The following is a 57,671-nucleotide window of genomic DNA, read 5'->3' on the forward strand; positions in this document are numbered from 1 at the left end:
AGGTTTCTTTAATGCAGATATGGGCGGTAACTCTGTTATTTGGCAGCATTTATTCTGGATTTTTGGACACCCTGAGGTTTACATCTTGATATTACCTGCATTCGGTATTTTTAGTGAAATTATATCAACATTTTCTAAGAAGCGATTATTCGGTTACACAGCAATGGTATTTGCAACAGTGCTGATTGGTTTCTTAGGTTTTATGGTATGGGCACACCATATGTTTACAGTTGGAATGGGGCCCGCAGCTAACGCGATCTTTGCTGTAGCAACAATGGCAATTGCTGTTCCAACAGGTATTAAGATTTTTAACTGGCTGTTTACTCTTTGGGGTGGAAATATTAAGTTGACGACAGCTATGCTTTGGACATTAGCTTTTATTCCAACATTTACACTTGGTGGTATGACTGGTGTTATGCTTGCAGCAGCAACGGCTGACTATCAATATCATGATTCATATTTCGTTGTAGCTCACTTCCATTATGTTATTGTAGGTGGAGTTGTCTTCGGCTTATTCGCTGGGCTTCATTATTGGTGGCCAAAAATGTTTGGTACAATGCTAAACGAAAAATTAGGCAAATTAACTTTTTGGTTATTTTTCATCGGTTTCCATTTAACCTTCTTTATTCAGCATTTCTTAGGTTTGATGGGGATGCCGAGAAGATACTGGGTATATTTAGAAGATCAAAATTTAGATTTAGGTAACTTTATAAGTACCATAGGTGCTCTTATGATGGGCTTAGGTACCATCGTACTGCTATATAATATTGTTTTAACTTGTATAAAAGGTGAAAAAGTAGGAGGAGACCCATGGGATGGACGCACATTAGAATGGGCCATTTCATCACCAGCTCCTTTCTATAATTTCAAACAGACACCTTTAATTCGAGGACTGGATGCATTATGGGTAGAGAAGTCTGAAGGCCGTAAAGGATTGACCCCAGCTGAACCATTGGGAGATATTCACATGCCTAATGGCTCCATATTACCGATCATCATGTCATTTGGTTTCTTCGTGGCTGGTTTTGGTTTTATTTATCAAAAGTATGACCTGTCATGGTTAACTTTAATATTTATCGGCATGGGTATTTCACTCGCGACAATGCTCATTCGCTCCGTTAAAGACGACTTAGGATTCCATATCCATAAAGAAGATTTAGATAAGGAGGCTGGGGAATAATGAGTGATCAAGATATACTGAATCCGAAACATATGCCTCATAATCCTGAAAAGGCCACCCTAGAAGGGAAAAATAAGTTTATCGGTTTTTGGTTCTTCTTAGGTGGAGAAACGGTACTTTTTGCGAGTTTGTTCGGTACCTATTTAGCATTAAGAAATTCCGTTAACGATGGGAAATCCTCTGAAGAATTATTTGGTTTAGGGCTCGTATTTATCATGACGATGCTGCTGCTTACGAGTTCATTAACTAGTGTGTATGCTATGTATCACATGAAAAATAATGATTTTAAGAAAATGCAGTTGTGGTTAGGCATTACAGTGGCACTAGGTCTTGGTTTCCTTGCTTGTGAGATCTATGAGTTTTATCATTATATTCATGGGTATCACTTTACTATGCGCTCATCCGCATTTGGTTCAGCTTTCTATACGTTAGTTGGCTTTCATGGTGGGCACGTTGTGTTTGGTTTATTATGGATTGTTTCATTAATGATTCGTAATGCGAAACGAGGATTAAATTTATACAATGCCCCAAAATATTATATAGCTAGTCTTTACTGGCACTTTATTGATGTTGTATGGGTATTTATCTTTACAGTAGTTTACTTAATGGGGGTGCTTTAACAAATGGCAGAAGAAGTATCTAAAACTACTGAACAATATGATTACGAAAAACAAAAGAATAAAGAAGAAATGAAACAGCAAGTTATTTCCTTTGCGTTAATGATTATTTTCACGATCATTGCATTTGGAATGGTGATATCTGACTTGAATAGTCTTTTTGTGATTCCCGTCATACTAGTTTTAGCTGCTGTACAGATTGGCTTCCAATTGTATTATTTTATGCATATGAGCCATAAAGGACACGAAATGCCAGCACTAATGTTTTATGGGGGAGTCTTCACCGCCTTTTTAACTATTCTAGCCTTGTGTGCTTTAGTATGGTGGTAGTTAATATACCTGGAATATGTATCTACATATTCCAGGTTTTTTTAAAAGCATAAAAAATTCATTCGTAATAGCTATAAACTACGCAATAACTTATAAATATTTTCCCCCTCTCGTTTAAAGATGAGTGCTTAATCGTCGCTGCGGAAAAACACTCGCTTTCACCCAAGGGCACAAGTGCGACATCTACTCAAGCTTCCTTTGGTCGCTTTCGCAGTGTCTGCTTTGCCGTGGGGAACGCTTCAGCCTCCTCGGAAGCAAAAAGCGCTTCCTGCGGGGTCTTCAGACTGTTCCATTCCCACAGGAGTCTCGTATTTTTCCACAGCTTAAGTTGGTGCTCGTTTTGAGTGAGAAAATATCATCAAACCTATGGAAAAATGAAACAAATCATAATTCGTACCAACTCACTAGCGTAGACAACATACGGAGACTCCTGTGGGACAGCGAGAGCTGAAGATCCACTTGGTAAAGGGTTTTTCTTTACCAAGTTAGCTAAAAACCGCCCGCGGAAAGCGAAGTATGTTGTCGGAGCGTATGATTACAGGCTTCAAAAGTGAGGGAGATTTAAGCACTATATAATATTTTACTGTGTCGCAGTTTGGTTTTACTACGACATATGCATGCCGTTAAAAAAGCATGAAGGATTGGTTGGGGGTTGTCGGGTTAGAATATGGTGATATTCCAGCTTTTTAGCAGGTTTTGCTTATCATTTTATGAATAGTCACGAAATTGTCGAATTTAATTGGTTGTTTTGCTTTTATCTATATCCTTGTTTAGATATAATATGATTAGTTGTCAGTATAATAATGGAGTGATTTGTATGTGGCAAGATATACAAATATTTGGATTCCGTGCGTTGTGGAGTCCTTATTATATGATTTTTATTTTATGTTTAGGCTTAGCTTACTATTTTTTATTTGTACATAGGACTGACAATAAAAAAGCAAGCAGCCAACAAATTTTGTATTTATACGGTGGACTTTTATTACTTTACATCATTAAAGGGTCTCCAATAGATTTAATGTCTCATATAATGTTTACTGCTCATATGATTCAAATGGCGATCTATTACTTAATCTTTCCTATTTTAATTATTAAAGGAATTCCATCGTGGGCATGGGAAAAAGTTTTTCAGCTTTCACTGTTGCGTTTACTAACAAAACCACTTATTGCATTAATTTTGTTCAATGGCTTATTCTCGTTTTACCATATACCTTTGATATTCGACTTTGCTAAAGCAAACGAATACGCACATGCAGTCATTACTAGCACAATATTAATTGCCGCTTTTTTCATGTGGTGGCCAATTTTTACTCCTATCAAAAAATTGGAGACATTAACACCGCTTTTGAAAATAGGTTATATTATCGCAAATGGTATTCTCATCACGCCTGCTTGCGCTTTGATCATTTTTTCCTTGGACAGTTTGTATCAGACTTATACGGCTAATGGGGGATGGATACAAGCTTTAGCATTATGTGTACCTAGTGATGTTCTCAGTGGACTTGCATTAAGCGGACCTGAAATGTTTTCACCATTAGGGTTAACAGAAGATCAGCAACTAGGTGGTATTGTCATGAAAATAACACAAGAAATCATCTATGGATGTTTATTAGCTAGGATTTTCTTCCCATGGTTTAGAAGTGGAGCAGATAAAGTAGATCCTTTACCTAGTGCTACTTATCAACAGTCAGAATAATGAAATAGGGGAGAGGGTAGAAAATGGATATATTGCCGACAATTAGCACATTTTTTATTGTATTAAGTGCGATTTTAGTTGCGGTCGGATGGTATCTTATCGTACAAAAAAAGTATAATGCACATAAAAAAACAATGATTGCAGCAGCAATTAGTGCATTAATATTTTTTATTATTTACCTATCAAGAACGATTTTTATTGGAAATACAAAATTTGGCGGACCTGAACATTTAGAAATGTTTTATACAATATTTTTGATATTTCACATTGTTCTAGCTACAACAGGAGCCGTTTTTGGAATAGTAACATTGTGGCTAGCATTTAAACGTAATATAAGAAAACATGAAAAAATTGGTCCCATTACAAGTGTTATTTGGTTCTTTACTGCCATTACTGGAGTTGTTGTCTATATTCTATTATATGTTTTATATAGTGGAGGAGAAACGACTAGTTTAATTAAAGCCATATTAGGCGGATAAAAAAAACTACCTGAAAAGGTAGTTTTTTGATGTATTGATACAAGGCTAGTTTATGGAATTTCGATGCTTCCAGCAACTTACATACTGACTTCTGTATAACTCTATTTTATGTTTTCTAAAACGATTGTTGGTTACTTCTAAAGTAACCTTATTGCACAAAAGCATATAGATAATGCAACAAAAAAGTTTACTTACTAATATTAAGGGAGTGTCTACATTTTCCTTATTTTTGGTTACTGCTATCAAATAGCTCCGACAACATACTTCTTCTCTTTCACCCAAGGGCATAAGTGCGACATCTACTACTTATGCTCATTTAGATCGCTTTCGTATGTCTACTATCCCGTATAGCTCGGCTTCAACTTCTTCGGCAGAACCCCACTCTCCACGAGGGATCTTTAGCTTGTACGAGTTCCCCAGGTGTCATATTTTTTCCGCAGCTTAAATGAGTGTGTGAAGAAGAAATTCTTGAAAAATCTGTTTCGTGTGCTTCGTCTTTTCCATAATCAGAACAACACAATCAGCGTAGACCAGATGTGTTGACTCCAATGGGAACAAGCACGTGTGCGAAGCCCTCATGACGCACCTGTGTCTTCTAGTATCGCTTTGAAGTAGGCTTCCTCGGTGCAAGGGGACAAAGAAGTTATTTCAAGTAATCCCCTGGCTGAGGCCATGCCCATGGAAGGCGGAGTATCTTGCTGGAGCGTATCCTAGCACTCAACCATATTCAGAACACGGTAGAGAGCCTCGCAAATGTAGGATTCATACTATGTCACAGTTTGGTTCATCGGTGCCGTAAAACAACAAGCGATGAGAGCGAAGGCCTAAATTTTGAAGTTCCATTTGATGATGCCTGCTTCTTTCGCTGAATTAAAAGCGATGACCAAAATGGGACCGACAATAAATCCTAAAACACCAATTAGTTTTAAACCAACATACATGGCAATTAGTGTAGCAAGTGGAGATAATCCTATATGTTTTCCCATTACTTTTGGTTCCACTGTACGTCGAATCGCTAGCAAGATGATGGCCAAAATGGATAATTGGATTCCTGTAGAAATGTCTCCGGCTATTAATAAATATAAAGCCCAAGGACCTAATATTGCAATAGATCCTATAATCGGAATAAAATCAATAATCCAAATGATGAGAGACATGATTAAGGCATATTTAGGTACTATCATCAACAGGCCTAGTAATGTCACAATAAAGATAATAATACTAACTAAAAATTGAGCCTTAAAAAAGCCTAAAATGACATAGGAAAGACGAGCATTCATAAACTTAACTTTTTCAGCTGTTTTATCTGTTAAATGTCCATAGGCCATAGCTTTCAACCTAGGAATCTCTAACATAAACATAAATAAAGCAATTAAGTATACAATGAAACTAACTAAATATTCAGGTACTTTACTTATGGCATTAGCAATGGTCTCTATTTTAAACATCTCTCTCATGCTATTACTAAGTGATAGCATGGTTTCTTCTATTTCTATCTTTATCTGATCCATTAATTCCTCTGGTAAATCTGAAGTAAAATGCTCTAATTCTGATTCCCAATGAATAATCTGATTATTTAGATGAATAATGTATGATGGAAGATTCTCCGTAAAATCTATCACTTGCGAAACAGTTCTAGTCACTGCATATGTACCAATTGTACTTATCACAATCACAAAGCAAAGAAATACAATGGTTACAGATAACTTCCGGTTCATTTTTAACGTAACCATTGACCAACGAACAATAGGGTTTAAAAATAGAGCAGTAAAAAATGCAAGAATAAGAGGAATGGAAACGGGTAAAATGAAATAACTGGCAACCAAGATAAGAATGAGTACAATGATCTGTTTCCAGTATTGTAATGTTAATTTTTTCATTAATTTAGTGCTTTAGCTCCTTTCACATCTTTCCAAATAATTGAAAACTAACGGTATGTGGAAAAACGGCTGTACGAAAAGTAACAGCCGTATATGTATCACTTTCATTTTAAGTTATTTAACGAAAGGTTTGATGATTTCTTTGACATTGTTTAATAATTTTTCAGTTCGTTCCACTGTTGTAGTAGGAAATTCTTCATTTTCCCCATACTCAATTCCATGTGGATAATAATGTTTCCCTAACAATGGAGTCAATAATTTAATGACTGCATCTCCTTTGTCCACATCACCTTCTACTGCATACCCTTGTACACGGATATAATACGTGATGTTTTTCTCAGGTGACCCAATTTTATAATCGTATGTAACACGCTCATAATCCCATTGGGAAGCTCTGACAAAGTTAGCTTTTTCCATTGCGTGGTCTAAAGGTTTTAAATCAATTAAAACATCTTCTAATCCTGTATCCTTGATCTTCATACATTCACCCCATCTAAAATTATCACTAAAACTATAATAGTATGAATTGACCAAAGATGCAATTTAAATAACTGATCCGCCATAAAACTTTCATGATTAGAATACTATCTTAATACAATATAGAGAAAGGGCGGGGAATAATAGATGAAAAAATATATCACTTTATCCATTGTTCTAGTATTTTTCATTTTAGTTGGTTTTTTAGAGTTAAGTGAATCAGAGGAACATCGTTATCAGATGCATGCTGTTAAACAAGTGAATGTAATGAGTAAAGAGGAAGGAAATTACTCTCAATTGTTATCGTATAAAAATGCTGTGTGGAAATATGTAAATGAAGATGTTCAGATGCTCGAAAATGATTTTGGACAACCAAAGAGAATTGATCCGAGCCTTTATGGGTATGAATGGTGGATTTATCAAGAAGATGATATGTATCTTCAGGTTGGAGTACTTGATGGAATAGTATCCACCATATATAGTCCATCTACCGAGATAGACCTATTCTTTGTTCAGATGGGACAATCGGTTGAGGAGATAAAAGGTGTATATGAATTTAGACAGAATATAGAATTTGATAAAGTCCGTTTTAGTTTAACGGAGAAAGATGTAAAAGAAAGGCCAGTAATCCAAGTGAAAGATGGTATATTTGCACAATTATATTTAGATACATTTACAGAAAAATTAACTGGAATTCGTTTAATGAATGAACAGGTTTTTACTTTACATCGCCCCTATGAATTATATTACTGGGGGGAATTATTAGAGGCAGGGGATGTATCAAAAGAAAAATGGGAGAAAATAGAAAAAGGGATGGAAAAGCAAATATTTGAATTAACAAATATATTCCGTAAGAAGCATGAAAAGCCAGAAGTAAAATGGGATGATAATGCAGCAAATGCTGCAAAGTCCCATAGTAAAGATATGCTGGAAGAGAAATATTTTTCTCATTATAGTCAAAATGGAGATGGATTAAAAGAACGCCTTGAACGAGCCGAAGCTTATTTTTTATCTGCAGGTGAGAATATTGCAGCACAATACGTTGATGCACCAGCTGCCATGCATGGATGGTTGAATAGCAAAGGGCATCGCGAAGCTTTATTAAGAGAAGAATATACACATTTGGGTGTAGGCAGCAAGCAACTTTATTATACACAAAATTTTTTGGAAAAATGATAGTGTATGCTTATAACCTCACTCACATAGGCGGGAAACAAACATATACTAAAGGTAGAAGTGTGATGTGAAATAAAGGAGTGAGAACATGCATCCTAACGTCCAACAATTTAAAGGCTTTCTAAAAGAACATCCTGGTCTTGTAAAAAAAATCAAGGCTAATGAAGTAGAGTTGCAAGATATATATGAACAATTTGTATTACTTGGTGAAGACGATCCTTCTTGGAAGAAGTATAAGACAATCCAATCTACTGATAATAATAAAACGGTGCCTTCGGAAAATGCGAAGGATGTATATTCCAAAATAATGAAACACATGAATCAGCTTGATTTAAATCAGGTGGAAGCGCATGTACATGATTTAAATGGAGCAATAGATAATATACTAACTTTGATTAATCAGTTTAAAGGATATAAAAATAAAGTTAATGCCAATTCATCATGGTCTGATATTTTTACAACACAGCCAAAAGATTAAGGAGGATCATCTTGGAACCAGAAACCTATCACTTTATTCAGCAAAGAGAAGATTTATGGATGTATATCCGTAAACATCCAGAGTGGTATCGATATCTAACGAGAGAGCCTCACCGAATAAATGAACTAGAAAAAAATACAAAGGAATATTTTGGAAAAACCTTTCCACAAAGATTAGAAAAAACAAGTCAAAACATACAGATGGTTAGGTTACTAATGCAAATGGCAGGCTCATGGAATGATTAATGTGTCTGCCACTTTTATTTCTCATTGATTACTGATATCATATGATTATATGGAGGTGTAGCTCACATGTTAGCAACAATGGATATTGTTGATATTTTAGATAAATCAGAAAACTTAGGTCAAATGGTGCTGGAATCAGAAGTTATGCAAAGCTTTTACAAGGCGAAAGAGAAAATGGAAAATGATTCAGAAGCCCAACGATTAATCCAACGCTTCAATAAACTGAAGGATTCTTATGAAGAAGTGGAGCGATTTGGTCGATACCATCCTGACTATAGCAAAATTATGAAGGAGATTCGTGTGGCAAAGCGTGAAATGGATATGCATGATACGGTTGCTTCTTATAAAATAGCTGAGACGAACTTGCAAGGGTTATTGGATGAAATTAGTCAAATCGTTGCAACTAGTGTTAGTGACAAGGTAAAAGTACCGAAGGATGGAGCTGCTTTAACAGATAGCGGCTGTGGTTGTGGATCTGGAAGTAGTGGCTGTGGCTGTAAAGCTTCATAGCTTTTTACATAAGTCCACATAATGGAGGGTTGAACATGTTGATGAGTAGACAAGGAATTATTGTGTGGTTTCATCAGATGAAGCATGTCAAGCATTTAAAACGAATGGGGCATCTCATTTATGTTTCCAAAAAATTAAAATATGCCTTAATTTATGTTAACCAGGACGATATCGACGATCGAATTACGCAATTAAACAATTTACCATTTGTAACGAAAGTAGAACCGTCTTATAAGCCTTTTATAAAGACTGAGTATGAAAATGCTATCGCAGATAAAGCAAAAGAATATGACTACAAAATGGGGTTATAAAGTAAAAAAAAACCTGCAGTTAAACAAACTGCAGGTTCTTTTTATTTTCAAACTGAAAATAAAAAGAAAAGGGAGAGGAGAAACCGGAGGAAGAACTTATGGGGAAAAGTAAGTCTTCTCCGTATTAAGCAACCATTTTAGTTGCTTTAACTAAAGTTTTTACATTTTCTAATGAAAATATACATCTTAATTTGAGATAAATTGATATTTCATGCTATAGTAAGGGAGATTTCAATCGATGGATAGGAGAGGGAATCATTGCGAGTTATTGCAGGGAAATGGAAAGGACATCGTATTCAACCTGTTCCTAATCAAAAAACTAGGCCAACAACAGATAAAGTAAAAGAATCATTGTTCCAAATGATTGGGCCTTTTTTTGAAGGTGGAATTTGCTTGGACTTATTTGCGGGTAGTGGCGGTTTAGCGATAGAAGCGTTAAGTCGAGGTATAGATCGTGCTATTTTAGTCGATAAGCATCCGAAGGCAATATCAACTATACATAAAAATATTGAATTGCTACACACTAAAGAGTTAACAGAAGTTTATAGAAATGACGCATTCCGTGCACTAAAAGCTGTCAATAAAAGAGATATTTTATTTGACATTGTATTTTTAGACCCACCTTATCACAAGGTTTCTTATTTGAAATTATTAAAAGAGATAAGCAAATTTTCCATATTAAAAGATAGCGGCATAGTAGTTTGTGAACATGATACTAATAATATGTTGCCTGATGAAATAGGAACATTTCAAGTATTTAAAAAAGAAAACTATGGACAAACTACTTCTATGACGATATATCAAATAAAAGGAGGTAGGAGAAAATGACTAAGGTAGCAATATGTCCAGGAAGTTTTGATCCAGTTACATATGGTCATCTTGATATCATTCAAAGAGGTGCAAAAATTTTTGATGAAGTGATTGTGGCTGTGTTTAACAATCAATCCAAGCAGCCACTGTTTTCTGTGGAGGAGCGTGTGCACCTTTTAGAAAGCTCTACTTCTCAGATACATAATGTTTCGGTAGATTCTTGTAACGGCTTACTTATGGATTATGCACAAAGTAAAAATGCACAAGCTGTTCTGAGAGGATTAAGAGCTGTATCGGATTTTGAATATGAGATGCAAATAACCTCTATGAATAGAAAATTGAACGAAGATATTGAGACATTTTTCATGATGACAAATAATCAGTATTCTTTTTTAAGTTCAAGTATGGTAAAAGAAGTGGCAAGATATCAAGCAAATGTATCGGATTTAGTCCCACCGATTGTGGAAGATGCACTTCAGAAAAAGTTTAGTTCATCATGATGTTTTCCTTAGCAAATACGTAAATAAATAAATGGCTAATGCCAAAATGGTAAAAGTTGGCCCAATTGTGACGATCCATGAATGTAGTTTTTCTAGATGAAAGGCAGCATTCATAGTGATGACAGCTTCAGAACTAGAAAGAAGTTTGTTTTCGTAAATAGGGATAAAGAAAAATAACACGAGCAGACATGCTAAAACCCCATGTAATAACCTAGCGAAAAAATATGGAGCAAATCGAATATCTGTTTCGGCTAAAATACTAGCTACTTGCGCTTGTACGGATAGTCCATTAAAACCTAATATGAATGAAACAATTAGTGCGTTCATTAGAACAGAGCTGTTTAGCTGGGATATTTCATTGGCTCCTATAGTTATTTCAAACAATCCGGTGAAAAGTGGAAGAGCTAACTCCTTAGGTAAATTCCACCACTGAAGTACGATTTCAATCAGCTGTGAAATTAGATGTGCGATATGTACTTCTCTTAAAATTTGAGTTAAAACAGAGAATAGAATAATAAAACCACCTATTAATAACAATGTCTGGATCGATTGGATGATCGCATCACCTAAAATTTTCCCTAAAGGTCTTCTATCTTGCATTCTAGCTACGTGTAGTTGTGTGAAAGCGCGTTTTATCGAAAAAGATGTTTTCGTTGTTGTATTCGGTTCCTTATATTTATAAAATCTCATACATATCCCAACTAAAAAGTTACTTGTGTAATGAGTAATCGCTAATAATATTCCTAATTGATGGTCATGGAAAAAACCAATAGAAACGGCTCCAATAATAAACAAAGGGTTAGATGAATTGGTAAAGCTTACTAATCGTTCTGCTTCTGTTTTAGTTAATTGCTGTTCTTGCCTAAGTCGAGCAGTAAATTTGGCACCAGAAGGATATCCGCTTGCCATTCCCATTGTCCAAACAAACCCTCCAACACCTGAAACATTAAAAAAAGGTCGCATAAATGGTTCGCACAAAACGCCAACAAAGTGAACGACACCGAATCCAATAAGCAATTCTGCGATTATAAAAAAGGGAAGCAGTGAAGGGAAAACGGTACTTGCCCACATTTCAAGCCCTCTTTGACTAGCTTGCAAAACGGCTTGCGGAAAATATATGATGGAAATCGCAATGAATAACGAAGAAAATGCATATAAGATGGATATTGATTTGTCTTTCAACGCTTGTCCCCCTATCCCTAATACAGACATGTCTGTACGATTAACTAAAATAGTAGTAAAATAAAATTAATTTAATTACTTGTCTTCCTTATTTATACGCAAGCATAGGCATAAATTATTACATAAGTGTAATAGAATTAGGAAAAATAAAGTGGGGTAAAGTTATGTTGACAACTAAAAATAAAGGGAAAATTGTTGTTTTTTTGATGTTATTAATAGGTTTTTATATGTTGTTTGGTTATCAGTTACCTTATTATATTCATAAACCAGGTCATGCAGACCCGCTCAACCCAGTCATAGAGGTAGAGGGTTCTTTTGACAGCAGAGGTGATATGCACCTTGTTACCATTCAAGGAGGACAAGCAAGCCTTTTTCAATACATGTTCGCAAAAATTCGACCTTACCATGATATACTTCCGATAGAAGATGTTTTGTCGGATGGGATAACGAAGGATGAATATCGCCAATTGCAGTTTATGATGATGGAAAGTTCCCAAGAGGCTTCTACTGTTGTAGCATATCAAGCTGCAGGAAAAGATATATCTATTAATTATGAAGGGGTTTATGTGGTAAGCGTTAAAGAAGGGGTTCCAGCAGATGGTGTCCTAGAGTCAGGTGATAAAGTTATCCGCGTAAATCAAAAAACGATAAAAGAGGCGGAGGATTTACTTCAAGTAGTATCTTCCCATCGTGTCGGAGATGAGATTGAAGTTACCGTAGAGCGTGATGATCATGAAAGGACATATGATATTGAATTAAAAGCAATAGAAGAACTAGATGGCAAACCTGGAATAGGAATACGTCTGGTTACAAATAGAGAAGTAACAGAGTCGCCTGAAATTCATTTTTCAAGTGGTGATATTGGTGGACCCAGTGCAGGTTTAATGTTTGCTTTAGAAATTTATGATCAGTTAACAGATCAAGATTTAACAAAAGGATACCCAATAGCAGGTACTGGTGAAATAGACTATGATGGCAATGTTGGTCCTATCGGTGGTGTGGATAAAAAAGTGATAGCAGCAGATCGTGAAGGGTGTGCGTACTTTTTTGCACCAAATCAAAGAGGGATGGAAGGTTCAAACTACCAGGTAGCTAAAAAAGTAGCTGAAGAGATTGGAACAGATATGGAAATCGTGCCGGTCGATCACTTTGATGACGCAGTGGAATTTTTACATCAATTGGCCGAAAAATAGTAAAGAAGCTGTTTCAAAAGGTTAGCTAACAATTGTACTCTAATATAGCATCTAGAATATGCGAGGCTCCAGCAGGAACAGCAACAAATGAAAGACCTCCTAGAGAACGTTTTACGTTCACTAGGAGGTTGAACCATTGCCGCGGCATAGAAGGCCACTGTGAAAGCGAGTATATTCCAGATGCGTGTACAGTGACCTCTCTTTAGGGGAAACTCCTTAATCATGGTTCAATCTAATTTTGGTTAAATGGCAAATATGGCGGCTTATATTCTTGTTTTAATAGTGTTTGTTGAATATGAGGATCCATAATACTGTAATAAGCATTGGATAATCGTTCATCTATTTTCTTATAAGGATATGGTTCTTTAATACTTGCTGCTATAGTGGTCTGTAAGCTTTTTTTCTTGTTATTTAAATAAAGTCTCCCTTGCTCTGACATAGCTAATACTCTTAAACTCGATAAATTTGTTTGTTTTTGCATGTTAGAAATCTCTGCTTTGCTTGTATTGGTTAATATATAAGTGAAAATACGCTGTAAACTTGTCCAAGTATACCGTTTCGTTTTCACTTTTTCCATTAGCTCTTGAAAATTATGGGATTGTTTAGCTGCTCTGTAAATACGATGCTCTAATCCTTCTTTCATCCCATTTATGTTGTGTAATTGGTCAAAGGATGAGGTTAGTATTCGGTATTGTAATAGAGGAAAATAGTGCTCCCAATAATGCCATTTACCATTCTTATCATAATAATTCAAAAGGCTTTTTCTTGTTTTCGCAGGCATGGACTCTTGCAACTGTTTGCTCCATGTTTGTTCGGAAAACAATTGATTTCTAATACTTGTCGCACTTGCAATCGGGTTAGAAATAGTTTGATCATGGTAATCATTTTTCATTCTTTTAATCGTGAAGGGCTTTAAAGATGTCTTCAATTGATAGGCATGTTTCACATATTGGTATCCTAGAATATTATTTGGTTTAGAGAAATCGATAGATAACTTCTCTCCTCCAATATGATATAATGCCACTTCATGAGCCTTTGGATAAGAAGATCCTTTGTTGATTTCATCCTGCAAAGCTTTCTCATATTTTTCTAGGTGTTGATGGATTAAGTCATACATATGCTGGAAGCCAGCAATTTCCCCATGCTCACTCCCAAAACAAAACATATCGGTAAAAAGTTGATTCAGTACTTGAACCGCTCCCTTAGCAAAAAGCTCACTATGTTGAACAGCATAAAAAAATGGCAGCTCTATTACTAAGTCAATACCTTGATCAATGGCAATTTTAGCTCGTTCAAACTTATCTATAATAGCTGGTTCTCCTCTTTGTAAAAAATTGCCACTCATGACAGCAATCATACAGTCCGCACCTGATTGTTTTTTTGCTTCTTGAAAGTGGTAATGATGTCCGTTATGATAAGGGTTGTATTCAACGATTAGGCCACATGCTTTCATAATTACCTCCAAGTATTACCTGTTAAAAAGTGAATGTGTTGTCTGTTTTCGTTAAAGATAAGCATAATCTAACAGTAGTATATCATAACTTATGTAAAACAACCTTGTGTAAAGAAAAAATATTGACAAATGTGTCATTTCCTTTTAAAATATTTCTTGTTGCCTTGAGGTGATTATATTGAAATTATATTTACAAAAGCTTAAGCAGTCACAAGGAGAGTCCATTTCTTTTGAAGAGTCGGTCGACATTTCGGATATCGCACAGTGGGACAATGATATTAGGAGTATAGAACCGGTTTTGGTAAAAGGCACTGCTAGGATGGACGCTGATGACGTGACTTGTCATTTTACAATTCAAGGTGAAATGATATTACCTTGTGCCAGAACACTTGTGGATGTACCATACCCTTTTTCTATAGATGCAGTTGAAAGTTTTACTACATCATCTTATAAAGAAGAAGAGGAAATACATCTGATTCATGGTGAAGTACTTGACTTAACACCATATATCAAGGAAAATGTAATATTGGATGTTCCTTTGCGCGTATTTGCTGATGATAAAAAGTTAGAAGAAAATACGGTTAGTGAAGGGAAGGGCTGGTCACTTATCACAGAGCAAGAAAATCAAGATAAAGTTGACCCACGCCTAGAAAAACTAAAAACCTTATTAGATGACAACAGTAATGATGAAGGATAGTAAAGGATAGATCTTTACTTCTCTTTAAAGGAGGTGTAATGCATGGCAGTACCTAAGCGTAGAACTTCAAAAAAAGTAAAAAACCAAAGACGTACTCATAAAAAATTGCATGTACCTGGAATGGTAGAATGTTCTAATTGTGGTGAATTAACAAAACCGCACCATGTATGCAAATCTTGTGGTCAATACGACGGAAAACAAGTTGTTGAACAATAATAAACTTGTAACAAAAAATAGTGTAAGAGACAATATAGGTCTCTTACACTATTTTTTTGTGCAGGAATTTGTAATTAATAAGTCTATCTCCTCTAGTATTTGCATACATTGATAGCAAGCGAATGGAGGAGGTGGGCCAATGCAAGGGAATCGTCAAGATGCTTGGACGAAAGATGAAGATATTCTTTTAGCTGAAACAGTATTACGCTTTATTAGGGAAGGGAGAACACAGCTTGAAGCATTCAAGGAAGTAGGAGAACAGTTATCTCGTACTTCAGCTGCTTGTGGCTTTAGATGGAATGCAACACTTCGTAAGCAATATGAACAAGCCATTCAACTGGCAAAGTCTAACCGCAAAAAAATTCATTCTGAAATGACTGAATCCTCTTATCAGGCAGAAAATGAAACTCCCAATATTCATCAAGTGATTCAAACATTAGAAAATTTACAAAACTACTATCACTCCGTTAATGATCAAAATAAGCTTTCATTGGAGAACGAGCAATTGAAAAAGAAAGTGCATTCATATCGTTTGCTTTTTCAAGAAATAGAAACAGTTATGGAAAAATATAAAGAGATAAAGGGCTAAAGCTTTTTAACCTCATCAGTTGCCGGATGAGGTTTTGTTGTGTTATATATAATTCTATCGTATGAATTATATAGCATAGATAAATGAGGTTATGGTATGTTGCATTTTTTATCAAGTATTGTTGCGTTTATGGTGACAGTCCCATTACTTATTACCTTTGTTGTTTATAAAGTGAGTTATTATTTTTTTCAAAACAAATGGAAATCAATACATATAGCAGTAGATGTTACTGTCATATTATATATCTTTTCCGTAGGTACTATTGGTTTTTTGTTGTTTTCTTCATTATTTATAACTTTTATTATTATCTTTGTTTTATGTATCTGGGTCATGATAGTTCTTATTCAGTGGCGATGGGGGAAGGAAATTGAATTTCGAATAGTTTGGAAAAGGTTTTGGAAAGCGTGTTTTCTTGTATTTGTTGTGTTGCATCTCATTTTAGTATGTTACGGTATAGCAGTTTATGTTATAGATATTGTCTAACTTTCATAATGATGGCTCATTGTCAAGGACACACTCTCTCAAAACAAATTATGTGCGTTTATATATTGTATTATGTACAATACAATTGGATTGTTAATGTATACTTTGAGAATAAAGGGGCCGAATATTCATGCGTATCGAACCTATGAAACTGAATACAAGTAATAAGTTTGTTCGCGATTATATAGATGAAAGCAAAAAACTCATGTCATTTTTTGATTATAATCCTTATGAGCAGCATACATATCAACAAAGACTACGTGATTTAATGGAACGTACATTTCATAGAGAGGAACTGACAAATGTATTGTATCAATTGAATCAGAGGTGGAAAGGGTCTTCGCAAACATTAGAAAATATTAATAAATTAAATGATTCTAATAGTGTGGTTATTATTGGCGGGCAGCAGGCAGGTTTATTGTCAGGTCCACTTTATACTATACATAAAATTATTTCTATTATTCAATTAGCAAAAGAAAAAGAAAAAACACTGCGTATACCAGTTATTCCTGTTTTTTGGATTGCTGGAGAAGACCATGATTATGAAGAGGTAAATCATATTTTTTTACCTGATAGTTTAAAAAAGCATGCTTTAAAAGATGAGCGGATGGAAAAAACGTCTATTTCCAACCGCCAAATTGATACGGATCAGCTAATGGCATGGATAGAAACCGCTTTTATCGAATTAAAAGAAACAGCTTTTACTAAAGATATCTACCAATTGATAAGGAATATGGCGGAAGAATCGGATACATTAGTGGATTTCTTTGCCAAAATGATTCATTATTTATTCGATGAAACAGGACTTGTTCTTATTGATTCAGGTGATGTCGCTGTTAGACAGCTCGAATCCAATATCTTTAAAACGCTGATAACTAAACAAGAAGAGATAAGCAGTGGTGTATTTCAAACACTGCAGCAAATGCGTACGGCTGGCTATTCTGTTTCTGTCTCAGTAGAAGAGAATGAGGGGCATTTATTTTTTCATGATCAAGGAGAGCGGATTCTCTTAAAAAAAGATGGAGATTACTGGGTCGGCAAGAACGGGGAGTGTCGATTCTCAACAGAAGAAATGATACGTATGGCAACAAACACCCCAGAGTTATTAAGTAACAATGTTGTCACTAGACCCATTATGCAAGAATGTTTGTTTCCGACTTTAGCCTTTTTAGGCGGACCAAGTGAGGTTGGTTATTGGTCTATTCTAAAACCAGCCTTTAGATCTTTGTCCATGAAAGTACCGCCAGCCTTACCAAGACTTTCCTTTACCTTTGTGGAGGGATATATAAACAAAAAAATCCAAAAATTTGGTTTAGATTTATTGGAAGTTATTTCAAAAGGACCTCAAGTTGCGAAACAAAAGTGGCTGGCAGCACAATCGAATCCTTCTATTCATCGAATGGGTGACCAGTTAAAAGAAGTGATAGACCAAAATCATCGTCCATTACAAGAATTTGCTTACTCTTTGCAGGATGATATTCATCAATATGCTGAGAAAAATCTTCAATATTTAAAAATGGATGTTGATCAACTTGTTCATCGCCTGGCTTCTGAGTTAGAAAAAAAATATAGTTCTAACTTAGACGAATTTGATTTAATTATGGAGCATCTCCATCCAAATGGAGGGTTACAAGAAAGAGTTTGGAATATTCTGTATTACTTGAATTCGTATGACAAATCTTTTATCTATCAGATGATTGATAAAGAATATGATTATCAACAGCAACATTATGTAGTGTATTTGTAAAATCAAGGCATTTTCACTTTGTTTTTATTATGCAGTAGAACAAAACAGCGACGTAGTAAAAATGTATAATTTGAAAATGCGCTTTAAATACGCTCCGGAAATATACTTCGCTTTCCACGGGCAACGCTTCAGCTTCCTCGGAAGCAAAATACGCTTCCTGCGGGATCTTCAGCCGTTGCTATTCCCGCAGGAGTCTACGTATATTTCCTACGCTAGTATGTACTGATTATCTTTATGTGTAGGATGTCAGTGGTTAAACAATGATGCTTCATAATCGTAAGAGCAGCTGGAATATGCGAGACTCCTGTGGGAAAGCGATCCTAAGAGACCCCACAGCGAACGGTTTTGGTGAGCGAGGAGGCTCGTGGTGAGCCCACGGAAAGCGAGTATATTCCAGCTGCGTCGATAAAGAGTCTCGCTACATTTATTTTATTGTCACAAAGTTTCTCTGCTTACGTCGTAGTTTATTGCTATTGTTCAAAGGGCTTATTTTAAAAAACAAAATAGAGTAAGGCTTGAGCTATGGTTGATATCTTTCAGCTATAGCTTTTTTATTATGTAAAAATAATCGTTCATAAAGGTAAGCGATTACATTTTTGAAGAATTTTCTCCTAAATAGTGGTGGAAAGTGGGAGGTTGTGGTACGATAGGGGTAGAAAGTGGGGTGACGTACATGTTCATGGGGGAGTATCAACATAATATTGATGCAAAAGGTCGGATCATTGTGCCTTCTAAATTCAGAGAAGGACTAGGCGATCAGTTTGTTGTTACTCGTGGTTTAGATCAATGTTTATTTGCCTATCCTATGAACGAATGGCGTCAGTTGGAAGAAAAATTAAAAAAACTCCCACTTACGAAAAAAGATGCTCGCGCTTTTACACGTTTTTTCTTTTCAGGTGCAGTGGAATGTGAAATTGATAAACAAGGAAGAATAAATATTCCGGCACCACTAAGGAAGTATGCCGATATCGAAAAAGAGTGTGCGGTTATTGGTGTATCTAATCGTGTAGAGTTCTGGGCGAGTCAACATTGGAATCAATTTGTGGAAGAGTCAGAGGAATCTTTTGCAGAGATTGCTGAAAATATGATGGATTTTGATTTGTAGTAAAAAACTAAAATAAATTGTTTTTTGTACATAAAGAAATGAGGTGAAGGGTTGTTTGAGCATTATACGGTATTAGAGAAAGAGACAATAGATGGACTAGCGATAAAACCTGACGGGGTTTATGTAGATTGCACACTAGGTGGTGGTGGTCATTCGGCTCGTATCTTAGAAAATCTAGGAGACAAAGGAAGGCTAATCGCATTTGATCAAGACGATCAGGCAATTGCGGCAGCTAAGGAACGCCTATCTAAATATACAGACCAAACCATTTTTATTGATAATAATTTTAAATATTTGACAGAAGAGTTGGAAAACTGGGACATTCACGAAGTAGATGGCATATTGTTTGATCTAGGTGTTTCCTCCCCGCAACTTGATCAAGCGGAAAGAGGGTTCAGTTATCAACATAATGCTTCGCTTGATATGAGAATGAATGCTAATCAACCTATTAGTGCTTATCATGTTGTGAATGAGTGGTCTTATGAGCAGTTGGTTTCTATCTTTTTTAAGTATGGGGAGGAAAAATTCTCAAAACAAATTGCTAGGAAAATAGAAGCCGCTAGAAAGTCAAAACCAATTGAAACAACTTATGAACTGGTAGATCTGATTAAAGAGGCGATACCAGCACCTGCAAGAAGGAAAGGCGGCCATCCTGCCAAAAGGATTTTTCAAGCTATAAGGATAGCTGTAAATGATGAATTGGCTGCTTTTCATCAGGGTTTACACCAAGCCGCTGAATTACTGAAAGTTGGTGGCAGATTATCTGTCATTACTTTTCATTCACTTGAAGACAGGTTGTGTAAACAATCTTTTAAAAAATGGAGCAGTGTACCCTCTTTGCCGAAACAACTTCCAGTTATTCCAGATGAGTATCAACCTCCATTTAAACTTGTGAATAAAAAGCCTATTGTTGCATCAGGTGAAGAGTTGGATGAAAATCGAAGGTCTCGCTCTGCTAAATTACGTGTTGTGGAGAAAGTCAATGAATGGAACTCTAATTTTTATTATGAGAAGGGTGGCATGGTTAAATGAGTACTGAACACGCAAGAAATTTGGAAGTATACCAGGACAATCAAGAAAAAGTACAAAAAGAAGAGCGTCATGTCGTAAAAAAGAAGGTTGGAGTTCAACGACGATGGGTGACAAGAGGAGAAAAAATGTTATACAGTTTATTTGGAGCTGTATTAATTAGTAGCATGTTGTATATTACCTCCTATGGTGCAAGTGTTGATTCATTAAATCGTGATATTCAGTCCTTGGAAACAAAAGTAGAAGAGCAATCTGTTTATAACAAAAATCTTAGCTACAAAGTGAAAGAGTTAAGTCAGCCTGAAAGAATTATAGCAAATGCAAAGAAACATGGGTTAAAAATTCAAAATACAGAAGTAAAGCAGGCTAGTGAATTAGTTGAATAAGGTGAAAAATATGCAAAATAAGTCAACTAAAGTGATGACCGTTTTTTGGTTCGTTTTCTTCTCATTGGCTTTTCTCGTCATAGCGGGAAGGTTTGTATACATACAAGCCACTGGTGTTGTTTCTGGAGTATCCTTACAGCAATTAGCCGATGAAAAAAGAACAAATCAATACTCAATTCGTGCACAAAGAGGTACGATTTTTGACCGTAATGGGTTACCTCTTGCCCAAGAACATATGGTTTACCGCTTATATGCCATTTTAAGAGAATCATACACAACAAACCCATTAGATCCAAAGCATGTAAAAGACCTTGAAAAGACAGCCAATCAAGTAGCTCCCTTAATTAATATGGACCCAGATGATATGCTTGATATCTTAAAGGAAGGCAAAGAAAAGGATCGCTTTCAAGTAGAATTTGGACAAGCCGGTAAACAAATCAGCCAAGAAGTAAAAGAAGAAATTGAAGCTTTAAGTTTACCAGGTATTAACTTCACAGAGGAACCCATTCGATTTTACCCAAATGGAATGTTTGCATCACATACGTTAGGATTGACAGATAAAGAGGAAAGTGATGCGGGGGAAAATATATTTGGCATTAGCGGAATGGAAAACTACATGAATGATTGGTTAACTGGTCAAGATGGTTCTATTTCTTATCAACGTGATAAATATAATGTGAAGCTGTTAAATCCGAAAGAGGTCATACAAGAACCAGATCATGGAAATGACGTTTATTTAACCATTGACCAAAAAATTCAAACCTTATTAGAGGACTCCATGTCTGAAGTAGTTTCAGAATATGACCCAGAACGGATCACAGCCGTTGTCATGGATGCGAAAACTGGGGAAATACTAGCATTAAGTAACAGACCAAGCTTTAACCCCAATCAGTTAAGCGAAGTGGAGAATTGGTATAACGATGTGATTGCAACACCATTTGAACCAGGGTCTACGATGAAAATATTTACACTCGCAGCAGCGATTGAAGAAGGTGTATGGGATCCTAATGAGACATTTGAAGCTGGTTCCTACACTGCAAATGGCAAAGTAAGGCCAATTAATGATCATAGCGGAGTTCCGAGAGAAACGATGACATACTTAGAAGGGATTCAACGTTCTTCTAATGTTGGTGCAGCGAAACTTGCCTATGAGAAAATTGAACCAAATACATTTTTAGATTATTTAAATCATTTTGATTTTGATGAAAAATCAGGGATTGATTTGCCGGGAGAAGTAGCGGGTAGAATTTTATATGATTATCCCATCGAACAAATTACGACATCTTTTGGTCAGGGAACTACAGTGACACCTATTCAATTAGTCAAAGCAGCATCTGCTATTGCAAATGATGGGGAAATGCTGCAGCCTTATATTATACAACAGACAACTGAACATGAAACAGGAGAAGTCATAGAATCCAACTCACCAGAGGTAGTAAGTCAACCTATTTCAAAAGAAACAGCACAATCGGCGTTAGACATTTTGCAGACTGTGATTACAGCTGAAGAGGGTACCGGTCACAATGCCTATAACTTAACGGACTATACTGTCTCAGGCAAAACAGGAACAGCACAGATTCCCGATCCAGAAACACCCGGGTATATGACAGGCCATGAAAATTATATCTTTTCATTCTTAGGCATGGCACCTGCAGAAAATCCAGAGTTAATTATGTATGTATCTGTTAAACAACCTGATTTAAATGAAGAAGAATATGAGCCTGGCTCTGCTCCGACATCTTTTATTTTTAAAAATGTCATGGAGAACAGCTTGCGTTACTTGAGCATTGAACCAGATAAAGAAAAGGCCGAACCGATTAAGGCAGTGGAAATACCATCATGGAATGGCAAGACAGCTGATGAATATGCCCTACAATTACAGCAAAAAGGGCTTAGTCCCATTGTGATTGGTAATGGTGAAAAAATCGAAAGAGTTAGTATAGAAGCTGGTGAAGCTATAACTCCATCTCAAAAACTATTGATTTTAACCGATAATCCAACAATGCCAGATATTAAAGGGTGGTCATTGCGTGATGTTCTCTTCTTGAGAGATTTTCTTCATTTAGATGTGGAGTGGTTAGGGAACGGTTATGTAACAGATCAAAGCATCAATCCAGGAGATGAGATTAAAGAACAAGATTATATTATGATCGAATTATCTCCACCAAATACAACCGAACCAACCGATGAATCAACAGATCAAGAACAAGGATTAGAAAATAACACATAATTCATACATACACAGTGTTCTATTCAATTTAGAATAAACATATATTGGGACAAAAAGTTTCTTCAACCAAAGGAGATTTGATATGAAACGTGTTACCAATATGACCGTTCAAAAAAGAATAGTCACTGTGTTTCTTTTTGCTTTTATAGTGATAGGTATCATTATTATTCGCTTAGGATATGTACAATTTGTCTGGTCAGATTTTTTAATGGAACAAGCACAAGCTTTGTGGAGTCGTGATATCGTATTTGAACCGGAACGCGGAAAAATTGTTGACAAGCATGGTGAAGTTTTAGCAGAAAATGTTTCTGCTCCTACGGTGATGGTCGTGCCAAGGCAAGTTTCTAACCCAGAAGAAACAGCATCTGCACTCTCTAAAGTATTAGGTATGTCCTATCAAGATGCATTAGATAATGTGACGAAAAATGAAAGAATTGTGATCATGCAGCCAGAAGGACGGAAAATATCTGAGGATAAAGCAGTAGCTGTGCAAGCTTTAAATTTAGACGGTGTATATGTTGCAGAGGATTCTAAACGGCATTATCCATTTGGCTCTTATCTATCCCATGTTTTGGGTTTTAGTGGTATAGATAATCAAGGATTGACAGGGCTAGAACTTAGTTATGACGAAGAATTAAGTGGAACGCCAGGGAGCCTATCTTTTTATAGTGATGCAAAAGGGAAGCGCATGGATCAAATGGCAGACGAGTATAAGCCGCCAGTAGATGGCTATGATCTCCAGTTAACCATAGATTCCAAGGTTCAAACCATCATAGAAAGAGAGTTAGATATAGCAACAGCAAAATATAATCCGGATGGTGCTATAGCCATTGCAGTTAACCCGAATGACGGCAGTGTTTTAGGCATGTCATCAAGACCTAATTTTAATCCTAGTAATTATCAAGAGATCGATGCGGAAGTGTATAACCGTAATTTACCAATTTGGAGTACATTTGAGCCTGGTTCTACGTTTAAAATCATGACATTGTCAGCAGCTTTGGAAGAAAATGTAGTCAACTTACGTGAAGATGAATTCGTTGATAATGGCAGCATAGAGGTAGGAGGAGCCCATTTACATTGTTGGAAAAGCGGTGGTCATGGACACCAAACATACTTAGAAGTTGTCCAAAACTCTTGTAACCCTGGCTTTATTTCTTTGGGGCAGAAATTAGGGAAAGAAAAACTGTTTTCATATATAGAGAGTTTTGGGTTTGGGACGAAGACTGGAATCGATTTGCAAGGGGAAGCAAATGGTATTTTATTTAATCTAGAAAACGTAGGTCCAGTTGAATTAGCGACAACCTCTTTTGGTCAAGGTGTGTCCGTTACTCCTATTCAACAAGTTATGGCCGTATCCGCAGCAGTTAATGGCGGCTATTTATATGAACCATATGTTGCAGATGCTCTTTTAGACCCAGTAAGTGGAGAAGTGGTTGAAAAAACAGAGCCAACGATGAAAAGACAAGTCATTTCCAAAAGTACTTCAGAAAAGGTGCGTGATGCTTTAGAACATGTGGTAGCTTTAGGAACAGGTAGAAGTGCTTATGTAGAAGGTTATCGTGTTGGGGGTAAAACGGGAACAGCACAGAAAGTTGGGAAAGACGGGCGTTATATGGAAAATAATTACGTTGTATCCTTTATTGGAGTTGCGCCTGCTAATGATCCAGAAATAGTTGTTTATGTTGCGATTGACAATCCAAAAGATACGATTCAATTTGGTGGTGTCGTAGCAGCGCCTATTGTAGGAAATGTGATTCATGATAGCTTAGTTGCGATGGACATTCCGAAGCAAGATGGAGGAGTAGAAAAGTTGTATCAATGGCCTGATACTCCAATGGTAGAAGTGCCTGATCTAATAGGATTAGAGAGGGAGGAGTTGCGGCATTACTTGGTTTCGTTACAAGTTGATGTGTTAGGTGATGGTGACTACATTATTGACCAAGCCCCAGAGGCTGGTGAAAAAGTAGCAGAAGGCAGTAAAGTGAGAATTGTACTAGGCGATAAATAGTGTGAAAGAAATATCGAAAACCCTGATCTGTTTTGATATAATATATGCAATAGAATGAATTAGGTAGTGAGGGGAGTAAGTATGAAAAAAATAACGGACTTAATTAGAATTTTACCGACATATCAGTGTCAAAGCGATATTGAAACGATTACTATAAATAGCATAGAGATGGATCATCGAGAAGTAAAGCAAGGATCTCTGTTTATTTGTGTCAAAGGCTTTACGGTTGATGGTCATGACTATGCGCAAGCTGCGGTAGAAAGAGGAGCAGTTGCTGTTATTTCTGAGAAAAAGATGGAATTATCCTCCCCTGTTATCGAGGTTCCAGATACCAAAAAAGCATTACCGCTTTTAGCTAATCAGTTTTATGACCAGCCTACCAAACAATTTTCATTAATTGGTGTTACTGGTACAAATGGAAAAACAACTGTTAGTCATTTAATTAATGAGATGTTTGAAAATGCTTCTTATAATACTGGATTAATTGGGACAATTCAAATGAAAATTAATCAACAAACATCCCCTGTTAAAAATACAACACCAGATGCATTGTTTTTACAAAAAAGTTTCAACGAAATGGTAGAAAATGATGTGGATGTAGCAACGATGGAAGTATCTTCACATGCCTTGGATCAAGGAAGAGTCCATGGCTGTTTATTTGACATGGCTGTTTTTACGAATTTAAGTCAGGATCACCTTGATTATCATAACACAATGGACCAATATTTATTTGCCAAAAGTTTATTATTTTCTCAATTGGGAAACGAGTATCTATCGTCAAGGCCGAAATATGCGATTATAAATGTGGATGATACAAATGCGCTATTTTTAATAAAATCCACTGCTCAACCTGTTGTCACTTATGGAATAAAAAACGAAGCGGATTTTTATGCTTCAGAGGTAACTTTACATGCTAATGGGAGTTCGTTCGTTATGCATACCCCATTAGGAAACCTATTTATACGTAGTCATCTCATGGGAAACTTTAGTATATATAATATGCTCGCTGCAGCTGCTAGTGCTTATTACGCAGGGATTTCATTAGACATGATTAAACAAGTATTAGAACAAACAACTGGTGTTAAGGGACGATTTCAACCTATTAAGAATAACAAAGGAATTGGTGTAATTGTTGATTACGCTCATACCCCTGATTCTCTTGAGAATGTATTAGATACCATTCAGCGATTTAGTAATGGGAATGTTCGTGTGATTATAGGTTGTGGTGGTGACAGAGACAAAGCGAAACGACCATTGATGGCTGAAGTAGCTTGTCGTTATGCAGATGAAGCCATTTTTACCTCTGATAATCCTAGATCTGAGTCACCAGGTGCTATAATTGATGACATGGTAGATTCTTTAACATATCAAAATTACACGATACAGTTAGATCGCAGAAAAGCGATTAAAACAGCAATTGAAAGTGCAAAAGAAGGCGATGTTGTGTTAATTGCAGGAAAGGGACATGAAACGTATCAAATAATAGGGGATAAAGTGATTAATTTTGATGATGAGCAAGTAGCATTGTCCTATTTAAAATGAATTCGAATAACTGAAAGAAATATCTTGTCTTGTTATAAAAAATAAAGTATTCTAGAGATTAGTTTTGCTGACGGGTAGAAGATTGGAGAGGAAATGAATGAGTGAATATACTTTTTTAATAACAATAGCGATAGCATTTTTGATCACCGTCTTAATATCCCCCATTTTCATTCCTTTCTTGAAAAGGTTGAAGTTTGGGCAAAGTATTCGTGAAGAAGGACCCAAATCTCATCAAAAGAAATCTGGTACTCCAACAATGGGTGGATTAATGATTATTGTAAGTATTGCTATTAGCAGTTTGATAGTTATTGTGAAAGTAACTGGATCGATTGACTATCAACTTAGTTTATTATTACTTGTGTTACTAGGATTTGGATTACTAGGTTTTTTAGATGACTTTATCAAAGTAGTACTAAAAAGGAATTTAGGTTTAAACTCCAAGCAAAAACTTTTAGGTCAAATCATTATTGCAATCATTTTTTATTTTGTGCTTAAACAAAATCAATTTGATACAACGGTTGCTATTCCTGGAACAAGTGTGGAATGGGAGCTGGGATGGTTTTATTCTATTTTTATTATCATCATGTTAGTAGGTGCTTCCAATGCTGTGAATTTAACGGATGGGTTAGATGGATTATTAGCTGGAACAGCAGCTATTGCTTTTGGAGCATTTGCTATTTTAGCTTGGTATGGGGTGCCAAATTTAAATTTAACATTGTTTAGTTTAGCAGTGGTTGGCGGTTTATTAGGATTTTTAGTTTTTAACGCCCATCCAGCAAAAGTGTTTATGGGTGATACAGGATCCTTGGCTTTAGGAGGCGCAATAGCTGCTGTCGCCATTTTATTAAAGTTAGAAGTGTTATTAGTAATAATTGGTGGTGTATTTGTCATTGAAACATTATCTGTCATAATACAGGTAATATCATTTCAATCAACTGGAAAGCGTGTATTTAGAATGAGCCCCTTACATCATCACTATGAATTGAAAGGTTGGTCAGAGTGGCGTGTTGTAACAACCTTCTGGCTAGTTGGTATTATATTTGCAATTTTAGGTATTTATATTGAGGTGTGGTCTATTTGAGAAAATTAACAGCATTTCCATTTCAAAATGTGTTAGTACTTGGTTTAGCGAAGAGCGGTACAGCAGTCGCTAAACTTTTTTCACGCAATGATGTACAAGTAACAGTGAATGATTTGCGTGCAAAGAAAAATGACAAAAATGTATTGGAATTGAAAAATCAAGGAGTAGAGGTCGTTCTTGGGGATCATCCGTTATCCTTATTAGATCAAACGGATTTAATCGTCAAAAATCCAGGCATACCTTATGAAAACCCCTTGATCAATGAAGCAGTTCATAAAGGAATTCCTGTTGTGACGGAAATTGAATTACTTTATTATTTGGGCATTGAAAAATTAATTGGTATTACAGGATCAAATGGAAAGACAACGACAACTACATTAATTTATGAAATGCTAAAATATGGAGAAGTATCTGTTGAAATAGCAGGAAATATTGGTCATGTTGCTTCAGAAGTAGCTGAGCAGGTAGAAGAGGATCAAGCGATGGTAGTAGAACTTTCTTCTTTCCAACTATTAGGTACACAGAAATTTGTACCTCAAGTAGCCGTTGTACTTAATATGTTTGAAGCTCATTTGGATTATCATCAAACAATGGAAAATTATATGCAAGCAAAGGCTAATATTTTTAAAAACCAAACAAGTGATGATTTCTTAGTATACAACGCTGATGATGAAAAGGTACAAAGCATGGTACAATCAGCCAAATCGACATTAGTGCCATTTAGTTGTCAAAAGTTTCAAAACGAGGGTGCTTATTCTGATGGGACATCCATTTTCTTTAACGGTAATAAAATTATTTCATTAGACGAAATTGTATTGGTTGGAGAACATAATATAGAGAACATTTTGGCGGCCGTAGCAGTTGCGAAAACTTATCAAATTTCAAATGATACTATAAGAAAGGTCTTAAGCACTTTTACTGGAGTAAAACATCGTCTGCAATTTGTTGATAAGGTAAACGGAAGGTTGTTTTACAATGATTCTAAAGCAACGAATATACTAGCTACATCCAAAGCATTATCTGCCTTTTCACAACCGACTATATTGCTTGCGGGTGGATTAGATAGAGGAAATGGATTTGAAGCTTTAAGCCCATATTTACAAAATGTGAAAGCATTTATTTTATTTGGAGAAACCGCTGATAAATTTAAAGAAGTAGGAGAGCAGTACGGCATCCCATTTATTAAGCACGTACACAACATGGAAGAAGCAGTACAAACAGCATATGCATTGTCTGAAAAAGGGGATGTCATATTGTTGTCACCTGCATGTGCAAGTTGGGATCAGTATAAAACATTTGAGCAAAGAGGTAACATGTTTATTGATTCCGTGCATAGATTATAATAGGGGCTTGTCTATTATCATCTGTGCTAGATCGATAGAATTTTAGGTTACATGAATCATAATTTATAAAGCCCCATAATCCTTTTGGAGTGGGGGTTTTTTATTGATGGAACTAAATGTTCATTCAAAACAATCTAATACAGCAGATCGTTTATTACTGTTATCTATCGTGTCTATTCTTTTAATTGGAGTAGTAATGGTTTATAGTGCTTCTTCCATATGGGCAGAATATAAATTTAATGATCCCTTCTTTTTTGCAAAACGCCAAATACTTTTTGCAGGAATTGGTGTTGTATTAATGATGGTTGTTTCCAATATCCCATATTTTCAATGGTTGCAGTATCGTAAGGTGATTTTTATCATATGCTTTATACTGTTAGTTGCAGTACTAATCCCTGGAATAGGTATGGTTAGAGGTGGAGCAAGAAGCTGGATCGGGGTGGGAGCATTCAGTATTCAACCAGCTGAATTTATGAAATTAGGCATGATTTTATTTTTGAGTGGTTATTTAGTAAAGTATCAATCCTACATAAAAGAGTTCAAAAAAGGATTTTTACCTCCTTTGAGTTTCATTATCTTCTTATTTCTTTTAATTATGCTGCAACCGGATTTAGGGACAGGGATGGTATTTGTATTAACTTGTTTTCTCCTATTATTCATAGCAGGTGCAAGACTAGTGCATTTTGGTTTTTTAGCAGGCTTTGGAGTAATCGGTTTTTTATTTCTTATTATATCTGCACCATACCGTATGAATCGAATCACAGCCTTTTTAGATCCATGGCAAGATCCATTAGGTAATGGTTTTCAAATTATTCAGTCTCTTTATGCCATTGGACCGGGTGGTTTATTTGGTGTAGGGTTTGGGAATAGTTTGCAAAAATACTTTTATTTACCTGAACCGCATAATGATTTTATTTTTGCTATTATAGCCGAAGAACTTGGTTTTATAGGAGCGACATTTGTCATTCTTCTATTTTTCCTGTTTATTTGGAGAGGGATCATAACAGCTTTGCATGCACCTGATCTATTTGCTCGATTGTTAGCAGTTGGGATTGTTGGTATGATTGCGATTCAAGTGATGATTAATATTAGTGTTGTGATCGGTTTAATTCCAGTAACCGGGATTACCTTGCCATTTTTAAGCTATGGTGGTTCGTCCTTAACCTTAACACTTTGCTCGGTAGGTATATTAATCAATATCAGTAAATATAGAAAGTACTATTAAGAATCCCTTAAACAAAATCCTTCTTTTTGGCTTACTTGTTTTTTTCGGTATGTTATAATTTAACAAGTGGAATAAATTATAAATCAAAGAAGGAAGTACTAGAATGGCTGAAAAAAGAGTTGTATCAATAGAAGACCGAATTCCTAAGTTAAAGCAAGAACGAAAAAGAAAATCCAACCGTCGATTAATCATATATTTAACAGTTTTTTTCTTGTTAATAGCATTGGTAGTCTATTTACAATCACCACTAAGTCATGTGAAGGAAATCACGGTTACTGGCCATAAGTGGGTAACTACAGAAGAAATTATTTCCCTATCTGAAGTATCGGGCCAGTCTAATTATTGGGGCGTCAATAGCACCAAAGTAAGCCAAAGCATTGAACAACATCCCCAAATCGAATCCGTCAAAGTAGTGAAAAATTTCCCGAATCAGATACACTTAGAAGTAGAAGAGTTAAAGCATGTAGGCTATGTACTGGAAGGGAATAACATTTATCCAATTTTAGCAAATGGAGATTTATTAGAAGATATTGGATGGGAAAACGTAGAATCTACAGTTCCGTTTATCAAAGGATTCCAAAACAATTATTTAGATGAACTGGTGGATGAATTGGACCGATTATCCCCAAAAGTCATGGCTCTAATTTCTGAAATATTATGGACTCCAAGTGAGGGTAATCCGTATAAGGTGACTCTTTTTATGACAGATGGATATGAGGTAGAATCCACTATACGAAATTTATCCTCTTACTTGGATAGCTATCCTTCTATTATTTCTCAGCTTGATAACAACGAATCTGGGAAAATTAAAATTGATGAAGGCGGAGCTGTTTTCACACCATACACGATTGAAGAAAAACAGGAAGAAATGATGGAGGGTGAAAATGAAGATTCTTAAAATTTCCTTATCCATTATTTTCCTTCTTACGGGTTTTTGGGTGACATATTCGATCCAACAAGGAAATACAAATGCGGAAATCGTACAATTAAATGATAATGATTGGGACAGAGGTTATTTTTACCGTAAGCAGTTAATTGAAATAGAAGAATCTAATAAACAATTAAGAGCAGAATTGTCTCAAATAAGACAAAATATTCAAGAACTTGAACAGAAGCTGGCAGATGATGCAGATACACTAAAAAACCTAGTTGAAACAAAGGTGAAACTGCAAAAGTTTACTGGGGAGATGCCAATCAAAGGGGAGGGTGTATCCATAACGTTACGAGATGCGAGCTATATTCCTGATGAGGATCATGCGAACCAGTATATCGTGCATGACCGCCACATTCATCGCTTGGTTAACGAACTTTATACAACAGGGGCAAAAGCTGTTGCTATAAATGGTCAGAGAATATATAGTGATAGCTATATTGCTTGTGTTGGCCCTATTATTACAGTTGACGGGAATGGTTATCCAGCTCCTTTTGTTATTACAGCAATCGGTGATCAAGAAGTATTAGAAGAAAGCCTATATTTAAAAAATGGTGTCATTGATATGCTTGTTCAAGATAATGTGGAAGTAACATTTGAGAAGAATTCGGAATTGAACATGTTGGCAAAGGAAGAATAGAAAGGTGAGCTAGTTGAAAAGAAAAAATCAGATAGCCATTGCTTTGTTTTGTTTCTGTATAGGGCTTAGTATTGCTTTTTTAATACAAACCAATCAAAAGCCAACCGAAAAAGATACGCGAGACTTGTGGGAAATTCGCACTAGCTTACAAGAAGAGCAAATGAAACAACAAAACTTATATAAAGAGATTGAAAAAAGTGAAGCAATGTTAAAACTATATGAAGAACAGACAGAACAACAGCAAATGGCTTCATTAAAAGAGTCGATTAAACGATTGAAAGAACAGGCAGGCCTAACCAAGAAAGAGGGGACAGGTGTCATCCTTACCATTGAGCCAATTTTCACAGAAGAAAACCAGTATGAATACCCCCAAATAACTGCAGACCTTATTCATCATCTCGTCAATGAATTAAATACCTATGGAGCAACAGATATTGCTATAGGCAATGAACGTATAGTGAATATTTCACCTATTAGAGATGTGAACGAAAAGGTATATGTAAACAACTACTCCATTGGGAGCTTGCCAATTAAATTATATGTATTATCTGAAGAGCCTTCTCGATTAGTGGACTACGTGAATGTAAGTGAGTCGTTGGATTATTTCGCTTTAGAAAATATGGAGATTCATACAGAAACAGTAGAAAATATCACGTTACCTAAATATGATGGTGCTATTGACTTTGAAGATGTAAAAGTCATGGCTGTAGAGGGAGAAGGTGAAGAGTAATGGGGATACCTATTATCTTCTTAATATTAGGGTTAATTTTTGGTTTATTAACCAATATAACAATACCGGAAGCATACACCAACTATTTGGCAGTTATCATACTTGCAGCATTGGATGCACTAATAGGAGGTATTCGAGCACAATTAGAAAGACAGTTCCAAAATAAACTTTTTATTTCGGGCTTTTTCTTTAATGTGATGGTTGCTTTAGTAATAGTATTCATTGGAGAGATGGCAGGTGTAGAACTATATTTAGCAGCTGTTATCGCATTGGGTATTCGGATGTTACAAAACATTTCCAATATAAGAAAAATATCCATCCAAAAGGGAGGATTATTTAAAAAATCCAAGAAAAATAAAGGATTTTCCACAAATCATATAGAATAATTTTTATAATAAATAATTTTCTCTGAAAATTTCGCTTGAACCATGAAAAACATGTAAATTTTTATTATAATAGTACGTAACACAGTTTATTATATGAAGTATTAGATAGATAAATGCATAGAATTAGGAGGTGCCTCATGGACAACAGTGAAATTTTAGTCAGCCTTGATATAGGTACATCGAAAATTAAGGTAATTATCGGTGAAATTCTAGGTGATTCATTAAATATAATTGGAGTTGGGGCTGCTAAGTCATTAGGAATGAAAAAAGGAGCAATTGTTGATATTGATCAAACAGTTCAATCCATTAAATCAGCAGTTGAACAAGCCGAAAGAATGGTAGATATACATATAGATCGAGTTATCGTAGGGGTTAATGGCAGTCATGTTCATTTGCAACCATGTCATGGAGTTGTAGCGGTATCCAATGAAAACAAAGAGATAATAGAAGAAGATATACATCGAGTGATGGATGCAGCGCAAGTCATTTCCATACCTCCTGAAAGAGAAATCGTTGATATTATACCTAAGCAATTTATTGTCGATGGGTTAGATGAAATTCGAGATCCACGAGGAATGATAGGTGTCCGTCTTGAAATGGAAGGAACAATTATTACATGTTCCAAGACTATGTTGCACAATATCTTGAAATGTGTTGAAAAAGCAGGATTAAGTGTCATGGATATTTGCCTTCAGCCTTTGGCTACAGGAGAAGTGGCTTTATCGAAAGATGAAAAAAATCTAGGCGTAGCTTTACTCAATATCGGTGGTGGGAGTACAACTATTTCTGTCTTTGAGAATGATAGTTTAGTTGCTACAAGTGTGTTGCAGCTAGGTGGTGACAACATTACAAAAGATTTATCTATCGGCTTAAGAACAACGACAGAAGAAGCAGAAGATATGAAGCTGAAATATGGCCATGCCTTTTATGATGATGCGAGTGAAGAAGAAACTTTTCATGTCAATATAATTGGCAGTAATCAAAAGCAAACATACAGTCAATTAGATTTGGCAGAAATTATTGAAGCTAGATTAGAGGAAATTTATTTTTATAGTGCTAGGGAGATTCAAAAAATGGGATTTCAAGACATACCCGGCGGGCTAGTGCTAACTGGAGGAACCATGAGCATGCCTGGGGCAGCAGATCTTGCACAAGATATGTATCAGAGCAATGTTAGAATTACAATTCCAGATTACATAGGGGTTCGTGAACCACAATACACTGCAGGGATTGGCATCTTGAAATTTGCTTACAAGAATGCGAAAATACAAGGAAAAGAGTTTTCTCAAGCAGTTACTGTTCATCGACCAAAAGAAGAAGATACAGTGCAAAAGAAACCTGTGAATTCAACACAAGACACTCAGCATAGAAAAACTAAAAAGAAGGAGCCAAAGTTGGCAAACTTTTTTAAATATTTTTTTGATTAGGATACTTATGAATAGAACATTAATCGTAAAATAGTAAACTGGTAAACTAGCAAATAGGAGGAAATTAGATGTTAGACTTCGATACAAATATGGACCAACTAGCAACAATAAAAGTAATTGGTGTTGGTGGCGGCGGAAGTAACGCTGTCAATCGAATGATTGAACACGGAGTGCAAGGTGTAGAGTTCATCGCTGTTAACACAGATGCTCAAGCATTAAATCTGTCGAAAGCAGAAGTGAAAATGCAAATAGGAACGAAGTTAACACGAGGACTTGGAGCTGGTGCTAATCCTGAAGTTGGAAGAAAAGCAGCAGAAGAAAGCAAAGAGCAAATAGAAGAAATATTAAAAGGTTCTGATATGGTATTTGTTACCGCTGGAATGGGTGGAGGAACTGGAACTGGCGCAGCTCCAGTCATTGCACAGGTAGCAAAAGAGCTTGGAGCGCTTACAGTGGGTGTGGTGACACGTCCATTCACCTTCGAAGGGAGAAAAAGAGCCACACAAGCAGTTTCAGGGATTGATGGATTGAAAAGCAGTGTAGATACACTTATTGTTATCCCTAATGATCGATTACTAGAAATCATTGATAAAAATACGCCAATGCTTGAAGCATTCCGAGAAGCAGATAACGTATTAAGACAAGGTGTTCAAGGTATTTCTGATTTAATTGCAACACCAGGCTTGATTAACGTGGACTTCGCCGATGTGAAAACGATTATGGCTGATAAAGGATCAGCTTTAATGGGGATTGGTGTAGCAACTGGTGAAAGTAGAGCGGCAGAGGCAGCCAAAAAAGCGGTTTCTTCGCCTCTGCTCGAAACATCTATTGATGGCGCACATGGCGTATTAATGAATATTACTGGCGGTTCTAATCTAAGCTTGTATGAGGTTCAAGAAGCAGCAGATATTGTTACTTCGGCTGCAGATCAGGAAGTGAATGTGATCTTCGGTTCGGTTATTAATGAAGATTTAAAAGATGAAATTGTCGTAACCGTTATTGCTACTGGATTTGATGAGAGTCAAATGAAGAATACTCAGCAAAAACCGAAGTCAGTCTTACAACAAAAGACTCAATCTCAACCGAAAGAACGAAAACAAGAAACACCGCAGGAACCGGTACATCAACCACAAGCACAACGTCAAACGCAGGAAGAAGATACTTTAGATATTCCAACATTTTTAAGAAATCGAAATAGAAGAAGATAATTTAGGAAAAAGGTTGCCGAATTCATTTTCGGCAGCCTTTTTTTTATGAGAAAAAAGTATAAAATTCGTTCATAATAGAAAATTCACCACCTACTTGTCTCATGCTGAGTGCTTAATGGCCGCTGCGGAAAAATAATCGCAGCCTGCGTGAGTTTTAATATTTAGTGTAAAAGCATTAAAATGGATGATTTTCTACAAAATTCACCTTCGTGATAGCGAAGTGTATGTTTCTGGAGCGGTATCTAAACCCTCATTCCTCACTATGTGGCAGTATTGTTCTACATGTCAGATAAATCATTAAGGCATGGGTTTTGCTCGGTTTTCTTAGTTATAAAGAAAAGGAGTATTTCTATTTGATTCGGGTTAACCTCCTCCAAATTAATATTATATCTCAAGAAGACCGCTAAATTTATCATCATGTTGTTTTTTTGACAAAACCCCTAAAAATTTCCGAAAAATAGAGTAGGAATACATACAAACTCTGACAGACTTCTTTTGGATCTTACTATATACTATGGAGACAAGAGTTCAAGATTGTTCTGGAATGAAAGGAAGGAAAAGGTGGTTATTTATGTAGAGTTTATCTGGCTGTTAAACTTGATGATCGATTGGATGATTTTATTATTGACACAGTCGATCGCTAATTATTATGCAAAATGGTATCGAATACTATCCGCAAGCTTCTTTGGCTCTCTGGTCGTTCCACTAGCAATCCTATTTCCAGCTTTTGATCATCAGTCTTGGCTATTAAAAGTGTGTCATTCATTTGTCATTGTATTCATTGCATTTGGATTTCAGAATTTAGCAACATATTTAAAATTATTAAGCACTTTTTATTTTATGACTTTTGCTATAGGTGGTGGTCTGCTCGCAACACACTTTCTTTATGCTACCGAATCTATTAGTAATCTTAATCATGTATTAAATGCTAATGAAGTACATGTTCTGTTTGTGGTAATCGGTTTTCCTATTGTATTAGCTTTTACCAAATATCGTATGGACAAGCACAAATTCTATCAATTCAAAGGAGATTTTCTTTACCGTGTTTCGATACATTGGCAAGAAAAATCTTGTGATTCAATGGGGTATTTGGATAGTGGCAACCAATTAGTTGATCCAATCACACAAGTCCCAGTAATTATTGCTGATGAATATGTTCTAACGTCGTGGTTTACTGACGAAGAGCTAATGAAATTGAAAAAAAATCATCAGCAGATGTTGGAAGGATCATCTCATCAATTGCCTTCTTCATCATTTAGGTTAGTACCATTTCAAGGAGTGAAAGGAGAGACTGAGCTTTTACTAGTCTTTAAACCTGATTTTGTGAAGATTCAACTTGAACCAAATCCATTGAAAGTGGAACGTGTGCTAATAGGCATTCAATTTGGAAATTTAGCATCAGACAAAAGTTATCATTGTTTATTACATCCAAAGCTTTTCCAAAAAGCTGGATGAATGAAATAAAGAGGGAGTGTTCTACATGCTTTTAATACAAAATAAGTACAAAATGATCTTTTATAAAGTATTAAAAAAGCTTGGCTTTCAAGTAGATGAGATTTATTATATAGGTGGGAGTGAAGCATTACCACCCCCATTATCAAAAGAAGAAGAATATGAACTTATACATCGTCTGCCTGTAGGTGATAAATCTGCAAGAGCCATGCTGATTGAGCGTAATCTACGTCTTGTCGTTTATATTGCTAGAAAATTTGAAAATACAGGTATAAATATTGAAGATTTAATTAGTATTGGAACAATTGGATTAATAAAAGCAATTAATACATTTAACCCTGAAAAGAAAATTAAGTTAGCAACATATGCATCGCGATGTATTGAAAATGAAATTTTAATGTATTTAAGGAAGAATAACAAAATTAAAACAGAAGTTTCTTTCGATGAACCGTTAAATGTAGATTGGGATGGGAATGAATTGCTGCTTTCGGATGTATTAGGAACCGATGAAGATATTACATTCAAAGATCTAGAACACAATATAGATAAATCATTACTAAAAAAAGCCTTAAGTCAATTAAATGGCAGAGAACGGCAAATCATGGAATTACGGTTTGGTTTAGTGAACAAAGAAGAAAAAACACAAAAAGACGTAGCAGATATGTTAGGTATTTCTCAATCTTACATCTCTCGTTTAGAAAAAAAAATTATTAAAAGGCTTCAAAAAGAGTTTAATAAGATGGTTTGATTTTACGTTCATATCGGCTTTTTTTGAAGTGAAAAAGGTTAAATTTACTTGATTAAGTATAAAAATGGAAATTGAGCCTATGCATAAAAAACTCCCTTTTGGTGATACTGAAATTTGAGAAGGGTCTCCAATTGGGAGGGTTCATAATGACAAGACATAAAGTAGAAATTTGTGGGGTTGATACAGCAACCTTACCTGTTCTGAAAAATGAAGAAATGCGGATTCTATTTAAGCAACTACAGAATGGGGATCAATCAGCACGTGAAAAATTAGTAAATGGCAATCTTAGACTCGTATTAAGTGTTATCCAACGTTTCCATAATCGAGGAGAATATGGAGATGACTTGTTTCAAGTGGGATGCATCGGCTTATTAAAATCAATTGATAATTTTGATTTAAGTCAAAATGTAAAATTTTCTACTTATGCAGTACCGATGATTATCGGAGAAATAAGACGTTATCTTCGTGATAATAATCCAATCAGAGTGTCGAGGTCACTGCGGGATATTGCGTATAAGGCACTCCATGCCAGAGAAAAGCTATTGAATAAAACTTCGAAGGATCCTTCTCCATTAGAAATAGCAGAGGAATTAGATGTTCCTGTCACAGATGTTATTTTTGCCCTAGATGCTATCCAAGATCCAGTATCATTATTTGAACCGATTTTTAATGACGGTGGTGATCCTATTTATGTCATGGATCAAGTAAGTGATGATAACGTGAAGGATAATGATTGGATAAACCATTTATCTATTCGAGAAGGAATGCACCGTTTAAATAAACGGGAAAAAATGATTTTAAGTAAACGTTTTTTCCAAGGAAAAACACAAATGGAAGTAGCAGAAGAAATTGGAATATCTCAAGCTCAAGTTTCACGTCTTGAAAAAGCTGCCATAAAAGAAATGAATAAAGAAATGTTTGAATAAAAGGTACATACCTTCAAAAAGAAGCGATGATTTTACATCATCGCTTCTTTTGTTCCACTATAGAACAGTATTAAATTTTAGTATAAGAAAAACCTAAGGCTTTCGCGATAAGACTTGGCGATAAAGCCTTAGGTTTTCTAATTATTTATTTTTGGCTCTTTGATCTGCAGCTCTGCTTCTAGCCTGTGCTTCCCGGTCTTCAGCATCTGCTAGTTCTTCTGAGAATTCTATATCTCGTCCGTCACTTATTTGATTTTTAGGTGTTTGTGCCAAATGGTTTCTTCCTTTATTTCTTTTATGTTCATCTTTACCCATTTTCTCACCTGCTTTCTGTTAGGATGGTATTAGTATGTAACGAGTACTCGGTCTAAATTCCTTGATTTTATATAAAATTTTTATTCCTCTTCATCAATGGTTATCCATCACATATATTTATATAAAGGTGGTGATAACATGGTCACATTATCAGCTTTACAGATGAAAGACATTGTCTATATTGAAGATGGAACGAAAATTGGGAATTTGACCGATATTGAGATTAATGTAGAGTTGGGTAGAATAACCAGCTTAATTGTAGCAACGAAGACGAAATTATTTGGGGTGTTCGGAGAATCCAAAGAAATTATTATACCTTGGGAACACGTAAAAAAAATAGGTCATGATGTCATATTAGTAAAGAAACTTCCATATACGAACCATTCCTATACAGCAAATGAGGGAGACCAGATCAACTAAAAGAGGGTGATCTGGTTTTGGCTTTTATAACCGTATAGGAAAGTATAAATTATCAGCAAGGAAGCAATCTCGACGTAGTGGACAATTATTAAGAATATAGATAAGTGCAACTAGACTACCGCACTGCGCCATAAGGCTTGGCGGATAGCCAAGTTTTTCTTTATCAAACTGTTAAGCAGTAAAAAAATGTGGTAAAATGATGAAAAATAGGAGGATTTTCTGTTGGAACCATTTTATTATAAAGCAGATAAAGGGATACTAACGATCGATCGATGGGAACGAGAAAACCATAACGTTATTGCAGGATTCACTTCTCGTCATGGTGGAGAAAGTCAAGCCCCATATAATACTTTTAATCTTGGTTACCATGTGGAAGATGATAGGCAAGCTGTAGAAGGTAATCGATCAAAACTCGCTGATAAAATTCAAGTTCCGCTTAACCAATGGGTAATGGCAGAGCAAGTGCATGGAAATCGTGTGCAAGTGGTAACAAAATCGGAATGCGGCAAAGGAATTTATACGTTAGAGGATGCTGTTGGTCAGACAGATGGTTTGATTACAAATGAGCCAGAAGTGTTATGCACTGGATTATTTGCAGACTGTGTGCCACTTTTCTTTTATTCGAAAAAAGCACAAATCGTAGGGCTTTCACATGCAGGATGGCGAGGGACGGTAGGAAATATTGCGCAGCAAACAATACAACAGCTAACCAAAAATGGCGTCCCATTACATGACTTAGAAGTGGTTATTGGTCCATCTATTTGTATGGATTGCTACCGAGTAGATGACAATGTCATTAGACATATTCCAGAAGCATTTCAGGATACATATGAGCAAGTGAAGAAAGATCAATATGATTTAGATTTAAAACGGTTAAATCAATATTATTTAATAAAAGCTGGAGTACCTGCTGCTAATATTTATAAAACAAGCTATTGTACTGCACATGATTCGTTATTTTTTTCACATCGAAAGGAAAAGGGAAAGACCGGACGAATGCTAGGATTTATCGGTATTTTCCCATCAAACAAATAAAAAGGAAGGAGATTCGCTAGGTGAAAGTAGCAGATAATTTAGCACAAATACAAGAAAACATTAGACAATCCTGCTCCAATGTTGGGAGAAGTGAAACCGACATAAACATCATTGGTGTAACGAAATATGTTACAATAAACAGGGCGAAAGAAGCGCTTGGAGCTGGAGTAAAAAATTTAGGCGAAAACCGAATGGAAGGGTTTTTGAAGAAATATGATGAGATTGGTAATGATGCTACATGGCATTTTATTGGTTCACTGCAATCCAGAAAGGTTAAGGAAATCATTGCAAATGTGGACTATATTCACTCATTAGATCGAAAATCATTAGCAAAAGAAATAAATAAACGAGCAGATCGCCCAATATCCTGCTTTGTACAAGTTAATGTAAGTGGTGAAGAATCTAAACATGGATTATCAAAAGAGGAGGTTCCTTCTTTTATAGAAAAAATGGCGAATTACCCGAATGTGAAAGTAGTTGGGTTAATGACAATGGCCCCTTTTCTGGATGATGAAGCAATTTTACGTGGGATTTTTCGAGAGTTAAGACAATTACGTGATCAGATTCAGGCAGAAAATTGGGATTATGCCCCTTGTGATTACTTATCTATGGGGATGAGTAATGATTACCAAATCGCTGTAGAAGAAGGAGCTACACATATACGTATTGGTTCGGAATTAGTAGGCCCATACGATGAATAGAGGTGATAGAATGAGTATGAAAGGAAAATTTCGTCACTTGTTTGGTATAGAAGAAGAGGATGAATTCATCGAAGAACTTCAAAGCGAAGTTCCAAAGACAACCGGAGAAACAGAAGAAAAAGGAAATGTTGTAAGTCTTAGCTCTGTGCAAAAAAGTTCCAAAGTTGTTTTATGTGAACCTCGGTCTTACAGCGAAGTACAAGATATTGCAGATCAAGTGGTTAACCGTCGTTCAGTTGTTATTAATTTGCAACGGGTGGACACCCAGCAAGCAAGGCAAATTATAGATTTTATGAGTGGGACGGTATATGCTTTATCAGGTCAAATTAAAAAGCTAGGTTCGCAAACATTTTTATGTACACCGGAGCATATCGAAATTTCAGGAAGTATTACAGAAATCATGGAAGAAGTAGACCCAGAACAAAGGTGGTAATAGATGATGTATATGATTTATGAAATTCTTTCAACAGCTATGATGATCTATTCTTATGCGATCATTATTTATATATTAATGTCATGGTTCCCAGGAGCAAGAGATTCCTCCATTGGAAGGTTTTTAGGTTCGATTGTTGAACCTTATTTAGAGCCTTTTCGCAAGATTATTCCTCCAATTGGCGGCATGCTTGATATATCTCCTATCGTAGCCATTTTTGTTCTCCAGTTTGCTATGAGAGGCTTAAATTATTTATTTTTACAATTGTTATAAGAGGATAGTCAGGTGATAGTATGGATATTTATCAACATTTTAGAAAGGAAGAGCACCCATTTATTGATCAGGTGTTATCATGGAGAGAAGATGTAGAAAGGAGATTTGAACCTAAGTTAACCGATTTTCTACATCCAAGAGAACAAAAAATATTTAAAACGTTAATTGGTCATGATGAGAACTTACAACTAGAATTTCTCGGAGTGTGGGATCAAGCTGAGCGCAAAAGGGCGGTTTTAGCCCCTTTCTATGAATCCATTACAGAGGAAACATTTGAAGTCGACTTGTTACAAGCTTCATACCCTGCCAAGTTTGTGTCAATCGAACATCGAGATGTATTAGGTGCTTTTTTATCAGCAGGTATTAAACGAAAAAAATTGGTGATATTGTCATAAAAGAGGGGACGATTCAAATCTTAGTGGCAAAAGATATTACGAGTTACTTACTTGCTAATATTACATCAATAAAAAAAGCTACGGTTACATTTGAACCTGTTTCCTTCTCCGACCGATTTGAAAGTAATCAAAATTGGGTAGAGAAGAGTGCAACATGTGCTTCTCTTCGATTAGATGTATTAATTAAGGAAATGTATCAAATGTCAAGGCAACAAGCATTGATGCATATTAAAAAAGGATTAGTAAAAGTTAATTTTCAATCAATAGAGCAACCAGCATACGTACTAGAGGAAGATGACCTAATATCTGTACGTGGTAAAGGGAGAACGAAACTTAGCACGTTTGAAGGAAAAACGAAAAAAGATAAGTTTCGCATACGTTATGCAAAATTAATGTAGAATTTTTGCAGGAATTTATATGGTTATGTCGAATAAGTGTGGTACTATAGAAAGAGACTTCCATCAGTGGGGGGGCATCCTCCACTGAGGTTAGCGTAACTTATCAGGGGCTAGCGTCCGTTATCTCTCACTTATCCTTCTTTGATTATGTAAAGTCTTTAAGAGGGGCTTATGGACGATTGTTCACTGTGATAAAAAGAAATAACTTCTGGAGGAGGTGGCTTCATTGCCTTTAACACCATTGGATATTCACAATAAAGAGTTTGCTCGAGGATTCCGAGGATATGACGAAGATGATGTCAACGAATTTTTAGATCAGGTTATTAAAGATTATGAGACAGTCATCCGTGAAAAAAAAGAATTAAAGGAGCAAGTGGAAAAATTAGACGAGAAGTTGAGCCATTTTTCTAATATAGAAACGACCTTAAATAAATCGATTTTAGTAGCACAGGAAACAGCTGAAGAAGTAAAGGAAAGTGCTAGAAAAGAATCAAAACTTATTATTAAAGAGGCAGAAAAAAATGCGGACCGTATTATTAATGAAGCATTAAGCAAATCTCGAGCTATATCTTTGGAAGTGGAAGAGTTAAAGAAACAAGCGAAAGTGTTTAAAACAAGGCTTAAAATGCTAGTTGAAGCACAATTAGACTTGATCGAAAATGATGATTGGGATTCATTATTTGAAATGGAGCTTGAGGAAGATAAAGGTAGCTCAGAAGAATGGGATGAGGTTAAGTATTAATTAATACCTTGACGTAAAACGGATTATTACATATAATTTTAATGCAATGAAATAATTGAATTCGAACAAAATACAAGGATTGGGACAGTACAATAGTAAGGGCTATGGTAGCGAATTAGGGATGGTGGGAGCCTAAGATAGTTTATTATTGGAAAATCACCCATGAGTAGTAGCACTGAAAGGAAAAAGTAGGTGCTAACGAGTCATTCACGTTACGAATAGGTAATAAGTGGATAAATCAGTAAGATTATCTATAAGGGTGGTACCGCGAGCCTGTCTCGTCCCTTTTTGGGATGTGACAGGCTTTTTTTAATTCCGTCCATTTATAAAAAAACTGATAAAGGAGGATTTGAAATGGAGTATAAAAAAACATTGAACATGCCGAAAACAGCTTTCCCGATGCGTGGAAATTTACCAAACAAAGAACCAAAACTACAAGAAAAGTGGGATGAAGAAAAGATATACCAAAAAGTACAAGAACGTACAAAAGGAAGACCATTGTTCGTTCTACATGATGGCCCCCCTTATGCAAATGGTGATATACACATGGGCCATGCCTTAAACAAGGTATTAAAAGATTTTATTGTAAAATATAAATCAATGGCAGGATTTCATGCTCCATATGTACCGGGGTGGGATACACATGGGTTGCCAATTGAGCAAGCTTTAGCGAAAAAGAAAGTTAACCGTAAAAAAATGTCCGTAGCAGAATTCAGACAAAAATGTGCTGAATATGCTTTGAAACAAATTGACAATCAGCGAGCACAATTTAAACAACTAGGAGTACGCGGTGATTGGGAAAATCCTTACATTACGTTAAATAAATCTTATGAAGCTGCGCAAATTAAAGTATTTGGTGATATGGCGAAAAAAGGCTACATTTATAAAGGATTAAAACCTGTATATTGGTCTCCTTCTTCGGAATCAGCTTTAGCTGAAGCGGAAATTGAATATCAAGATAAGCGTTCTCCATCTATTTATGTTGCGTTTGATGTAAAAGATGGCGGAGATTTACTAGACGGTGACGAGAAGTTTATCATTTGGACAACAACACCATGGACAATTCCTGCAAACTTAGCTATTGCCGTGCATCCTGATTTAGAATATGCCGTTGTAAAAGTAGAGAATCAAAAGTATATTATTGCGCATGAGATGTTAAATCAACTAAAAGAAACGTTTGAATGGACAGAAGCAGAAGTCGTAAAAACATTTAAGGGTCAAGAAGCGGAGAAGCTTGTTGCAAAACATCCTTTATATGAGCGTGATTCTATCCTTATTTTGGGAGATCATGTTACAACAGAAAGTGGTACAGGACTTGTCCACACTGCACCGGGTCATGGGGAAGACGACTTTATTATTGGAAAGCAATACGGATTAGACGTACTTTGCCCTGTTGATGAAAAAGGGTATTTTACTGATGAAGCACCAGGTTTTGAAGGGCTGTTTTATGATGCAGCTAATAAAGAAATCACACAACAACTTGATAACAGCCAAGCCTTATTAAAACTAGACTTTATTACGCACTCGTACCCACATGATTGGCGTACTAAAAAGCCAACTATTTTCAGAGCAACCAATCAATGGTTTGCATCTATAAAAGATTTTCGTAATGAAATTTTAGAGGAAATCAAACGGATTAATTGGTTACCGAAATGGGGCGAAACAAGACTGTTTAATATGGTGCGAGATAGAGAGGATTGGTGTATCTCTAGACAACGTACTTGGGGTGTTCCTATTCCTGTTTTCTATGCGGAAGATAGAACACCAATTATTAATGATGAAACAATTAGCCATGTGGCGAAGCTATTTGAAGAACATGGATCTAATATATGGTTTGAATGGGATGCGAAGGACTTGTTACCAGAAGGCTTTACATCTGAGAACAGCCCAAACGGTAAATTCACCAAAGAAAATGATATTATGGATGTTTGGTTTGATTCAGGTTCTTCTCACGAAGGAGTGTTGGAAAACCATGAAGAGTTAAAACGACCAGCAGATGTTTATTTAGAAGGTTCAGACCAATATCGTGGCTGGTTTAATTCTTCTATATCAACAGCTGTAGCTGTAACAGGAAAAGCTCCTTATGAAACGATTATCAGTCATGGATTTGCTTTAGATGGTCAAGGAAGAAAAATGAGTAAGTCAGTTGGGAATGTTGTCGTACCATCAAAAGTGATGAAACAGTATGGTGCAGACATTTTACGACTTTGGGTGGCTTCTGTAGATTATCAAGCAGATGTGCGTATATCTGATGAAATTATCAAACAAACATCTGAAGGATATCGCAAAATTCGAAACACTTTCCGATTTATGCTTGGAAACTTAAATGACTTTGAAACAAGTCATATTACAGCGGATGATCAATTACAAGAAATCGATCGATATATGTTATACAAGTTGCAACAGGTTATTGAAAAAGCTCGTAAAGCATATGATGAATATGATTTTTCTACTGTGTATCAAACAATTCATCATTTCTGTTCGATTGATTTGAGCTCCTTCTATTTAGACTTTGCCAAAGACATTTTATATATCGAAGCACCTGATCATCCTAGAAGACGAAGTATTCAAACTGTATACTATGAAATCATTAGATCACTTGTGCAGCTGCTTTCACCAATCTTAACGCATACAATGGATGAGGTATGGTCTCATATTCCAGGTGTGAAGGAAGAAAGTGTTCAGTTAACTGATATGCCTAGTCCTCGTGAAGTGAAAGGCAGTGAACAACTAGAGAAAAAATGGGATCAATTTATGGATATTCGTGATGATATCTTGAAAGCATTAGAAGAAGCACGTGCAGAAAAAGTAATTGGAAAATCACTCGAAGCATCAGTTTCCATTCAAGCAAACAATGAAAAAGTCGAGGCTGTATTAAAGGAAATTCCTTATCTACATCAACTGCTGATCGTTTCAGATGTGAAAATAGTGGATCAGCTTGATGGGGGACAAAGCTACGAACATGTAACCTTAAGTATTGGCAAACATGAAGGTGAGACATGTGAGCGTTGCTGGGTTGTATCCAATACAGTAGGCGAAGACGAAGATCACCCTACTCTGTGCACAAGGTGTGCAACGGTTGTAAAAGAAAACTATACCGAATTACAGCAAGAAAAATGATAGAAAAATCAACTACCCTGCTATCGGGTAGTTGATTTTTCTGCATTAGGTGTTTTGGCGTTAGGTGATTCGTTGCTTTAGAAACATTATTATAGATATAATATAGAAAGACTACCATCAGTGAGGGCTCTCTTCTTCTTTAATTATTCTAAGTGTTAAATGGGGGGCTTACGGAAGATTGTTCACTGTAAGAGTGTATGTTAATGGTAAAGTGGAGGGAAAAATATGTGGGTATACTTAATTGCTGCTGTGGTAATATTATTAGATCAATGGACGAAATGGTTGGTAGTTCGTCATATGGAGATAGGTCAAAGTATAGAAGTCATTGATTCGTTTGTCTATCTTACTTCTCATAGAAATCCTGGAGCCGCTTGGGGTATTTTAGCAGGACAGATGACCTTTTTCTATATTATTACGGCTGTTGTGATTGCATTTGTTGTCTATTATATTCAAAAGTATAGCAAGGATAGTAAAATATTAGCCATTGCTTTAGCTTTTATCCTTGGAGGAGCGGTTGGTAATTTTATTGATCGCCTTTTTCGAAAAGAGGTAGTAGATTTTTTTGATGTCTATATTGGTACATATGATTATCCAATCTTTAATATTGCAGATTCGGCTTTAGTAATGGGAGTTATTGCTATTTTAATTGCAACTATATTAGATGAAAGAAAGAAAAAAAGGAGTTCTCATGCATGAGTGAAACATACATCGTAAAAGAGCAAGAGCAAGGACAGCGAATTGATAAAATTTTAGTTGCTGTTACAGAAGGATATTCACGTTCACAGATTAAAATATGGTTTGATAAGCAATTAGTAAGTGTAAACGGACAAACAGTGAAGCAAAATTATAAATGTCAAACAAATGATCAATTAGAGTGGACGGTTCCTGATGTAGTGCCATTAGAAGTGCAAGCGGAAAATATCCCCCTAAATATTGTATATGAAGATAAGGATATATTAGTTGTAAACAAAGAAAGCGGTATGGTGGTTCACCCAGCTGCTGGCCATCAAGATGATACTTTAGTAAATGCGCTGCTTTACCATTGTGAAGACCTTTCTGGTATTAATGGTGTTGCAAGGCCAGGAATTGTTCACCGTATTGATAAGGATACAAGTGGTTTATTAGTTGTTGCAAAAAATGATACAGCACATGAAAGATTAGCTGCACAGTTGCAACAGAAAAAGGTAAAAAGGGCATATAAAGCAATCGTTCATGGCGAAATTCCACATGACTATGGTACTGTGGATGCCCCAATCGGAAGAAGTGAAAAAAATCGTCAATTAATGGACGTTGTGGAAAATGGGAAGCAAGCTGTTACACATTTTGAAGTATTAGAGCGAATGCATGGAAAATTCAGTTTTATTAAATGCGTATTGGAGACAGGAAGAACGCATCAAATTCGTGTTCATATGAAATATATTGGGTACCCATTGGTAGGTGATCCTAAGTATGGCCAAAGGAAAACCATCGATGTAGAAGGACAAGCCTTACATGCTTACCAACTAAGCTTTGAACATCCAATTACAAATGAATGGTTAGAATTTGAAGCCCCATTACCAGATAAATTTTCTCATGTGTTAGAAAACATTCGTAAAAGTCATTGACAATTTACATTTTATTTGTGATAATAATGACAACATTATAAAGGCCTTTTAAAACAGTCCCGTGAGGCTGGTAAAGGAATTACGGAATTTTTGTGTATACGTATATCCTAATCCTTATTCCCTCTCGGTGAATAAGGATTTTTTTATAGGCTGGTTAAAGGGGTTATTCTGATGAATAAAAAAGCAAATGTTTTAGATGCTTCTGCCATGAAAAGGGCATTAACAAGAATTGCCCACGAAATATTAGAAAGAAATAAAGGGGTAGAGGGATTGATGCTTGTAGGTATCAAGACGAGAGGTATCCCTATTGCTCGGCGTCTACAAGAGCGAATTAAAGAAATAGAGAATGTGGAAGTGCCAACAGGCGAATTAGATATCACCCTATATCGGGATGATTTATCACATGTTAGTGAACATCCTGAACCACAGTTAAATGATGCGAAATTAAAAGAACAAGTAACAGGTAAAAATGTCATTCTTGTTGATGATGTTCTATACACAGGAAGAACAGTAAGAGCAGCAATGGATGCCATTATGGACCAAGGAAGGCCCTCACAAGTACAATTAGCTGTGTTAGTGGATAGAGGGCATCGCGAACTACCTATTAGAGCAGATTTTATTGGAAAAAACATCCCTACTTCACAAAGTGAAATTATTACTGTGGAGTTAGCTGAAATTGATGATAAAGATGCTGTTAGTATATTTGAAAACTAAATAGGAGACCTTTAAGGAAGTACAGAGATACTTGCAAGGTCGTGAAAGTAAGGATACGTGTATCAAAATGGACACGTCTACCTCTTTGCGACTTTGCAAAGAGGTTTTTTTAATGGATTAATGGAAAAAGGATGAGGGTAATGACAGATAAAGAAAAAGTATTAGATGTGAGAGATGTACCAGCATTATCAAAATGGATTTTATTTAGTATACAGCACTTATTTGCCATGTTTGGAGCAACAATTCTTGTTCCGTTTTTAACTGATTTGTCTCCTGCTGTAGCCCTTGTTTCAAGTGGTCTAGGAACACTGGCATATTTAGTAATAACAAAAGGGCAAATACCAGCATACCTCGGTTCCAGTTTTGCTTTTATTGCACCAATAACTAGTGCTATGACAATAGGCGGACCGGGAGCAGTCATGGTTGGAACCTTTTTAGCAGGCATAGCTTATGGGCTGTTATCGCTGTTCATATCTATTTTTGGAACCGGCTGGATTATGAAAGTACTGCCACCCATTGTTGTAGGTCCGGTTATTATCGTTATTGGTCTAGGACTAGCGCCTACAGCTGTTGATATGGCGATGAACGTAGATGGGGAGTACAGTGGAGTCCATTTTAGTGCAGCGATGGTTACACTACTGATTACCGTGATAGGGTCATTATTGTTTAGAGGCTTTTTTGGATTGATTCCTATATTAATTGGCATTATAGGAGGATATATATACTCTTTGTTTATCCAAAGAGTAATGAATGTGCAAGTTGTAGATACTAGTGGTGTTCAAACAGCTTGGGGGAAGATAGTAAATAGTGATTCTTTTGGAGAAATGATTCAGTCCGTCTTTTTAGTGCCAGAATTTGTTCTGCCATTTGTTCACTATCAACCGACAGATGTACTAAGCCTAAGCATTGTTGCCATTATGGTCCCAGTTGCTGTCGTCACAGTAGCAGAACATATTGGAGACCAAATGGTGCTTTCGAAAGTAGCGTCTCATAATTTTCTAAAAAAGCCAGGCTTACACCGATCCATATTAGGTGATGGGGTTGCTACTATCATTGCATCCTTATTAGGTGGGCCTCCAAACACCACTTATGGAGAAAATATCGGTGTGCTAGCCATTACAAGAGTTTTTAGTGTGTTTGTCATTGGAGGGGCAGCAGTATTAGCCGTTTTCTTTGGGTTTATTGGTATTATTACAGAATTAATTGCTTCGATTCCGACAGCCGTAATGGGAGGCGTATCAATTTTATTATTCGGTATTATCGCTTCTAGTGGTCTTAGAATGTTAATTGATAATCAACTGGATTTAGGAATAAAAAGAAATTTAGTCATTTCTTCTGTCATTTTAGTCATTGGTGTAGGAGGAGCTTTTGTAAGTATTCAGGTTGCTGAGGTAGAAGTGACGGTTGCCGGCATGGCTTTATCAGCTTTAGTTGGGCTTGTGTTAAACCTCGTTCTGCCAGAGAAAGAGTCAGGCTATGGAAATGGTCAAATGTTTGCTTCACCAGAAGACGAGTAAGAGAAAATACTCACAATAGGAGGGCCATAATCATGAAGGATTTTGTTACCATGCAAGGTTTAGAAGAAAGGGAAATGTTAGCACTTGTACAATATGCCAATTTGATTAGTCAAAAAGGAGTAGAGCCTTTCGCGAACCAGACTTTTGCTGCTAATTTATTCTTTGAACCGAGTACTAGAACAAAAATGAGCTTTGTTGTAGCACAACGACGCCTAGGGATGGAAGTGTTAGACTTTGCAACAGATCATTCCAGTATTACTAAAGGAGAAAGTATTTACGATACAGCTCGAACTTTTGAGTCCATTGGTGCTAATTTAATTGTGATACGTCACCAACAACGGAATATTGCAAAACAATTAGCAGAGCAATTGCAGATACCAGTTATCAATGCAGGAGATGGAACTGGAGAGCATCCAACTCAATCTCTATTAGACTTAGTTACTATTTATCAGGAATTCGAACAATTTCGCGGTTTAAAGGTTGTTATAGCTGGGGATATAAAGCATAGCCGTGTTGCTAGGTCTAATGCTGCCGCTCTGACTACACTAGGATGCGATGTCTTTTTAACAGGGATGGAAGAGTGGCATGATAATAGTTTAAACCTTCCATATATCTCAATGGAAGAAGCGGTTGAAACGGCAGATGTATTAATGCTTTTAAGGATTCAACGAGAACGACATCAAGATCAAGTAACACTGGACCAAGATAGCTACCTTCAGAAATATGGCTTAAGCGTCGAAAGAGAAAGAAAAATGAAAAAACATGCCATTATCCTTCATCCAGCACCTGTCAATAGAGGGGTAGAGATGGACAGCAGACTTGTAGAATGTGACCGATCACGCATCTTTAAACAGATGGAAAATGGAGTAGCTGCAAGAATGGCTATTATTAAAAACATACTGAACCAAGGGGGAAACTACAATGAGAAAAATTTTAACCAACGTCAAGCGTTTATTGGATAACGGCAGCATGGAAGAGTGTGAAATTCTCATTAACCAAGGGAAAATTGAAGCAATTGGTCTTGATCTAGATCGAGAGAGTGCTGATATTATAGATGGGAAACAACAATTAGTAGTACCTGGATTTGTCGATGTTCATGTTCACCTTCGAGAACCAGGCGGGGAAGCAAAGGAGACTATTGCGACTGGAACAGAATCTGCTGCGCGTGGTGGTTATACAACAGTGTGTGCAATGCCAAATACACAACCAACCCCTGACTCGGTTGAAGTGATGCAAGACATACAAAAAAGAATTGCAGCAACGGCCAACATTCGAGTCTTGCCATATGGCTCGATAACAAAACGATTGGTTGGCGAAGCTTTAACAGATATGGAAGCATTGAAAGAAGAAGGAGCTTTTGCCTTTACAGATGACGGAGTAGGGGTTCAATCTGCTGATATGATGCTTCAGGCAATGAAACAAGCAGCAGCTATTGATATGCCGGTTGTAGCTCATTGTGAGGAAAATACCTTGATACACAATGGTGTTATGCATGAAGGGAAGGTAAGTGAGCAATTACAACTGCCAGGTATTCCTTCTATATGTGAATCGGTGCAAATTGCTAGAGATGTTTTATTAGCAGAAGCCTCAGGTTGTCATTATCACGTTTGTCATGTCAGTACAAAAGAATCGGTTCGAGCAATTCGAGATGCGAAACGAGCGGGTATCCGTGTAACAGCAGAAGTGACACCACATCACCTGCTTATGAACGAAACGGTAATAAAAGAAGATGATGCTAATTTTAAAATGAACCCACCTCTTCGAGCGCAAGAGGATCAACAGGCACTTATTGATGGGTTACTAGACGGGACGATAGATTTTATCGCAACAGATCATGCTCCGCATACACATGAAGAAAAAGCAAATGGTATGGAAGAAGCGCCTTTTGGTATTGTTGGTTTCGAAACAGCTTTTTCCCTATTATATACTCACTTTGTGAAAAAAGAGATTTTCACATTAAAGCAACTAATAGATTGGTTAACGGTTAAACCAGCACAAACTTTTAATCTGCCATTTGGTCAGATTGAGATAGGAAAAAGCGCTGATTTTACGATATTACAGCTAGATCATAAACATCTAGTAAATAAAGATAAATTTTTATCCAAAGGAACAAACACTCCATTTAATGGATGGGAAGTAGAAGGAAAACCAGTTAAAACCATTTACCAAGGAAATATCGTGTTTGAGGAGGCAGCAGAATGAAAAGACAACTTATATTAGAGGATGGCACAGTTTTTACAGGACAAGCGTTTGGTTCATTAGAGGAAAGTATAGGAGAAGTCGTGTTTAATACGGGAATGACAGGTTATCAAGAAACATTATCAGACCCATCCTATTGTGGACAAATTGTAACCATGACATATCCACTAATTGGGAATTACGGTATAAATCGAGATGACTTTGAAACCATCAACCCGTCTATCTTTGGATTTGTAGTAAAAGAATTTTGTGAAACACCTTCTAACTTTAGAAGCGATGAAAGCTTAAATGAATATTTAAAAGCGAATGATATTCCAGGGATTGCAGGGATTGATACACGAAAACTAACCAAAATTTTAAGACAGCATGGAACGATGAAAGGAATCCTCACAAAAGCAGACGTTGATGAACAAGAAGCTGCACATAAGCTTGAAAATACAGAAAAGATTACCAATCAAGTGGAAAGAGTATCAACAGTAAAACCATATGTGGCCCCTGGAAGAGGTTATCGTATTGCCCTTGTTGACTTTGGCATGAAACATGGTATTTTACGTGAGTTAACGAAACGAAATTGTCATGTGACAGTTGTCCCATATAATTATAGCGCAGAAAATATTTTGCGATTGAAGCCTGATGGAATTATGTTAACAAATGGACCTGGAAATCCAAAAGATGTTCCAGAAGCAATTAATATGATTAAGGAAGTTGTTCCACATATCCCAACATTTGGTATTTGTTTAGGGCATCAGTTATTTGCATTAGCTTGTGGTGCAGATACAGCAAAATTAAAATTTGGACACCGTGGATCCAATCATCCAGTTTATGATTATGAAACGAAACGAACTTATTTAACTTCACAAAATCACGGTTATGCCGTAACAGAAGATTCAATTGAACAAACCAACTTAGAGCTAACACAAATTGCTTTGAATGATAAAACAGTTGAAGGTGTAAAGCATACTGAGTATCCAGCGTTCTCTGTACAGTATCACCCGGAAAGTTCACCCGGTCCGGATGACACGAATCAGTTATTTGATCGCTTCTTAAATAATATTAAGGCTTTTAAACTATCACAGAAGGAGGAAGCATAATGCCAAAGAGAACAGATATACAAAAAATTCTAGTTATAGGATCTGGCCCAATAGTCATTGGTCAAGCAGCTGAATTTGATTATTCTGGTACACAAGCATGCCAGTCTTTAAAAGAAGAAGGATACACAGTTGTCTTAGCTAACTCAAACCCTGCAACCATTATGACAGACCATACGATTGCAGACACAGTATACATGGAACCACTAAGTGTTGAGTTTCTATCTAAAATTATTCGCAAAGAACGCCCAGATGCCGTTCTGCCAACATTAGGAGGGCAAACTGGTTTAAACTTAGCGGTTGCTTTAGATGAATCTGGTATTTTGGCAGAGTATGGTGCAGAATTACTGGGGTCCAGATTGGATGCCATTGAACAAGCAGAAGACCGTGAGAAATTCAGAACTTTAATGAATGAAATTGACGAGCCAGTACCAGAAAGCCAAATTGTTAATAGTGTAGAGCAAGCATTAGATTTTGCTAATCAAATTGGTTATCCGCTTATTGTGAGACCTGCATACACGTTAGGCGGTACTGGGGGCGGTATGTGCTATAACGAAGCAGATTTAAAAGAAATTACAAGAAATGGTTTAGCGTTATCTCCAGTTAATCAATGTTTAATTGAGAAGAATATAGCTGGGTTTAAGGAAATCGAATATGAAGTGATGCGTGACAAGAATGATCAAGCAATTGTAGTTTGTAACATGGAAAACATTGATCCAGTAGGTATTCATACAGGGGATTCCATCGTTGTAGCGCCATCCCAGACATTAAGTGATCGCGAATATCAACTGTTGCGTTCAGCTTCACTAAAAATAATTCGCGCACTAGAAATTGAGGGTGGTTGTAATGTTCAGTTAGCCATTGATCCACACAGTTTCCAATATTACATTATAGAGGTAAACCCAAGGGTAAGTCGTTCAAGTGCATTAGCTTCTAAAGCAACAGGTTATCCAATTGCAAAAATTGCGGCAAAAATTGCGATTGGTATGACTTTAGATGAAATTAAAAACCCGATTACAGGTACAACTTACGCTTGTTATGAGCCAGCTTTAGACTATGTAGTAAGCAAATTTCCTCGATTCCCATTTGACAAGTTTGTGTTAGGCAATCGTCAATTAGGAACACAAATGAAAGCAACTGGTGAAGTGATGGCAATCGGGCGTAATTTTGAAGAATCCTTGTTAAAAGGTATTCGCTCACTGGATATTAGTGGCGAAGACTTTTATTTACCAACCCTTGCGGAAAATACAGTAGAAGAATTAAAAGAAAGATTAGTTAATCCCGATGATGAACGGATTTATGTTTTAGGTGAAGTGTTAAGAAAACAGATGACAGTGGAAGAAATCCATGCACTCACAAAAATTGATACATTCTTCCTTGAGAAGTTAAAGAATGTTATCGATTTTGAAGCTAAGCTTGCCCAAAGTCCTCAAGATATTGAACTTTTAAAAGAAGCAAAACAAATTGGCTTATCGGATACCCAGGTAGCAAGAGTTTGGGGAGTTCACGTAGATGAAGTGTATAAAGCTCGTACAGATCAAGGTGTTCTTCCAGTCTATAAAATGGTAGATACTTGTGCAGCAGAATTTGAATCAGAAACGCCATACTTCTACAGTGCTTATGAAGAAGAAAATGAATCAGTTGTTACGACTCGTAAAAAAGTATTAGTTGTCGGCTCTGGCCCAATTCGAATTGGACAAGGAATTGAATTTGATTATGCTACGGTACATTCTGTATTAGCATTAAAAGAAGCAGGATATGAAGCCATTATCATGAATAGTAACCCAGAAACAGTTTCAACTGACTTCAGTGTGTCAGATAAGTTATACTTTGAGCCATTAACATTAGAAGATGTTATGCATGTGATTGAACTGGAAAAACCAGAAGGGGTTATTGTTCAATTCGGTGGACAAACAGCTATTAACTTAGCGGAAGGATTAGAAAGAAGAGGCGTTAAGATTTTAGGTACGGAACTTGAAGCGATCGATACAGCAGAGGATCGTGATAAATTTGAACAACTTCTTCAAGAATTAGATATTCCACAGCCAAAAGGTCGAAGTGTACGACAGTTAGATCAAGCAAAAGAAACAGCAAGTGCCATTGGTTATCCAGTATTAGTGCGTCCATCTTATGTAATTGGCGGAAGTCAAATGGAAATTGTCTATAGCGAAGAGGAATTAGAAAGCTATTTAGCTAAAACCAACCATATAAAGCATAAACATCCAGTCTTAATTGATAAATATTTAACGGGTATTGAAGTGGAAGTAGATGCGATTAGTGATGGGGAGACAACGATCATCCCTGGTGTAATGGAACACATTGAACGTGCTGGTGTACACTCTGGTGACTCTATTGCTGTATATCCAACACAGCGTCTATCAGAAGAGATAAAACAAAAATGTGTTGATATTACGATAAAAATTGCAGAAAAACTAGATGTAAAAGGGCTTATTAACATCCAATTTGTTGTTCATCAAAATGAAGTATATGTATTAGAAGTTAACCCAAGAGCAAGTCGTACTATTCCGTTCTTAAGTAAAATTACGGGAGTTACGATGGCAAATATTGCAACACGTTGTATTATTGGAGAGACATTAGCTGGAATGGGGTACCAGAATGGAGTATTGCCTGAACCAGATACCGTTTCGGTAAAAGTACCGGTATTCTCTTTTGAAAAGCTGCGTAGTGTGGATACAATGCTTGGACCTGAAATGAAATCTACTGGGGAAGCAATAGGTCGAGATAAAACTTTAGAAAAAGCTTTATATAAAGGCATGACAGCTTCAGGGTTGAAAATTCCAATGGAAGGAGCAGTACTCATGACCGTTGCCGATAAGGATAAACAAGAAGCGTGCGGGATTGCACAACGTTTCTTTGAACTTGGATTCCATCTTTATGCAACGGAAGGTACTGCAGCAGCGCTTCGCGATTTAAATTTACCTGTTACAGAGGTTGGAAAAGTAGATGCAGAAGGAAAAAATGTTCTTTCCATTATTGAAAAAGGGGAAGTGCAAGTAGTAGTAAACTCACTCACTTCTGGTAAAAAGCCTAGATCAGACGGATTCAGAATTCGTCGTGAGGCAGTGGAGCATGGTATTGCTTGCTTAACAAGCTTAGATACAGCAGAAGCAATCGTGAATGTCATTGATTCAACAACATTTACAGCAAGACCTGCTGTAGAAGGGAAGGCTGTGGTTCTGTGATCTCAAAACAGATGCTAAATATAGAGAGCCATATTAAAATCGCAGAGGATACATTTGAAGTGGTCTTACCATTACCTGATGAGATCGAACTAAAACCAGGGCAATTTGTCCATATTGCACTTAAAGGGCATATGTTAAGACGACCAGTGTCTGTTGCAGATGTGGATAAAGAAGCGAACACTTTTACTATTATTTTCAAGATTTTTGGAGAAGGGACCCTTGCATTAAGTAAGTATCGTGCAGGTGAATCATTAGACGTGATTTTACCTTGTGGAAGTTTCTATCCAATTGAAAATATAAATGTAAACCATGCCTTGATTGTAGGCGGAGGGATAGGAGTCCCTCCTCTTTACTACCTTGGTAAACAGTTGAAGGAAAAAGGTGTGAAAGTAACAAGCGTGCTTGGATTTCAATCTGGTTCACAAGTATTTTATGAAGATAAATTTCGAGCTTTAGGAGACACGTTTGTCGCAACAAATGACGGTAGCTATGGTCACAAGGGGTTTGTGACTGATATTATCAAAGATTTAAATAAACCCATTGATTACTATTTTTCATGTGGACCAACTCCAATGCTTCAAGCCGTTACGAAACAACTAGAAAAAGAAAAAGGCTATATTTCATTGGAAGAACGTATGGGTTGCGGTGTTGGAACATGTTATGCATGTGTCATTCCATTGCGCGAAAATCCAAAACAATCCAAGAAGATTTGTAAGGATGGGCCTGTCTTTTATGCGAATGAGGTGATTTTATCATGAGTTTAGCAGTGCAATTACCAGGATTGGAATTAAAAAATCCCGTTATGCCCGCATCTGGTTGTTTTGGGTTTGGAAAAGAATATAGTCAATTTTATGATTTAGATAAGCTA

59 protein-coding genes, 1 pseudogene and 1 other annotated feature (2 of these 61 only partly in view) are annotated in these 57,671 nt (G+C 36.3%); of the genes and pseudogenes, 55 read left to right on the forward strand and 5 right to left on the reverse strand.

All coding sequences use genetic code 11. From position 1 onward, the window contains the following. The 5 genes from ctaD to GHD00_RS03355 all read left to right on the forward strand — a co-directional run. Positions 1-1,180: the 3' portion of a cytochrome c oxidase subunit I gene (ctaD, locus tag GHD00_RS03335; protein WP_163536690.1), read on the forward strand. Its footprint begins 677 nt before the window's first position; only the last 1,180 of its 1,857 coding nucleotides appear in the window; the start codon falls outside the window, past its left edge; the stop codon is at positions 1,178-1,180. Continuing rightward, entirely contained in the window at positions 1,180-1,800 is a 621-nt protein-coding gene (locus GHD00_RS03340; protein WP_163536691.1) for a cytochrome (ubi)quinol oxidase subunit III, read from the forward strand. The genes ctaD and GHD00_RS03340 overlap by 1 nt, the downstream gene beginning before the upstream one ends. Positions 1,801-1,803: 3 nt before the next feature. Further along, positions 1,804-2,127, forward strand: a complete 324-nt coding sequence (gene ctaF, locus GHD00_RS03345; RefSeq protein ID WP_163536692.1) for a cytochrome c oxidase subunit IVB — start codon at positions 1,804-1,806, stop codon at positions 2,125-2,127. Between the two features lie 817 nt (positions 2,128-2,944). Then, the gene (gene ctaG / locus GHD00_RS03350) at positions 2,945-3,823 is read left to right on the forward strand and encodes a cytochrome c oxidase assembly factor CtaG (protein WP_163536693.1); all 879 of its coding nucleotides are present in this window, start codon (positions 2,945-2,947) and stop codon (positions 3,821-3,823) included. A gap of 23 nt (positions 3,824-3,846) precedes the next feature. Then, a complete protein-coding gene (locus GHD00_RS03355; RefSeq protein WP_163536694.1) occupies positions 3,847-4,302 on the forward strand; it encodes a DUF420 domain-containing protein in 456 nt (151 codons plus the stop codon). Positions 4,303-5,126: 824 nt separating this feature from the next. Here the strand turns inward: GHD00_RS03355 and ytvI are convergent. Together ytvI and GHD00_RS03365 are read right to left on the reverse strand one after the other, a co-directional pair. After that, positions 5,127-6,182 carry a sporulation integral membrane protein YtvI gene (gene ytvI / locus GHD00_RS03360; protein ID WP_163536695.1) on the reverse strand — a complete coding sequence of 352 codons (1,056 nt, stop codon included), beginning with the start codon at positions 6,180-6,182 and terminating at the stop codon, positions 5,127-5,129. Between the two features lie 114 nt (positions 6,183-6,296). Then, positions 6,297-6,662, reverse strand: a complete 366-nt coding sequence (locus tag GHD00_RS03365) for a YugN family protein (RefSeq protein ID WP_163536696.1) — start codon at positions 6,660-6,662, stop codon at positions 6,297-6,299. Positions 6,663-6,806: 144 nt separating this feature from the next. Here GHD00_RS03365 and GHD00_RS03370 point away from each other — a divergent pair, with 144 nt between their 5' ends. From GHD00_RS03370 to coaD, 7 genes are all read left to right on the forward strand, one after another. Beyond that, complete coding sequence (locus tag GHD00_RS03370; protein ID WP_163536697.1) at positions 6,807-7,835, forward strand: CAP domain-containing protein; 1,029 nt, start codon at positions 6,807-6,809, stop codon at positions 7,833-7,835. Between the two features lie 88 nt (positions 7,836-7,923). Continuing rightward, positions 7,924-8,313 (forward strand): spore coat protein YlbD, encoded by a 390-nt coding sequence (gene ylbD / locus GHD00_RS03375; protein WP_163536698.1) that lies wholly within the window; start codon positions 7,924-7,926, stop codon positions 8,311-8,313. A gap of 11 nt (positions 8,314-8,324) precedes the next feature. Further along, the gene (locus GHD00_RS03380) at positions 8,325-8,558 is read left to right on the forward strand and encodes a YlbE-like family protein (protein WP_163536699.1); all 234 of its coding nucleotides are present in this window, start codon (positions 8,325-8,327) and stop codon (positions 8,556-8,558) included. Between the two features lie 66 nt (positions 8,559-8,624). Beyond that, positions 8,625-9,068, forward strand: coding sequence for a YlbF/YmcA family competence regulator (locus GHD00_RS03385; RefSeq protein ID WP_163536700.1), 444 nt, complete (start codon positions 8,625-8,627; stop codon positions 9,066-9,068). A 35-nt stretch (positions 9,069-9,103) separates the two neighbouring features. Further along, positions 9,104-9,379, forward strand: a complete 276-nt coding sequence (locus GHD00_RS03390) for a YlbG family protein (RefSeq protein WP_163536701.1) — start codon at positions 9,104-9,106, stop codon at positions 9,377-9,379. 258 nt (positions 9,380-9,637) lie between these two features. After that, a complete protein-coding gene (rsmD, locus tag GHD00_RS03395; protein WP_163536702.1) occupies positions 9,638-10,207 on the forward strand; it encodes a 16S rRNA (guanine(966)-N(2))-methyltransferase RsmD in 570 nt (189 codons plus the stop codon). Next, on the forward strand, positions 10,204-10,689 hold the full coding sequence (gene coaD, locus GHD00_RS03400; protein ID WP_163536703.1) for a pantetheine-phosphate adenylyltransferase: 486 nt from the start codon (positions 10,204-10,206) through the stop codon (positions 10,687-10,689). The genes rsmD and coaD overlap by 4 nt, the downstream gene beginning before the upstream one ends. Here coaD and ylbJ read toward each other — a convergent pair. After that, the gene (gene ylbJ, locus GHD00_RS03405; protein WP_240468582.1) at positions 10,684-11,871 is read right to left on the reverse strand and encodes a sporulation integral membrane protein YlbJ; all 1,188 of its coding nucleotides are present in this window, start codon (positions 11,869-11,871) and stop codon (positions 10,684-10,686) included. The two genes, coaD and ylbJ, sit on opposite strands and share 6 nt — an antisense overlap. Before the next feature lie 164 nt (positions 11,872-12,035). Between ylbJ and GHD00_RS03410 the strand changes: the two genes are divergently transcribed. Continuing rightward, positions 12,036-13,064 (forward strand): SepM family pheromone-processing serine protease, encoded by a 1,029-nt coding sequence (locus GHD00_RS03410; RefSeq protein ID WP_163536705.1) that lies wholly within the window; start codon positions 12,036-12,038, stop codon positions 13,062-13,064. 232 nt (positions 13,065-13,296) lie between these two features. On the opposite strand, the gene GHD00_RS03415 is transcribed toward GHD00_RS03410, so the two are convergent. After that, positions 13,297-14,517, reverse strand: a complete 1,221-nt coding sequence (locus GHD00_RS03415; protein ID WP_163536706.1) for a nucleotidyltransferase — start codon at positions 14,515-14,517, stop codon at positions 13,297-13,299. Between the two features lie 178 nt (positions 14,518-14,695). On the opposite strand from GHD00_RS03415, the gene GHD00_RS03420 reads away from it, so the two are divergent. The 23 genes from GHD00_RS03420 to sigG all read left to right on the forward strand — a co-directional run bounded on the left by GHD00_RS03420 (position 14,696) and on the right by sigG (position 38,646). Further along, a complete protein-coding gene (locus GHD00_RS03420) occupies positions 14,696-15,214 on the forward strand; it encodes a YceD family protein (RefSeq protein ID WP_163536707.1) in 519 nt (172 codons plus the stop codon). A gap of 42 nt (positions 15,215-15,256) precedes the next feature. After that, positions 15,257-15,430: a 50S ribosomal protein L32 gene (rpmF, locus tag GHD00_RS03425; RefSeq protein WP_018932780.1), complete on the forward strand. Its 174-nt coding sequence runs from the start codon at positions 15,257-15,259 to the stop codon at positions 15,428-15,430. 139 nt (positions 15,431-15,569) lie between these two features. Continuing rightward, positions 15,570-16,019: an RsfA family transcriptional regulator gene (locus tag GHD00_RS03430; RefSeq protein ID WP_163536708.1), complete on the forward strand. Its 450-nt coding sequence runs from the start codon at positions 15,570-15,572 to the stop codon at positions 16,017-16,019. A 96-nt stretch (positions 16,020-16,115) separates the two neighbouring features. Continuing rightward, on the forward strand, positions 16,116-16,502 hold the full coding sequence (locus GHD00_RS03435) for a DUF3397 domain-containing protein (protein ID WP_163536709.1): 387 nt from the start codon (positions 16,116-16,118) through the stop codon (positions 16,500-16,502). A gap of 130 nt (positions 16,503-16,632) precedes the next feature. Continuing rightward, complete coding sequence (gene bshC, locus GHD00_RS03440) at positions 16,633-18,249, forward strand: bacillithiol biosynthesis cysteine-adding enzyme BshC (RefSeq protein WP_163536710.1); 1,617 nt, start codon at positions 16,633-16,635, stop codon at positions 18,247-18,249. 673 nt (positions 18,250-18,922) lie between these two features. Further along, on the forward strand, positions 18,923-19,354 hold the full coding sequence (gene mraZ / locus GHD00_RS03445) for a division/cell wall cluster transcriptional repressor MraZ (RefSeq protein ID WP_163536920.1): 432 nt from the start codon (positions 18,923-18,925) through the stop codon (positions 19,352-19,354). Between the two features lie 51 nt (positions 19,355-19,405). After that, positions 19,406-20,386, forward strand: a complete 981-nt coding sequence (gene rsmH, locus GHD00_RS03450; RefSeq protein ID WP_163536711.1) for a 16S rRNA (cytosine(1402)-N(4))-methyltransferase RsmH — start codon at positions 19,406-19,408, stop codon at positions 20,384-20,386. Further along, the gene (gene ftsL / locus GHD00_RS03455) at positions 20,383-20,769 is read left to right on the forward strand and encodes a cell division protein FtsL (RefSeq protein WP_163536712.1); all 387 of its coding nucleotides are present in this window, start codon (positions 20,383-20,385) and stop codon (positions 20,767-20,769) included. The genes rsmH and ftsL overlap by 4 nt, the downstream gene beginning before the upstream one ends. A gap of 10 nt (positions 20,770-20,779) precedes the next feature. Continuing rightward, positions 20,780-22,999 (forward strand): penicillin-binding protein, encoded by a 2,220-nt coding sequence (locus tag GHD00_RS03460; RefSeq protein WP_163536713.1) that lies wholly within the window; start codon positions 20,780-20,782, stop codon positions 22,997-22,999. 82 nt (positions 23,000-23,081) lie between these two features. Next, the gene (locus GHD00_RS03465; RefSeq protein ID WP_163536714.1) at positions 23,082-25,007 is read left to right on the forward strand and encodes a stage V sporulation protein D; all 1,926 of its coding nucleotides are present in this window, start codon (positions 23,082-23,084) and stop codon (positions 25,005-25,007) included. Between the two features lie 81 nt (positions 25,008-25,088). Continuing rightward, entirely contained in the window at positions 25,089-26,549 is a 1,461-nt protein-coding gene (locus tag GHD00_RS03470) for a UDP-N-acetylmuramoyl-L-alanyl-D-glutamate--2,6-diaminopimelate ligase (protein WP_163536715.1), read from the forward strand. Positions 26,550-26,646: 97 nt separating this feature from the next. After that, the gene (gene mraY, locus GHD00_RS03475) at positions 26,647-27,630 is read left to right on the forward strand and encodes a phospho-N-acetylmuramoyl-pentapeptide-transferase (RefSeq protein ID WP_163536716.1); all 984 of its coding nucleotides are present in this window, start codon (positions 26,647-26,649) and stop codon (positions 27,628-27,630) included. Beyond that, complete coding sequence (gene murD, locus GHD00_RS03480) at positions 27,627-28,973, forward strand: UDP-N-acetylmuramoyl-L-alanine--D-glutamate ligase (RefSeq protein WP_163536717.1); 1,347 nt, start codon at positions 27,627-27,629, stop codon at positions 28,971-28,973. The genes mraY and murD overlap by 4 nt, the downstream gene beginning before the upstream one ends. A 106-nt stretch (positions 28,974-29,079) precedes the next feature. Further along, on the forward strand, positions 29,080-30,198 hold the full coding sequence (spoVE, locus tag GHD00_RS03485) for a stage V sporulation protein E (RefSeq protein ID WP_163536921.1): 1,119 nt from the start codon (positions 29,080-29,082) through the stop codon (positions 30,196-30,198). Between the two features lie 103 nt (positions 30,199-30,301). Next, on the forward strand, positions 30,302-31,096 hold the full coding sequence (locus GHD00_RS03490) for a cell division protein FtsQ/DivIB (RefSeq protein ID WP_163536718.1): 795 nt from the start codon (positions 30,302-30,304) through the stop codon (positions 31,094-31,096). Beyond that, positions 31,083-31,769 (forward strand): DUF881 domain-containing protein, encoded by a 687-nt coding sequence (locus GHD00_RS03495; RefSeq protein ID WP_163536719.1) that lies wholly within the window; start codon positions 31,083-31,085, stop codon positions 31,767-31,769. Before GHD00_RS03490 ends, GHD00_RS03495 begins: the two co-directional genes overlap by 14 nt. A 13-nt stretch (positions 31,770-31,782) precedes the next feature. Next, the gene (locus tag GHD00_RS03500; protein ID WP_163536720.1) at positions 31,783-32,499 is read left to right on the forward strand and encodes a DUF881 domain-containing protein; all 717 of its coding nucleotides are present in this window, start codon (positions 31,783-31,785) and stop codon (positions 32,497-32,499) included. Beyond that, positions 32,499-32,885 (forward strand): small basic family protein, encoded by a 387-nt coding sequence (locus GHD00_RS03505; protein ID WP_163536721.1) that lies wholly within the window; start codon positions 32,499-32,501, stop codon positions 32,883-32,885. The genes GHD00_RS03500 and GHD00_RS03505 overlap by 1 nt, the downstream gene beginning before the upstream one ends. Positions 32,886-33,022: 137 nt before the next feature. Beyond that, the gene (ftsA, locus tag GHD00_RS03510; protein ID WP_163536722.1) at positions 33,023-34,312 is read left to right on the forward strand and encodes a cell division protein FtsA; all 1,290 of its coding nucleotides are present in this window, start codon (positions 33,023-33,025) and stop codon (positions 34,310-34,312) included. 68 nt (positions 34,313-34,380) lie between these two features. Then, on the forward strand, positions 34,381-35,520 hold the full coding sequence (gene ftsZ, locus GHD00_RS03515; RefSeq protein ID WP_163536723.1) for a cell division protein FtsZ: 1,140 nt from the start codon (positions 34,381-34,383) through the stop codon (positions 35,518-35,520). Between the two features lie 561 nt (positions 35,521-36,081). Then, positions 36,082-36,975 carry a sigma-E processing peptidase SpoIIGA gene (spoIIGA, locus tag GHD00_RS03520; protein WP_163536724.1) on the forward strand — a complete coding sequence of 298 codons (894 nt, stop codon included), beginning with the start codon at positions 36,082-36,084 and terminating at the stop codon, positions 36,973-36,975. Between the two features lie 25 nt (positions 36,976-37,000). Beyond that, positions 37,001-37,720, forward strand: coding sequence for an RNA polymerase sporulation sigma factor SigE (gene sigE / locus GHD00_RS03525; RefSeq protein ID WP_163536725.1), 720 nt, complete (start codon positions 37,001-37,003; stop codon positions 37,718-37,720). 146 nt (positions 37,721-37,866) lie between these two features. Further along, positions 37,867-38,646 carry an RNA polymerase sporulation sigma factor SigG gene (gene sigG / locus GHD00_RS03530; protein ID WP_163536726.1) on the forward strand — a complete coding sequence of 260 codons (780 nt, stop codon included), beginning with the start codon at positions 37,867-37,869 and terminating at the stop codon, positions 38,644-38,646. A gap of 141 nt (positions 38,647-38,787) precedes the next feature. On the opposite strand, the gene GHD00_RS03535 is transcribed toward sigG, so the two are convergent. Further along, a complete protein-coding gene (locus GHD00_RS03535; protein ID WP_163536727.1) occupies positions 38,788-38,961 on the reverse strand; it encodes a YfhD family protein in 174 nt (57 codons plus the stop codon). Positions 38,962-39,099: 138 nt separating this feature from the next. Between GHD00_RS03535 and GHD00_RS03540 the strand changes: the two genes are divergently transcribed. From GHD00_RS03540 to GHD00_RS03625, 19 genes and pseudogenes are all read left to right on the forward strand, one after another. Continuing rightward, entirely contained in the window at positions 39,100-39,381 is a 282-nt protein-coding gene (locus GHD00_RS03540; RefSeq protein WP_163536728.1) for a YlmC/YmxH family sporulation protein, read from the forward strand. 222 nt (positions 39,382-39,603) lie between these two features. After that, complete coding sequence (gene pgeF / locus GHD00_RS03545) at positions 39,604-40,416, forward strand: peptidoglycan editing factor PgeF (protein ID WP_163536729.1); 813 nt, start codon at positions 39,604-39,606, stop codon at positions 40,414-40,416. 20 nt (positions 40,417-40,436) lie between these two features. Then, a complete protein-coding gene (locus tag GHD00_RS03550) occupies positions 40,437-41,117 on the forward strand; it encodes a YggS family pyridoxal phosphate-dependent enzyme (RefSeq protein ID WP_163536730.1) in 681 nt (226 codons plus the stop codon). A 10-nt stretch (positions 41,118-41,127) separates the two neighbouring features. Continuing rightward, complete coding sequence (locus GHD00_RS03555; RefSeq protein WP_163536922.1) at positions 41,128-41,550, forward strand: cell division protein SepF; 423 nt, start codon at positions 41,128-41,130, stop codon at positions 41,548-41,550. A 6-nt stretch (positions 41,551-41,556) separates the two neighbouring features. After that, a complete protein-coding gene (locus GHD00_RS03560) occupies positions 41,557-41,823 on the forward strand; it encodes a YggT family protein (protein ID WP_163536923.1) in 267 nt (88 codons plus the stop codon). Positions 41,824-41,843: 20 nt separating this feature from the next. After that, positions 41,844-42,268: pseudogene (locus tag GHD00_RS21355) on the forward strand (YlmH/Sll1252 family protein); the annotation flags it as partial. Between the two features lie 171 nt (positions 42,269-42,439). Then, a complete protein-coding gene (locus GHD00_RS21360) occupies positions 42,440-42,616 on the forward strand; it encodes a hypothetical protein (protein WP_346427609.1) in 177 nt (58 codons plus the stop codon). Positions 42,617-42,842: 226 nt separating this feature from the next. Next, positions 42,843-43,358, forward strand: coding sequence for a DivIVA domain-containing protein (locus GHD00_RS03570; RefSeq protein ID WP_163536731.1), 516 nt, complete (start codon positions 42,843-42,845; stop codon positions 43,356-43,358). Positions 43,359-43,424: 66 nt separating this feature from the next. Beyond that, positions 43,425-43,647: a binding site (T-box leader), on the forward strand. Positions 43,648-43,712: 65 nt separating this feature from the next. Beyond that, a complete protein-coding gene (gene ileS, locus GHD00_RS03575; protein WP_163536732.1) occupies positions 43,713-46,478 on the forward strand; it encodes an isoleucine--tRNA ligase in 2,766 nt (921 codons plus the stop codon). A gap of 225 nt (positions 46,479-46,703) precedes the next feature. Then, positions 46,704-47,174, forward strand: a complete 471-nt coding sequence (gene lspA / locus GHD00_RS03580) for a signal peptidase II (protein ID WP_163536733.1) — start codon at positions 46,704-46,706, stop codon at positions 47,172-47,174. Next, a complete protein-coding gene (locus GHD00_RS03585) occupies positions 47,171-48,082 on the forward strand; it encodes an RluA family pseudouridine synthase (RefSeq protein ID WP_163536734.1) in 912 nt (303 codons plus the stop codon). Before lspA ends, GHD00_RS03585 begins: the two co-directional genes overlap by 4 nt. A 171-nt stretch (positions 48,083-48,253) precedes the next feature. Beyond that, the gene (gene pyrR, locus GHD00_RS03590) at positions 48,254-48,796 is read left to right on the forward strand and encodes a bifunctional pyr operon transcriptional regulator/uracil phosphoribosyltransferase PyrR (RefSeq protein ID WP_163536735.1); all 543 of its coding nucleotides are present in this window, start codon (positions 48,254-48,256) and stop codon (positions 48,794-48,796) included. Positions 48,797-48,936: 140 nt separating this feature from the next. Further along, a complete protein-coding gene (locus GHD00_RS03595) occupies positions 48,937-50,313 on the forward strand; it encodes a solute carrier family 23 protein (protein WP_163536736.1) in 1,377 nt (458 codons plus the stop codon). A gap of 32 nt (positions 50,314-50,345) precedes the next feature. Next, positions 50,346-51,275 (forward strand): aspartate carbamoyltransferase catalytic subunit, encoded by a 930-nt coding sequence (locus GHD00_RS03600; RefSeq protein ID WP_163536737.1) that lies wholly within the window; start codon positions 50,346-50,348, stop codon positions 51,273-51,275. Then, entirely contained in the window at positions 51,235-52,515 is a 1,281-nt protein-coding gene (locus GHD00_RS03605; RefSeq protein WP_163536738.1) for a dihydroorotase, read from the forward strand. The genes GHD00_RS03600 and GHD00_RS03605 overlap by 41 nt, the downstream gene beginning before the upstream one ends. Further along, positions 52,512-53,603 carry a carbamoyl phosphate synthase small subunit gene (locus tag GHD00_RS03610; protein ID WP_163536739.1) on the forward strand — a complete coding sequence of 364 codons (1,092 nt, stop codon included), beginning with the start codon at positions 52,512-52,514 and terminating at the stop codon, positions 53,601-53,603. The genes GHD00_RS03605 and GHD00_RS03610 overlap by 4 nt, the downstream gene beginning before the upstream one ends. After that, positions 53,603-56,803 (forward strand): carbamoyl-phosphate synthase large subunit, encoded by a 3,201-nt coding sequence (gene carB, locus GHD00_RS03615; RefSeq protein WP_163536740.1) that lies wholly within the window; start codon positions 53,603-53,605, stop codon positions 56,801-56,803. The genes GHD00_RS03610 and carB overlap by 1 nt, the downstream gene beginning before the upstream one ends. Continuing rightward, a complete protein-coding gene (locus GHD00_RS03620; protein ID WP_163536741.1) occupies positions 56,800-57,561 on the forward strand; it encodes a dihydroorotate dehydrogenase electron transfer subunit in 762 nt (253 codons plus the stop codon). The genes carB and GHD00_RS03620 overlap by 4 nt, the downstream gene beginning before the upstream one ends. Beyond that, a protein-coding gene (locus GHD00_RS03625; RefSeq protein WP_276208249.1) for a dihydroorotate dehydrogenase crosses the window boundary here: on the forward strand, positions 57,558-57,671 show its beginning. Its footprint extends 798 nt past the window's final position; only the first 114 of its 912 coding nucleotides appear in the window; its start codon is at positions 57,558-57,560; the stop codon falls past the right edge of the window. The genes GHD00_RS03620 and GHD00_RS03625 overlap by 4 nt, the downstream gene beginning before the upstream one ends.

The organism is Gracilibacillus sp. YIM 98692 (genome assembly GCF_010993965.1).
GTDB lineage: Bacteria > Bacillota > Bacilli > Bacillales > Amphibacillaceae > Gracilibacillus.

Coding starts and splice junctions, on each gene's coding strand:
- GHD00_RS03595 (WP_163536736.1), top strand. CDS start 48,937: ATGACAGATAAAGAAAAAGTATTAGATGTGAGAGATGTACCAGCATTA.
- spoVE (WP_163536921.1), top strand. CDS start 29,080: ATGGAACTAAATGTTCATTCAAAACAATCTAATACAGCAGATCGTTTA.
- GHD00_RS03430 (WP_163536708.1), top strand. CDS start 15,570: ATGCAAGGGAATCGTCAAGATGCTTGGACGAAAGATGAAGATATTCTT.
- GHD00_RS03390 (WP_163536701.1), top strand. CDS start 9,104: ATGTTGATGAGTAGACAAGGAATTATTGTGTGGTTTCATCAGATGAAG.
- mraZ (WP_163536920.1), top strand. CDS start 18,923: ATGTTCATGGGGGAGTATCAACATAATATTGATGCAAAAGGTCGGATC.
- GHD00_RS03600 (WP_163536737.1), top strand. CDS start 50,346: ATGAAGGATTTTGTTACCATGCAAGGTTTAGAAGAAAGGGAAATGTTA.
- GHD00_RS03370 (WP_163536697.1), top strand. CDS start 6,807: ATGAAAAAATATATCACTTTATCCATTGTTCTAGTATTTTTCATTTTA.
- ftsL (WP_163536712.1), top strand. CDS start 20,383: ATGAGTACTGAACACGCAAGAAATTTGGAAGTATACCAGGACAATCAA.
- GHD00_RS21360 (WP_346427609.1), top strand. CDS start 42,440: ATGCATATTAAAAAAGGATTAGTAAAAGTTAATTTTCAATCAATAGAG.
- GHD00_RS03385 (WP_163536700.1), top strand. CDS start 8,625: ATGTTAGCAACAATGGATATTGTTGATATTTTAGATAAATCAGAAAAC.
- sigE (WP_163536725.1), top strand. CDS start 37,001: ATGCTTTTAATACAAAATAAGTACAAAATGATCTTTTATAAAGTATTA.
- GHD00_RS03605 (WP_163536738.1), top strand. CDS start 51,235: ATGAGAAAAATTTTAACCAACGTCAAGCGTTTATTGGATAACGGCAGC.
- GHD00_RS03505 (WP_163536721.1), top strand. CDS start 32,499: ATGGGGATACCTATTATCTTCTTAATATTAGGGTTAATTTTTGGTTTA.
- GHD00_RS03490 (WP_163536718.1), top strand. CDS start 30,302: ATGGCTGAAAAAAGAGTTGTATCAATAGAAGACCGAATTCCTAAGTTA.
- carB (WP_163536740.1), top strand. CDS start 53,603: ATGCCAAAGAGAACAGATATACAAAAAATTCTAGTTATAGGATCTGGC.
- GHD00_RS03560 (WP_163536923.1), top strand. CDS start 41,557: ATGTATATGATTTATGAAATTCTTTCAACAGCTATGATGATCTATTCT.
- GHD00_RS03540 (WP_163536728.1), top strand. CDS start 39,100: ATGGTCACATTATCAGCTTTACAGATGAAAGACATTGTCTATATTGAA.
- ylbD (WP_163536698.1), top strand. CDS start 7,924: ATGCATCCTAACGTCCAACAATTTAAAGGCTTTCTAAAAGAACATCCT.
- GHD00_RS03470 (WP_163536715.1), top strand. CDS start 25,089: ATGAAAAAAATAACGGACTTAATTAGAATTTTACCGACATATCAGTGT.
- rpmF (WP_018932780.1), top strand. CDS start 15,257: ATGGCAGTACCTAAGCGTAGAACTTCAAAAAAAGTAAAAAACCAAAGA.
- coaD (WP_163536703.1), top strand. CDS start 10,204: ATGACTAAGGTAGCAATATGTCCAGGAAGTTTTGATCCAGTTACATAT.
- ileS (WP_163536732.1), top strand. CDS start 43,713: ATGGAGTATAAAAAAACATTGAACATGCCGAAAACAGCTTTCCCGATG.
- GHD00_RS03460 (WP_163536713.1), top strand. CDS start 20,780: ATGCAAAATAAGTCAACTAAAGTGATGACCGTTTTTTGGTTCGTTTTC.
- GHD00_RS03495 (WP_163536719.1), top strand. CDS start 31,083: ATGAAGATTCTTAAAATTTCCTTATCCATTATTTTCCTTCTTACGGGT.
- GHD00_RS03555 (WP_163536922.1), top strand. CDS start 41,128: ATGAGTATGAAAGGAAAATTTCGTCACTTGTTTGGTATAGAAGAAGAG.
- ctaF (WP_163536692.1), top strand. CDS start 1,804: ATGGCAGAAGAAGTATCTAAAACTACTGAACAATATGATTACGAAAAA.
- GHD00_RS03365 (WP_163536696.1), bottom strand. CDS start 6,662: ATGAAGATCAAGGATACAGGATTAGAAGATGTTTTAATTGATTTAAAA.
- pyrR (WP_163536735.1), top strand. CDS start 48,254: ATGAATAAAAAAGCAAATGTTTTAGATGCTTCTGCCATGAAAAGGGCA.
- GHD00_RS03585 (WP_163536734.1), top strand. CDS start 47,171: ATGAGTGAAACATACATCGTAAAAGAGCAAGAGCAAGGACAGCGAATT.
- ytvI (WP_163536695.1), bottom strand. CDS start 6,182: ATGAAAAAATTAACATTACAATACTGGAAACAGATCATTGTACTCATT.
- bshC (WP_163536710.1), top strand. CDS start 16,633: ATGCGTATCGAACCTATGAAACTGAATACAAGTAATAAGTTTGTTCGC.
- GHD00_RS03610 (WP_163536739.1), top strand. CDS start 52,512: ATGAAAAGACAACTTATATTAGAGGATGGCACAGTTTTTACAGGACAA.
- GHD00_RS03340 (WP_163536691.1), top strand. CDS start 1,180: ATGAGTGATCAAGATATACTGAATCCGAAACATATGCCTCATAATCCT.
- GHD00_RS03465 (WP_163536714.1), top strand. CDS start 23,082: ATGAAACGTGTTACCAATATGACCGTTCAAAAAAGAATAGTCACTGTG.
- GHD00_RS03435 (WP_163536709.1), top strand. CDS start 16,116: ATGTTGCATTTTTTATCAAGTATTGTTGCGTTTATGGTGACAGTCCCA.
- GHD00_RS03410 (WP_163536705.1), top strand. CDS start 12,036: ATGTTGACAACTAAAAATAAAGGGAAAATTGTTGTTTTTTTGATGTTA.
- ctaG (WP_163536693.1), top strand. CDS start 2,945: ATGTGGCAAGATATACAAATATTTGGATTCCGTGCGTTGTGGAGTCCT.
- GHD00_RS03355 (WP_163536694.1), top strand. CDS start 3,847: ATGGATATATTGCCGACAATTAGCACATTTTTTATTGTATTAAGTGCG.
- lspA (WP_163536733.1), top strand. CDS start 46,704: ATGTGGGTATACTTAATTGCTGCTGTGGTAATATTATTAGATCAATGG.
- sigG (WP_163536726.1), top strand. CDS start 37,867: ATGACAAGACATAAAGTAGAAATTTGTGGGGTTGATACAGCAACCTTA.
- ftsA (WP_163536722.1), top strand. CDS start 33,023: ATGGACAACAGTGAAATTTTAGTCAGCCTTGATATAGGTACATCGAAA.
- GHD00_RS03535 (WP_163536727.1), bottom strand. CDS start 38,961: ATGGGTAAAGATGAACATAAAAGAAATAAAGGAAGAAACCATTTGGCA.
- mraY (WP_163536716.1), top strand. CDS start 26,647: ATGAGTGAATATACTTTTTTAATAACAATAGCGATAGCATTTTTGATC.
- ftsZ (WP_163536723.1), top strand. CDS start 34,381: ATGTTAGACTTCGATACAAATATGGACCAACTAGCAACAATAAAAGTA.
- GHD00_RS03415 (WP_163536706.1), bottom strand. CDS start 14,517: ATGAAAGCATGTGGCCTAATCGTTGAATACAACCCTTATCATAACGGA.